The organism is Mesorhizobium sp. B2-7-3 (assembly GCF_006440715.1).
Classification (GTDB): domain Bacteria; phylum Pseudomonadota; class Alphaproteobacteria; order Rhizobiales; family Rhizobiaceae; genus Mesorhizobium; species Mesorhizobium australicum.
The window spans coordinates 1-57,671 of record NZ_VFTY01000005.1; the positions used below are offsets into that span (position 1 = coordinate 1).

Consider the following 57,671-nt stretch of genomic DNA (forward strand, 5'->3'; position numbering starts at 1 on the left):
GGGGGTTTGGGGTTGTGGGGGGGGGGGGGGGGGGTGCGCAATGTGCTGGTCGGCGCCGCGCTGATCGGCATCCTGCTCAACGCCATGACCATCATCGACATTCCGCTGCTCTACCAGAACCTGATCAAGGCGGCGATCCTGCTCGGCGCGATCATCGTCGACGGCATCATCAATCCGCGCGACGAACAGACCGCACAACAAGGTGACATTTAGAGCAGATGGGCTAGCCCATCTGCTCGGGGTACCCGGTCCGATCGGGACGATCGGCCGGCAATGAAAACCGAACCAGAGGATGAGACATGAAACTGATCAGAACACTCATGGCGGCGGCCACGGCGCTGGCCGTCACCGCCTTCGTGGCGCCGACCTTCGCCGCCGACGATCCAGGCCCCGCTGCCTATGCACAAGCGCTGAAAGGCAAGCGCGTCATGCTGGTGCCGCTGGCGATGGGCTTCGACCTGGCGCAGGGCTGGGCGCATTATCTGAAGAAGGAGGTCGAAGCCTGGGGCGGCACGTTCGAAACGCGCGATCCCAACTGGGTCGTCGATGCCGGCGCGCAGGCGATCACCGACGCGATCTCGTCCGACACCAGACCTGATGTCCTGATCATCCATGCGCCGGACCTCAACTCCTATTCCAAGCTTATGAAGAAGGCGCAGGCCGCCGGCACCTATGTGATCCTGGTCGACAATCCGGCGAATTTTCCCGCCGATGCTTTCGTCGGCAGCGACTGGGACCGGCTCGGCCAGCTCGAGGCGGAAGCCGCGATCAAGGGCTGCGGCGAGAACTCGTCCAAGAAGATCGGGCTGGTGCAGGGCGACCAGGCCAACTCCTCCAGCCTTTACCAATATGCCGGCATCATGAAGGTGCTGGACAAGCATCCCGACTTCAAGGTCGTGGCCAAGCCCGATTCCAACTGGGATGCGACGACCTCGCGCAACGTGACCACGACCATGCTGCAGCAGAACCCGGACATCTGCTCGATCATCGACTTCTGGGATGGCGATGCCACCGGCGCGTCGGCCGCGATCCGCGACGCCAAGCTCGACGGCAAGGTGTTTTTGGTCACCACCGGCGGCGGCGAAAAGGCGGCCGATTGCGACAAGCTGAACGACGGCACCTACGGCGCCGTGGTGATGACCGATCTTGCCCGCCAATCGGGCGACATGAACGCCCTCATCAAATTCCTGCTGCAGAGCGGCCAGCCAGCCGGCACCTCCCACACCTACATCTACACGCTGGAGAAGGCGACGACCAAGGCCGACCTCAAGCCCGACAGCTGCTGGGACCTGAAGGCGCTGCAGGCCGAAGCAGCGGCGAAGTAAGCTGATCGTCTGCAACCGATATCGACGAGGTGGCCGGATCGTCCGACCACCTCTTTCTCTTGTGGCCCAGACCTGGCAGCAGTGACCCGATGAGCTTTCGCGAACGCCTCCAGTCCTGGCGCTACAATCTCGTGCCCGACCACCTCGTCGGCGAGATACTGACTAAGCGCTGGACCGACAACGCCATTCCCTTCCTGGCGCTGGTGGTGACGTTGGCGACCTTCGGCTCGATCATTCCGGGCTTTTTCAAGCTCTCTTCCCTGCAGGAATCGACCCGCCAGCTCGGCGAGTTTTCGATGGTCGTCACCGGCATGACGGTGGTGATGCTGGGCGGCGGCATCGATCTCTCGGTCGGTTCGATCTTCGCGCTGTCCTGCTTTTCCGCCGTCTATGTCTTCTTCATCCTCGAACAGTCGATCTGGCTGGCGCTGGCCGCCTCACTCGCCACCGGGTTGGTGTTCGGCGCGATCAACGGCTACCTCGTCGGCTATCTCAGGCTGCGGGCGTTCCTCACCACGCTGGTGACCTTCATCTTCGGGCGGGCGCTGTTCGACATCCTGGTCACCACCTATGCAGCCGATGTGCAGCTTTCGACCGCTACGTCAGACGTGCTCGATTTCATCGGCGACAGCACTTTCTGGGGCCTGTCCGTCTCGGTGTGGCTGGCGATCATCCTCGCCATCGTCACCCATGTCGCGCTGACGCGCTCGCGGCCGGGCTGGCACGTGCTGGCAGTTGGCGGCTCCCGGCGTTCGGCGCACAATGCCGGCATCCGGGTGCGCCGTACCGTGTTCATGACCTATGTCTTTTCCGGCTTCTGCGCCTCGATCGGCGGCTTTCTCATCGCCTGCCGCCTGAGCGGGGCGGGGCCAGGCACCGGCCTCAACCTCGAGATCATGGCGCTGACGGCGGCGGTGGTCGGCGGCGTCAGCCTCGGCGGCGGGCGCGGCTCGGTGATCAAGGGGCTGATGGGCGCCATCATCGTGCTGACCATGACCAACGGGCTGATCCGGCTGGGCTATGGCACCGGTACCAACCAGATGGTGCTCGGCATCATGCTGGCGGTGGCGGTGACCATCGACATTCGCTGGCTCAAGAACCGCCACAAGGTGCTGAACGAGGTCTATGTCGCGCCGGTCTATCTCAGGATGGGCGAAACCCAGTCCGCGGTGCCGGGCTCGGGCACGCCTTACGCGCTCGACAACCGGCTGTCGGCGGCCGACCATATCGGGCTCGGCGAACTGGAAGGGCCGGAAGACGTCATCCTCGACCGCGACGACAATCTCTATTGCGGCACGCGCCATGGCGAGATCGTTCGCTTCTTCGCGCCGGATTATGTCAGGTCGGAGGTGTTCGCCCATATTGGCGGTTTTCCGCTGGGCTTGGCCTTTGACAAAGGGGGCAATCTGATCAGCTGCGTCGGCGCGATGGGGCTCTATTCCGTCTCTCCGGATCGCGCGGTCAAAAGGCTGTCGGCCGAGACGTCGCGCTCCTGGACCTCGATCGTCGACGATGCGCGGCTGCGCGATCCCAATGATTGCGATATCGCGCCGGACGGCCGCATCTATTTTACGGACTCGACCAAGCGCTATGACGCGCATGACTGGGCGCTGGACTCGATCGAGAACCGCGCCACCGGCCGCCTCCTGGTCTACGATCCCAGGGATGGGTCGACCAGGACGCTGCTCGACGGCTACCGTTACACCAATGGTGTCTGCATGGCGCATGATGGCAAGTCGCTGTTCTTCGCCGAAAGTTGGGCCTGCCGGGTGCATCGCTATTGGCTGGAAGGGCCGAAGGCGGGCACCGCCGAATGCGTCATCCGCGACATGCCGGGCTATCCCGACAACATCAACCGCGCGTCGGACGGCAATTACTGGATGGCGTGGCTGGGCATGCGCACGCCGAGCTTCGACCTGTCGTTGCGCCACCCCGACATGCGCAAGCGCATGACGCGCCGGCTGCCGCAGGACGAATGGCTGTTCCCCAACATCAACACCGGCGGCGTGGTGAAATTCAACGAGAAGGGCGGCATCGTCGAGGCGATGGGCGACTTGACGGGCGGCGCGCACCCGATGGTCACCTCGATGCGCGAGCACAAGGGATATCTGTTCGTCGGCGGCATTCTCAACAATCGCATCGGCCGCTACAAGGTTTCCGGCGCCGACCCGAACTGGACCAGCTCCGCCTCGTATTGGGGAGCGCAGCCATGATCCTCGACCCGATCCTGGATATGTTTCGTGGCAAGGCGGTGACCATCCCGCCGCTCGACGGCGCCTTCCGTCCCAACACGCGGCTGGATGAGGCGCCTGCGTTTGCTGAACTGACCGAGCCGGACAATTTGCTGGTTGCCGATGGGCGGCTGCTGGCCTCCAGCGGCAACGCCATCTATTCGCTCGCCGCCGACACTGAACCGAAGGTTGTCAAGACCTTTCCTTCCCCAATCACGGCGCTGGCTCTGTCGCCATCGGGCCAACTGACGGTGGGGCTCGAAAGCGGCAAGCTCTTGATATCAGGCAAGGAGGTTTCGCCGCCGGCTGGTATCAGCTGCATAACAGCACTTGCCTATGCCGAGGACGGCGCGCTGTGGCTGGCCAACGGGTCGGCCGAGCATACGCCGTCGCAATGGGCCGCCGATCTGATGAAGAAGGGCGCGTCCGGTTCGCTTTGGAAACGAGACGGGGCAGGTGGCGAGTTCCGCAAGATAGCCGGCGGGATCGCCTTTCCCTACGGGCTCCAGCCCCTTGGCAGGGATGTGCTGGTGAGCGAGAGCTGGCGTCACCAACTCGTGCGCTTCGATGGCGCGACCGGCAATCGCTCGACCGTGATGACGCATCTGCCCGGCTATCCCGCTCGGCTGTCGCCGGCCGGCGATGGCGGGGCGTGGCTGACCTTGTTCGCGCCACGCAACCGGCTGATCGAATTCGTGCTGCAGGAAACGCACTACCGCCAGGACATGATCGACCAGGTGCCGCCGGCTTACTGGATCGCGCCGGCGATGGCCTCCAGCCGCAGCTTCCTCGAACCGCTGCAATGTGGCGGCATCAGAACCATGGGCATCCACAAGCCGTGGTCGCCGAGCCGTTCCTACGGGCTGGTGGTCAAGCTCGATCAGAACATGCAGCCGCAATTCAGCCTGCACAGCCGCGCCAACGGCACACGCCACGGCATTTGCAGCGTGGTGGAAAAGGGCGGCCAGCTGTTCGTTGCTTCCAGGGGTGGCGATTGCGTGCTGGCCGTCGACCTCGCCTCGGGAGGTTTCTGATGGAACCAATTATTCGCCTCGAAAACGTCACCAAGAATTATCGCGGCGTTCCGGCAGTCAAGAACGTCAGCTTCGAACTGCGCAAAGGCGAAATCCACGCACTGCTCGGCGAGAACGGCGCGGGTAAATCGACACTGACCAAGATCATCGCTGGCGTCGTCGATGCCACATCCGGCAGGATGTTCCACAAGGGCCGGGAGATCGCCTACGCTTCGCCGCATGCCGCACTCGAGGCCGGCATCGCCATGGTGTTCCAGGAGACCAGCCTGGTGCCGTCGATGACGGTGGCGCAGAACCTCTATCTCGGTGCTGAAAAATTCCTCAACCGGCTGCGCGGCACGTATATTTCAGCACAGCAGTTCCTGCAGTCGCTGAATTTTCCCGTCGATCCGAACGCGATGGTGGCCACACTTGGTGCCGCCAAGCGGCAGATGGTCGAGATCGCGCGCGCCGTGCGCCACAATGCCGAGATCATCATCTTCGACGAGCCGACGGCGACGCTGACTCCGGAGGAAAAACGGCATTTCTTCGCGCTGATCCGGCGGCTGAAGGCGAACGGTGTCTCGATCGTCTTCATCAGCCACGCGCTGGAAGAGGCATTGATGATTGCCGACCGCATCACCATCCTGCGCGACGGCGAGCTGGTCATCACCGACGACACGCCGGCCTTCGACCGCGACAGGATCGTCGCCGCCATGGTCGGGCGCACTTTGTCGGGGCAGATCTACCGCCAGCGCGACGAAGCCAAGCTGCGCAAGGCGGGCCGTAGAGTGCTGTCGGTGCAGGACATTTCGATGAGCAATGTCGTGCGCAACAACTCCTTCTCGATATTCGAGGGCCAGATCACCGGCGTGTTCGGCCTGATCGGCTCCGGCCGCACCGAGACCTTCAAGATCGTGTCGGGCATCTACAAGCGCGATTTTTTGCGCGGCGGTACAATCGAACTCGACGACAGGCCGGTGCGCTATCTCGTGCCGAGCGAAGCGGTGGCGGACGGCATCGTCTATGTCACCGAGGACCGCAAGAGCGAAGGCATCTTCGAGACGATGAGCATCGCCGAGAACCTGTTCGGTGGTCTGCTGGCGGCCGGCCGTGAAAAGGCCTGGGTGATCAACCAGCAGGAGATGCACGCGCTATCGGCCGAATGGACGAAGACGCTCAACATCAAGGCGATCAACGACAATGCTCGCGTGGTCGAACTCTCCGGTGGCAACCAGCAGAAGGTGGTGATCGGCAAGGGGCTGGTGCAGCAGCCGCGCATCGTCATTTTCGACGAACCGACGCGCGGCGTCGATGTCGGCGCCATCGCGGAGATCCACCAGATCATCAACCGGCTGGCCGACGAGGGATTGGCCGTGGTGGTGATCTCATCCTATTTGCCGGAGGTCATGAACCTGTCGGATCGGATACTCGTATGCCGGCAAGGCCGCATCGTCGAGGAGTTTTCTCCGGCGGAGGCCACGGAGGAGAAGATCATGTACGCGGCGGTGCACTAGGGGGCGGGGAAGGCGGATGATCGCACCGTTGGATGGAACACCGGAGGTTAGCCGCCTCATCCGCCATTTCGTCATCCACGGGCGGAGCAAGGAGCGCAGCGACGCGGCGCAGACCCGAGGATCCATGCCGGGGCTCGGAAGCGCTGCTACGGTGCGGAATTTCGCTCTGCTGCACACTTCGATAGACGTCACGGAATGGATCCCAGGGTCTCCGCGACGGCGCTTCGCGCCTGCTTCGCCCAGGGATGACGAAGTTTAGTGCTTCGGCAAATCTGCAAACGCTTTTGCGATCGAAAGCTGAATCAGGAAGGCCGGTTAGCCCCCTTTGCTCGAGACCTGAATCAACGACCTGATCACCGATCCAACGAAAGGAAATGCCATGGCCACCACAAGACTCCTGAGCGATGCCGAGGTGGAAAAAATCCCGGCGGCGAAGGCCGTGTTCGACGACATCAGGGCGACGCGCAAATCGGATTTCGTCAACAATTTCTGGCGCGGGCTGGCCAATGATCCGGCGGCGCTGAAGCGGATCTGGGAGCAGTTGAAGGTCGTGATGGTCGCCGAGAGCGCTATCGATCCGCTAACCAAGGAGATGATCTATATCGCGGTGTCGACCGCCAATGGCTGCTCCTACTGCGTGCATTCGCACACGGCGGCGGCGCGCGCCAAGGGCATGACAGACGCGCAGCACGGCGAGTTGGTGTCGATCATCGGGCTCGCCGGGCAGACCAATCATCTGGTCACGGCCATGCAGATCCCGGTCGATCCGCAATTCGAGGTGAAAAGCTAGCCGTCAGCCAGCCTATCGGCATGGCGGGGAACATTTGTCCCCTGCCTGTTAAGGAAGTGACATGTAACGGCACTAAGGAGACCCACGCGAAGTCGCGCCGGTGGGTTCCCGGCAGCCGGCTCTCGCAATGGAGCCGGCATGAAAATCGTCCAGATCACCGATACCCATTTCAGCCCGACCAAGCCGCATTTCAACGGCAATTGGGAGCCGCTGGCCGCCTGGATCGCGCAAAGCGGCGCCGATCTCGTCATCCACACCGGCGATCTCAGCGTCGACGGCGCCGACAAGGACGACGACATCGGCTTCTGCATGGAGCTGATGCGGGAAATCTCGGTCCCGATGCTGCTGGTGCCCGGCAATCACGATGTCGGCCATCTCCTCGGTTCGTTGCAGCCGGTCAATGCGGAACGCCTGGACCGCTGGCGCCGGCTGGTTGGTCCCGATTATTGGACGGAGGACGCCGGAAACTGGCGATTTATCGGTCTCGACAGCCTGCTGATGGGCTTTGATGATGCCGAGGAAGAGGCCCAGTTCGAATGGCTGCGTGCGGCGCTGGAAAGCCGTGGCGGCCGGCGTGTCGCGCTCTTCGCCCACAAGCCGCTGTTCATCGACGCGCCCGGCGAAGATGACACCGGTTACTGGAGCGTCCGCCCGGCAGAGCGGCAGCGTCTCTACGATCTCATCGGTGCCCATGATGTGGCGCTTTTCGCCAGCGGTCACCTGCACCGGGCATGGCAAGGCAAATACGAAAACACCGCGCTGGTCTGGGGTCCGTCGGCCGCCTTTGTCGTCGGCGACATGGAGCGCGACATGCCGGGCGAGCGGCTGCTCGGCGCCGTCATGCATGAATTCGACGACACGGTCGCCAGCGAGATCGTCGCCATACCCGGTATGACCGTCCACTATTTGGATGACGTGGTTGCCGAGGTCTACCCGCACGAGGCGCACAAGGTCCGCAGGAAAGTCGCGTCATGAGCGCGCTCTCGCTCCGCGGCTTGAACAAGTCCTTTGGCGGCAATGCCGTTCTGAACGGCGTCAGCCTCGATGTCGAAGCGGGCGAGTTCATCGCCCTGGTCGGCCCCTCGGGCTGCGGCAAAAGCACCTTGCTGCGCATTCTTGCCGGGCTTGATCATGCCGACAGCGGCGAGATATTCGTTGCTGGCAAGGACATGTCGGCGGTCGCCGCGGCCGATCGCAACATCGCCATGGTGTTCCAGTCCTACGCACTCTACCCGCATCTGACGGCCGGCCAGAACATCGCCGTTCCGCTGGCCATGAAGCGGCTGAGCCGGACGCAGCGGCTGCCGCTGGTCGGCTCCGCCCTGCCGGGCCAGAAAGAAATCCGCACTGGCATTTCGCGCGATGTCCGCGAGATGGCGACGGTACTCAAGATCGATCATCTGCTCGCCCGCAAGCCTGGGCAGATGTCGGGCGGGCAGCGGCAGCGTGTCGCCCTGGCGCGCGCCATGGTGCGGCGCCCCTCGATCTTCCTGATGGACGAGCCGCTTTCCAACCTCGACGCCAATCTGCGGGTGCACGCCCGTGGCGAGATCGTCGAACTGCACCGCCGCGCCGGCGTGCCGACGCTCTATGTGACGCATGACCAGGCCGAGGCGCTTTCGATGGCCGACCGGGTGGCGGTGATGATCGGCGGCAATCTGCTGCAACTCGCCGCGCCCGAGGCGATCTACAACGATCCGGCCCATATCGAGGTCGCCCGTTTCGTCGGCCAGCCCAGGATCAACATCATACCGGCACTTGCCGAAAATGGCCGTGTCAGCTTCGAAGGCATCCGGTTGGCCCTGATGGAGAAGGTGGCAAACGGCCCGGTCAGCCTCGGTATCCGGCCCGAATTCGTCAAACTGTCTCCCAGCGGGCGGAGCGGCTTTGCCGGGCGGATCGAGCGTCTGGAATTCCTCGGCTCGGAAGTCGTTGCCCATTGCCGGCTCGACGCGACGGGCGACATCGTCATCGCCAAGCTGGCGCCGCACGAGGCGAGGGACCTGATTGCGGGAATGCCGGTGGGTATCCTCCTTCCACCCGAGCATGCCATGGTCTTCGGGCCGGAGGGAAAGCGGCTGCGCACGGCGAGCGCCGCGCCCGCACGCCAGGAGCCGGCCTATGTCTAGCGTCGCGCTGGCTGGCAATATCCTGAGCGCCGCGGCCCTCCACAGGCGCAGCGAGGACCGCACCGCCTGGCTGCTGGCGGCCCCGGCGATCGTGCTCTTGCTGCTGTTCGTGCTGCTGCCGGTGGTCGCCGTCATCTTCCTCGGCTTCACCGATTTTGAACTCGGTTATGGCAAATTCCGCCTGGTCGGCTTCGAGAATTACGCGCATCTCCTGACCGACCGCACCTTCCGCAAATCGCTGTGGAACACATCGGTCTATACGGCGATCGTCGCACCGGTCTCGATCGTGCTTGGCCTTGGCGTCGCCTTGCTGATCGAAGGCGAACCTCGGGCGCGCGGTTTCTTCCGCACCGTCTATTTCCTGCCGGTCGCATCGCTGATCGTCGCCATGGCGACAGTCTGGCAATATCTCTTCCACCCGACCATCGGGCCACTCAACGCGCTGCTTGCGCTGGTCGGTATTCCTGGCCCGAACTGGCTCGGCGCCTCGAGCACCGTGCTCTACAGCCTGTCGATCATCGGCGTCTGGCAGTCGGTCGGCTTCAACATGGTGCTGTTCCTGGCTGGCCTGACGGCGATCCCGCGCGAGCTCTACGCCGCTGCTCACGTCGATGGCGCGAAATCGGCGCTCGACCGGTTTTTCCTGGTCACCTGGCCGATGCTCGGGCCGACGACGCTGTTCGTCGTCACGATCAGCATCACCAATGCGGTGAAGGTCTTCGAAACCGTGAAGATGCTGACCGATGGCGGGCCCAACAAGGCCTCCGAAGTGCTGCTGTTCACCATCTACCAGGAAGGCTTCGTCTACCTGCGCGTCGGCTATGCCTCGGCAATGACCGTCGTCTTCCTTGCGATCCTGGTCGTGCTGATGCTTCTCCAATACCGCGTACTCGACCGGCGGGTGCATTACACATGACCAGCCTGCCTGCCGGCCGCATCATCCGTTTCGCGCTGCTTTCGCTGGGCGCGTTGATGATCCTCGCGCCCTACATCTTCATGATCTCGACCGCGGGCAAGACGCAGAGCGACATCTTTACCTCGTCGCTGTCGCTCGTCCCCCAGCATTTCTACTTCGCCGAGAATTTCGCCAAGGCGCTGAGCAAGGTGCCGATGGCAACGCTGCTGTGGAACGGCGTCGTCGTGTGCGGCCTGATCTTCTTCTTCCAGGTGCTTGTCGCGATTCCCTGCGCCTACGCCATGGCCAAGCTGAAATTCCGTGCCGCGCGGCTGATGATGGTGCTGGTCATGCTCGGCCTGCTGGTACCGATCCATGCCACGGCGCTGCCGCTCTATGTCGCCTTCGACCGGATGTCGCTGCTCAACAGCTACACCTCGCTGGTGGCGCCGTTCACGATATCGGTGTTCGCGATCTTCATGTTCCTGCAGTTCTTCCGCGCCATGCCCGACGATCTCATCCACGCGGCAAGGCTCGATGGCATGTCCGAGCTCGGGATCGTCGCGCGCGTCATCGTCCCCAATGCGTGGCCGGCGGTCACTGCCTTCGCGATCTTCTCGGTGGTCGCCCACTGGAACGATCTCTACTGGCCGCTGATCGTCGTCAGCAAGCAGGCCTACGCCACGCCGCCACTCGGCCTGATGTATTTCCGCGCCGCCGAGGCCGGCGACGACTACGGCGCGCTCATGGCCGCCACGCTGATCATCACCCTTCCACTCGTCGTTGCCTTCCTGTTCGCACAGAAGCGCTTCGTCGAAGGCATCACCATGACCGGTCTCAAAGGCTGACCGGGCCAACAAGGAGCAACGAGGCAATGAAGCATATCTCCAGGATTTTTGCCGCGGCGGCCGTGTCGCTGGCGACAGCCCTTCCAGCCTATGCCGACACGACGCTGACGGTCCATTATCCGATGCCCGGCTTCTTCAAGAACGTGATGGACACGATCTCGAAGAAGTTCATGGAAGAAAATCCCGACATCAAGATCCAGTTCGCCAGCCCGTCCGCCACCTATGAGGAAGGCATCCAGACCATCCTTCGCCAGGCCGGCACCGACGAAATGCCCGACATCACCTTCATCGGTCTCAACCGCCTGCGCATGCTCAACGAACGCGACGTTGCCGTCGATCTTGGCCCGCTGGTCAAGAAGGAAGGTAACATGGCTGAGCTCGGCTTCTCCGACACGATCCTGAAGCTGGCGCAGGTCAACGGCAAGCAGGTCGGCCTCGCCTTCGCCACCTCGAACCCGATCATGTATTACAACGCCGACCTGATGAAGGCCGCCGGCGGCGATCCGGACAATCCGCCCAAGACCTGGGACGAGGTCATCGCGCTCGGCGGCAAGATCAAGGCGCTCGGCAATGGCGTCGACGGCATCGACTTCCGCTGGCAGGGCGACGACTGGATGTTTTCGGCGCTGCTGTTCGGCGCCGGCGGCAAGATGCTGAACGAGGACGAAAGCAAGGTCGCCTTCAACGGGCCGGAAGGCGAGAAGGCAGTCGAGATCCTGCAGCGGATGGTGAAGGAGGGCGGCATGCCGGTCTTCACCAAGCCGGCTGGCGAGCAGGCCTTCGCGGCCGGCAAGGTTGGCTTCGAGTTCCAGACCACCGGCGCGCTGGTCAACACCATCAAGAACGTCGGCGACAAGTTCACGCTGCGGACGGCCAAGATCCCGCTGATCGATCCGGCCAACGGCCATCTGCCGACCGGCGGCAATGCCGTGGTCATCCTGACCAAGGATGCCGCCAAGCAGGACGCCGCCTGGAAATTCGCGAAATTCGCCGCCGGCCCTTATGGCGCGTCGGTCGTCGTGCCCGGCACCGGCTATGTGCCCAACAATGAGCTCGCGGCAAAGTCTTCCGACTATCTCGGCGATTTCTACAAGAAGAACCCGCTGTTCCAGGCCGGGCTCAGCCAGATGCCACTGATGGTTCCGTGGTATGCCTTTCCGGGCACCAACGGCGTGAAGGTGACGCAGACCATCGTCGACAATCTGTCGCGGATCGTCGACCAGTCGGCGACGCCCAAGGAAGCGCTCACCGATGCGGCAAGCGACGTGGAAGGCATGCTGCCGACGCAGTAAGGACTTGCCAGGGCATCGCCGCTGCAATGGCGCGGCGAACTCCCTGGCGGTCAAGCCGGCCGGTAGATCCGCTCCGCCGTATTCCAGAAGATATCAGCCTCGGCCGCCGGACCGTGCTTCGCTACAGCCGCGCGGTGGGCCTTGATCAGTTCGGCGTGGCTCGTCCACAACTTCTCGATGGGGAAGTTGGAACCGAACATCAGGTGATCCGCGCCCAATATCTCGATCGCGTTGTCGACGATATAGGCGATCAGCCCGGGGTCGTTGCGGTGGACGAAAGTGCCGAGACCGGAGAGCTTTGCGTAGACGTTCGGCGCCGACAGCGTGCGCAGCCCAGCCTTCCAGGCTTCGGTTGTTTCCTGATCCATTCCGGTCAGCATGCCGGCATGGGTGAGGATGAAATTGGTTTCGGGGTTCTCGCCGACCAGCGTCAGCCCGTCCTTCATCTGGGCGGGAAAGAGCTGCAGGTCGAAGGACAAGTTGTAATCCTTCAGCCGCGCCACATTGGCCCGTATCCTGGGGTCGATCACCTGATCGGGGCCAGTGGCGAAGCGGAAGGCTGGCGTCTCGTGCCAATGCAACTGCATGCGCACGCCGCGCAGCAGCGGATATTTTTTCAAGCGGTCGACCTGGGGTCTGATATCGTCCACCGTCATGTCGGTGTAGCCGACGATGGCGTGCGGCCAGCCGGTTTCATCAGCCGTTTTCTGCAGGAAGGCGACTTCCTTCTCGAAGTCCTCCTTCGCCCAGTTGGTCTGGACGTAGACCGCTTTCTCGACGCCGGAACCTTGCTGGTCGGCGAGAAACTCCTCGATCGGGTAGTCGCGGCGGATCGGCTCGTAGGGGCCGAAGATGCGCGGCACCATCGGCCCGACCAGCCAGGGCTGGTCCTGCTGGCGCCAGATGTGGAAATGCGCGTCGATGGCTTTCTGCATCACGATACCCTTTTCCAGATTGTCGCCGCCCGTGGAGCAGGGCGGGCGAGCGACAGGATGAAATCGGTGAGGCCGGCGAGCGACGAGCCGTCGACCAGATCGTCGAGATCAGGCAGGATGGCGCGAAGTGCCGCCGTTGCCGGCTGGAAGCGCGGGTCGCCGGCCAAAGGTGTCGCCAACGACAGCCGGAACGCGCGGGCGCTCAGCCGGCGCATCGCCGTCTCCAGTTCGGCATGGTCGCCGCGCTCCAGCGCGTCGGACAGGATGATCACCGCCGCACCACGTGCGAAGGCGGAAAAACGCGGCACGGAGAGGAAAGCAAGCAGCGTTGGCCCCATGCGGGTGCCGCCGTCCCAGTCGTCGACCTGGACGGCCGCGCGCGCCAGCGCCTGCTCGCGGTCGCGGATGCGCAGCGCTGACGTGATGCGGGTCAGACGCGTGCCGAAGGTGAAGATCTCGGCGCGGTCAGCGCCTTGCACGGCGGCATGCGCGAGCTTGAGATAATCAGCAGTGTGCAGTTTCATCGAGCCGGACACATCGATCAGGATCAGCAGTTTGCGCGGCACGGTCTGGCGGCGGCGCAACAAGGGTGAGGGGACATCGCCATCGGCGCTGACGATTTCCCTGAGCGAGCGGCGCAGGTCGAGCTTGCCGCGCGAATGAGTGCGCACCGTGCGGAAGGAGCGGCGGGCAGGCAGGGCACTCGACAGTTGACGGCGGAAGGCGGTCAGCCTGTCGTTGTCGCGCTGGAAGTCGCGGCTGCTCAACTGTTCGATCGCCGAGGATAGCTCGCCGCCTTCCTGTCGCTGCTCGGCTTCGATCCGCTCGTCGTCGGCGCCGCCATCATCCTTGACGCGGGTTTCCTCGTCGCTGTCGCCTTCCACCACGGCTGATGTGTTGCCGTAAAAATGGCTTTGGAAATGCGCCTCGAATTCGTCGCGACGGTCAGGTGGCGGCGCCAGGGTGGCCAGCGCTGCCTCGCGGATGTCGGCCATCGAGCGTGGCCCGAGCAGCGTCACGGCCTGCATGAAGCCGGAGATTTGCTCCGGGGCGATTATAAAGCCGTAGCGGCGCAGCAGTTGGCCGAAGCCAAGGAAGGGCGTGGCGGCGGGAGGTACGCTCTCCTCGCCCCGTTTACGGGGAGAGGATGCCGGCAGGCAGGTGAGGGGCAGCGCCGACTTCTGGCCATCGTGGCGCCGCCCCTCATCCGCCCCTTCGGGGCACCTTCTCCCCGTGAACGGGGAGAAGGGATCGTTGACATCCCGGCTCACGCCAGTGCCTCCTGGACGATGCGGCCAAGCTCGGGGGCGATGTAGGAGAGGTCTTCCTCGTCCTTGATCAACACGCCGATGGCGCGGCGGAAGGCTTCCGGCCACGGGCTGCCGCCCTTCTCCAGGATCGTCGCGGCATTTGCCCATTCGACGGCTTCGGCGATGCCGGGCGGCTTGGCGAGCGGACGGGCGCGGATGGTCTGCACGGCGGCCGCCACCGCGCGCGCGGTAGCCTCCGCGACATCGCCAGCACGCAGCATGATGATGGCGGCCTCGCGTTCGGCGTCGGGATAGCCGATCCAGTGATAGACGCATCGGCGGCGCAGCGCCTCGGCGAGTTCACGGGTGCGGTTCGAAGTCAGGATGACGATCGGCTGAGCGGCGGCACGGATGGTGCCGCGCTCGGGGATGCTGATCTGGAAATCAGACAGGAATTCCAGCAGCAGCGCTTCGAATTCATGGTCGGAACGGTCGATCTCGTCGACCAGCAGCACGCGCCGCTCCGGCGCCTTCAACACCTGCAGCAGCGGCCGGGCAATCAGGAAACGGTCATCATAGATGTCGATCTCGTGCTCGCCGGCATGGCGGATGGCGAGCAGTTGGCGCTGATAGTTCCACTCATAGAGCGCATGCGCCGCGTCGATGCCTTCATAGCATTGCAGGCGCACCAGATCGCGGCCGAGCAGCTCGGCCATCGCCTTGGCGGCTTCCGTCTTGCCGACGCCCGGCGCGCCTTCGAGCAGCAGTGGCTTGCCCAGCCGGATCGCCAGGAAGATCGCGGTGGCGAGGCTGTCGTCGGCCAGATAGCGCGAGGCGGCGAGGCGCTCGGCCACCGCCTCCGGCGAGGTCGCGACCGTTTCGGCGTTTCCCTCGGGCATGTCGGTCCTCAGTTAGCCGCTTGCGCCTTGAGCGCGCGCAAAATGCGTTCGGGCGTGATCGGCAGCATGTCGATACGCACGCCGACGGCATCGAAGACGGCGTTGGCGACCGCCGGGATTTGCGGGTTGGCGCACATTTCGCCCGGTCCCTTGGCGCCATAGGGGCCATCTGCCGAAGGCCGCTCCAGCACGATGATTTCGGTTTCGGCGAGGTCGCCGGGGCCAGGCATCAGATACTGGTTGAAGTCGGTGCCGCCATGGTCGCGGTTGGGATAATAGGGTTCCGTCGTCTCGTAGAGCGCATGGCTGATGCCCATCCAGGAGCCGCCGACCAGCTGCTGCTCGACCATTTTAGGGTTCAACGCGCGGCCGATCTCGAAGACGTTCTTGACCGTCAGCACCGTGACCTCGCCGGTTTCGTCGTCGACTTCGACCTCGGCCACCGTGCAGGCATGCGCGTAACAGGTCGACGGCTTCATCGCGCCGGTCTCCTTCTCCGGATAGGAGCGCGGGATCAAAAACATGCCACGGCCTGAGATCGAGCGGCCGCGCTTGAAATGCGCCGACAGGGCGACATCGAAGATCGAGATCGATCTCTGCGGCGCGCCCTTGACCAGTATGTTGCCCTGGCCGTCGGTTTCGAGGTCCGAGGCATTCACTTCCAGTTCCTCGGCCGCCACTTCAAGCATCACCTGGCGGGCTTCCCTGGCGGCCTGGATGACCGCGTTGCCGGCGCGGTGGGTGCCGCGCGAGGCAAACGTGCCCATGCAGTGCGGGCCGGTGTCGGTGTCGGCGGTGTCGACGACGACGCGGTCGGTCGGCACGCCGATCGTCTCGGCGCAGATCTGCGCCATGATCTGCTTCATGCCCTGGCCGAGATCGACCGAGGACAGCGTGACCATGAAATTGCCGGTCGGGGTCGAATGCACCAGCGCCTGGGTCGGGTCGCCGCCAAGGTTCATGCCGGTGGGATAGTTGATCGCGGCGACGCCGCGCCCACGCCTGATCGCCATCTCAAGCTCCGTTCTTGTAGGAGGACATCGCCATGTATTTCTCCGCCACCGGCCAGTGGGCGGCGCGCGAGGCTTCCTGCATGCATTCGATGAGTGCCGCGCCCTCGGTCGGCTGGCGATGCGCCTTCATGTCGCCGTCGCGATAGGCGTTGACGAAGCGGAACTCGAGTGGATCCATGCCGATCAGCCGCGCCAGCTTGTCCATCTGCACCTCCAGCGCGAAATCGCCGATGGTGACGCCGAAGCCGCGCATGGCCGACGACGGCGTGCGATTGGTATAGACGCAGTAGGTGTCGATCCAGACGTTGGGGATGGTGTAGGGACCGGGATAGTGCCCGGCGCCCTTCTGCGCGCCATAGGGCGAGTGGCGGGAGTAGGCACCGGCATCGGTGTAGCCGGTGACCTTCCGTGCGACGATGCGGCCATCGTTCATGACGCCGTCCTTGATGACGACTTTTTCGGCCGCGCGGGGCGAGGAGATCTGCATCTCCTCCTCGCGGCTGTAGATAAAACAGACTGGTCGCCCGGTTAGTTTTGCGCCGAGGATGGCAATCGGCTCGACGATGACATCGACCTTGCCGCCGAAACCGCCGCCGACCGTGCCGCCGACAAAATGCAGCTTGCTGCCCGGCATCTGCAGGATGATCGAGGTGTTGTCGAGGGTGAAGAACATCGCCTGTGTGTTGGTGTAGCAGGTGAAGCGGTCATTGCCCTCGGGCGCCACCACGCAACCGGTGGTCTCGGTCGGCGCGTGCTCGATGGGCGAGGACTGATAGCTTTGCTCCAGCACGTGATCGGCCTCGGCAAAGCCCGCCTCGACATCGCCGAAGCGCACCTTGCGGCACGCGCCGCTGTCATAGAGGTAATGGTTCTGGCCGTGATATTCGTTGACGATGGGCGCGCCGGGCTTCAGCGCTTCCTCCATGTCGAACACGGCGGGCAGCACTTCATAATCGACCTTGACCTTGGCGGCGGCCTCCTGGGCGGCACGCTCGGTTTCGGCCAACACCGCCACCACGGCCTCGCCCTTCCAGCGCACCTTGCCGTCGGCCAGGACCGTCTCGTCTTCCGGTCCGACCTGGATCAGGATCAGGATCGTGTAGACATTGTGCGGCACGTCCCTGGCCGTCAGCACCTTGACCACGCCCGGATGTTTTTCGGCCTCCGACGTGTCGATCGAGCGGATGCGGGCATGGTGATGAGGGCTGCGCACCATCTTCAAATGCAGCATGCCGGGAAAGTTGCGGTCGGCGAAATAGGCGGTCTTGCCGGTGACGTGGCCTGGCGAATCCGAGCGTGGCCGCGGTTGACCGATCTCGTTGAGGTCATCCTTGCGAACGTCCGAGAAATAGCTTTTGCGCAGTTCCATCTTGTTTCCCTCAGGCCGCGTTCTGCGAGTTGGCGCGCGCGGCGGTGAGCACCGCCTGGATGATCGGCTCGTAGCCGGTGCAGCGGCAGATGTTGCCCGACAGCGCTTCGACGACATCGTCGCGGCTGGGATTGGGCGAGTGGTCGAGCAGCACCTTGGCCGCCATGATCATGCCCGGCGTGCAGAAGCCGCATTGCGTGGCGAAGGCGTCGAGGAAGGCATGCTGCAGCGGATGCAGCACACCGCCGTCGGCGAGACCCGATGTGGTGGTGATGATGGCGCCATTGCAGGTCTCGGCCAGCGTCAGGCAGGACAGCCGGAGTTCGCCGTCGATAATCACCGAGCAGGCCCCACAAGTGCCCTGATGGCAGCCGCCCTTAGGCGAGGTGTCGCCGATCTTGTCGCGCAAGGCGTTGAGCAGCGTGGTGCCGCTTTCGACGAATTCGGCCTTCTCAGATCCATTGAGCGTGAACTGGACGGGAATCTTTGCCATTCTTCCTCCTTGCGCGCCTGCCCCGTAGGGAAAGCGCGCCCCCCCGATTGTGATTAGCCGAGCAGCAGCCGACCGAGATGGACCGGCAGAACTTCGGCGCGATACCATGCGCTTGCGATCGAGTCGGTGATCGGCGCGGTGCCTTCGCTGGCGGCGGCCAGTGCTGGCGCGATGCCGTCATGGTCAAGCCTTTTGCCGATTAGCGCCTTCTCCGCCGCCTCGGCGCGCACCGGCCGGTCGGCCATGCAACCAAGTGCGATGCGCGCAGAAGAGACGGTGCCGTCGGCAGCCTGCTCCAGCAGGGCGGCAATGCTCAGCACCGAGACGCCCTTGGGTTTGATCCGCGACACTTTGAGGAAGCGGAAGCTGTCGGCCTTCGGAAGCGCGAAACTGACTGACGTGACGATGGAACGATTATCGTCTCGCCCCGTCAGGAAGGTCTCGATAGGCATTTCGCTGTCGCCGGTGCTGACCAGGGCGTCGAGCGCCAGCAAGGCGACGGCGAAATCGCCATAGGGGCTTGGCGCAAACAGGTTGCCGCCGACGGTGGCCATGTTGCGGATCGCCGGGCCGCCGACAGCGCGCGCGGCCTTGGCAAGCTGGCCGAGCTCGCGATGGCGGGCGATCGCCGCCATGGTCACCGAAGCGCCGATGCGGACCGTGCCGCCGGAGACCGCGATTGCCGACAGGGCCGGGTCGGTCGACCTGACAAGGCTGGAGACCGAGACATCGCCTTCATTGGCGGCGCGTACGACAAGCGTGCCGCCGCCGAGATAGCGCGTGCCGGCGGCTTTCAGCGCCGCGCTGGCGTCTTTCACCGTTGCAAAACTCTGCAATGCCAGCGCCATGGCCCGCTCCTCAACTCTGGCCGGCGAAATGGCTCTTCAGGGCGTTGAAGCCGCCCTGGAAGACATTGGCGCCCATGCCCTCGGCCAGCTTGTCGGCTTCTTCGGGTGCTGCGTCGAAGCTGGCGGTCCATTCGGCATAGGTGCGGTCGCCGTCGGTGACGCGCCTGAGCTGCAGCGTCGCCTTGTGGTTGGTGAGGGGCTGCGGCGTTTCCAGGATGGAATAGCTGACGAGGAAATTGTCATCGGAGAAGTCGAGCAGTTTTTCGCGCAGGCGGGCACCGCTGGCCAGCTGGAAGTTGCGCACGCAGCCGATCGTGCTGGCATCCTTGCCGTCTTCGATATGGCTCTCGACCATGCGTGGATGCCAATCCGGCAACCCGTTGAAGTCGCGTATGCGCGCCCAAACCTTTTCGACCGGTGCGTCGATCACGCTGGAAATGGTGACTTTGGGCATAAGATGTTCCCTTGCGAATTTCGTTGCGGCAAGGGTAGGGCGCTAGCGCGCACAGCGCTTATCAATGCGTCTTGAGCATCTATCAACCAGTCTGAAAAACAGATGGCTGCCGGCTCAGGCCATTGCCCGCGCGGCCTCGCGGTAGAGCGTCGGCGGCACGCCGACATGGTCACGGAAGAAGCGCGAGAAATTGCCTTGCGTGGTGAAGCCGAGATTGCAGGCGACCGAGATCAGCGGCTCGCGCGACCATTGCAACTGCCGCACCGCTTCCTCCATGCGCAGCGTGTTCCAATAGACATTGGGCGTCAGGTTGGTCTGTTCCTTGAACAAGGCGAAGAAATGCGGCCGCGAAAGGCCAACGGCGCGGGCAACGTCGTCGAAGGAGATGCGTTCGCAGACATTGGCCTTCATCAGCTGGATCGCCTTGCGAACGCGGAAATCCTGCACGGTGTTTATGCGGCCGCGCGCTTCCTGCGGCGCCGACGCGTCGGCGGCATCGAGCACCGAGTCGATGAAGCGCTCGATCTCGTAATTGGCGACATCGTCGACGCTCTCATTGTCGGTGAGATGGTCGAGCAGGCTGGCGGCCGCCTGGTGCAGCCAAGGCTCGAGCGCGATCGCCGCCCGCGAAAACAGCGGCGCGCTGGATGGCAGGTCGCGCCGGCGGCGGGCCCAGTCGGGATCGATGTAGAAGGCGAGAAACAGACCGGGCGTCCCGTTTTGCGCCAGGACATGGCTGTGGGGCTGGAAGGAATTGATGCCGGCGGCGGTGCGAGGGCCGAGGCGGACCGTCTCGCGGCCGATGGTCATCTCGCCGGCGGTGCCTTCGAGCCAGATGATCAGATGTGCCTCGACATGGGCATGGGTGACGAAGTCGCTCGCGACATTCAGGACAGAAACATGTCCGAACCGGCCCCAGTAGAGCCTGATCGCTTCCGTCATGGCATATCCTCCCGCAAGCGACTGGCCTCCCTTCGCTTGCAGGGAGGATTGTGCGGCCGGTTTTCGGCATCCGTCAAGGCATCGGCTGTTGGCCGCTACCAATGGAGGTCGGCTTCAGCCGATTTTCAGACTGAGCGATAGGAACCAGAATGAATGGCGCTTCGACGGCGACAAGCCCTCAATCGCTGCGCCTGAAATTGCGGATCCGGTCGAACAGAACCGCGAGCAGGATGGCGCCGCCGATGAAGGTGCCTTGCCAGAAGGCGTTGATGCCGAGCAAGCCAAGGCTGTTGCGGATCACCTCGATGAGGGCAGCACCGACGATGGCGCCAAAGGCGGTGCCGACGCCGCCGGCCAAATTGGCGCCACCGATGACGGTGGCGGCGATCACTTGCAGTTCCATGCCGTTGCCGAGATTGGTGGTGACAGCGCCGAGCCAGCCGGTTTCGATGATGCCGGCAATGCCGGCCGACAGCGCCGAGATCATGTAGACGGCGACCTTGATCTGGCGCACCGGCACGCCGGTCAGCGTCGCGGCGTGCTCGTTGCCGCCAATGGCAAAGATATGCCGGCCGAACTTCGTCCAGCGCAGGACGAAGCCGGTGATCAGGGCCAGCAGGATCGTGTAGAGCACCGGGTTGGCGATGCCGAACACCCAGGCGCCGCCGCCGAGTGCCAGCAGCTTGTCGTGGTCCGGGCCGAACTGGAAGACGACGGTGTTGTTGGAGGCGACCATGGCAAGGCTGCGGGCGATCGACAGCATGCCGAGCGTCACCACGAAGGGCGGAAAGCCCAGATAGGCGATAAAAATGCCGTTGAAGGCGCCGATGACGAGCGCGGTGGCGATCGAGGCCAGAATGCCGATCTCGATCGAATAGCCTGCATGCATGGTGACGGCCAGCACCATCGAGCACAGGCACAGCACCGAGCCGACCGACAGGTCGATGCCACCGGTGATGATGACGAAGGTCATGCCGAGCGCCACGATGGCGACGAAGGTGATGTTGCGGGTGATGTTGTATAGGTTCTTCGAGGTGGCGAAGGCATCGGTGGCGAAGGACAGGAAGATGCAGGCCAGGATGACGGCGACCACCACCCAGAAAGTCTGGCTTGAGAACAGGCGCGATAGCAAAGTGTGCTGCTTCTGCGCGATCGTCTGGTCAAGGGTGACTGCCATTATCGACCTTTCCTGCCGGTAGCGAAACGCGCCAGCGCAATGAAACCCGGTTTTATCGCTCTCACGCCGCCTGCTCGATGGCGCCGGTGATCAGCCCGGTGACTTCCTCGGGCGAGCTCGACGCGATCGCCTTGTCGGCGACCTTCCTGCCGCGCCGCATCACGATGACGCGGTCCGCGACGTCGAAGACGTCGGGCATGCGGTGGCTGATCAGCACCACGGCGATGCCCTGGTTACGCAAATTGCGGATGAGGTTGAGCACTTCGGCGACCTGCCGCACCGAGATCGCCGCCGTCGGCTCGTCCATCAGCACGATCTTGGCCTGCGACAGCATGGTGCGGGCGATCGCCACGGCCTGGCGCTGTCCGCCCGACATCTGCTTGACGAGATCGCGCGGGCGCGTCTCGGATTTCAGCTCGGCGAAGATATGGCCGGCGCGCTTGTACATCGCCGCATAGTCAAGGATGCGGAACGGGCCGACGCCACGACGCAGTTCGCGGCCGAGATAGACATTGGCCGCCGCCGTCAGATTGTTGCAGAGCGCCAGGTCCTGGTGGACGATCTCGATGCCGTGCTGGCGCGCCTCGACCGGCTTGTGCAGGATGAGTTCCTTGTCTTCCATGCGCATCGTGCCATGGCTCGGGCGGAAATTGCCGGCGATCATCTTGACCAGCGTCGACTTGCCGGCGCCGTTGTCGCCCATCAGGCCGACGACCTCTCCAGGCTCGATCGACAGCGACACGTCGTTGACCGCCTGGATGGCGCCGAAATGCTTCGAGATGTTGGTGAGTTCGAGAACCGCCACCAGTCTTTGCCTCCCATGCCTGGCCCATCCGCACGCGGACAAGCGACAGCTTCCATTGGCTTTCCCCAGCTCCTCCCGGGGGCAGCGATGCGGTCATTTACGCGAATGGCATCGCGGGCGTCAATTGTCGAACAGGCAATTGTCAGACGAATAGCGCCATGCGGATTTTGAAAAATCCGTTTTGTAGGACAAATAGCATTGACGTTGGCGGCAAGCCGTTATTAGTTGAGCGTCGGAGGAAGACATGCCGGCTTTGACGACGCCATCGGCGGCGCCAACGGCAAGAAGGTTTTGGCGATCGTGCAGCGTCGTCGCTGGGAGGGTCGCATCTGAAAATGCTTATCGGCCTGGCCGGATTGAATGGGCGCACGCGTCTCAGTCATCTCGCATCCTGGCTGGTTTGTGTGGCGGGCACGCCGTGTCCGTCTGGTTGCAAAGGGAGGACTGACATGAGGAAAACAGTATTGCTCGCCGCCGTCGCCGCCATGGCGTTGGGCGCCGGGCCGGCTTTGGCCAAGAAGCAGCTCGTCATCGTGGTGAAAGGTCTCGACAATCCATTCTTCGAAGCCATCCACCAGGGCTGCGAGAAATGGAACAAGGAAAACGCCAGCTCGGAATATGAATGCTTCTACACCGGCCCGGCATCGACTTCCGACGAAGCCGGCGAGGCGCAGATCGTGCAGGATATGCTGAGCAAGGCCGACACGGTGGCGATGGCGATCTCGCCGTCCAACGCGCCACTGATCGCACAGACGATCAAGAGCGCCAATCCGTCGATCCCGATCATGACCGTCGACGCCGACCTCGCCAAGGAAGACGCGGCACTGCGCAAGACCTATCTCGGCACCGACAACTACCTGATGGGCAAGAAGATCGGCGAGTACATCAAGAAGGCCAAGCCGAATGGTGGCACGATCTGCACCATCGAGGGCAATCCGGCGGCCGACAACATCTTGCGTCGCGCGCAAGGCATGCGCGACGCGCTGACGGGCAAGGAAGGCCTCACGGCACTTGCCGGCGAAGGCGGCTGGACGGAAGTCGCCGGCTGCCCGGTATTCACCAATGACGACGGCGCCAAGGGCGTTCAGGCGATGACCGACATCCTCGCCGCCAATCCCAAGCTCGACGCGTTCGGCATCATGGGCGGCTGGCCGCTGTTCGGCGCGCCGCAGCCCTACCGCGACCTGGTCGGACCGCTCAAGGACCGGCTGGCCAAGAACGACTTCGTCATCGGCGCCGCCGACACGATCGGCGACGAGGTGGCCATCGCCAGGGACGGCCTTGTCACCGCTCTGGTCGGCCAGCGGCCCTTCGAAATGGGCTACAAGGCACCATCGGTGATGATCGACCTGGTCGAAGGCAAGAAGGTTGACGATCCGGTCTTCACCGGTCTCGACGAATGCACCAAGGACACGGTCGACACCTGCATCCAGAAATAGACCGCGATTTCGGGGCGCTCGCCAACGAGCGCCCCGTTTCCTCCAATTCTTCAACAGGACGCCTTGGTTGGGGCTATCGGAGCCCGGCTTTGACGCGTCAGTGGTTTGGATTTTCGGCAACGGGATCGGTGCGCCGCGCGGGTTTGGATCAATCCGGGTGACTGGCGGCCGACCTATTGGAACGTGGATGCCGGACGAGAAGGCAAAGAAAAAAGCCGGCCGGGCCAAGGCGGAAGCCAGCCACGACCCGGCAGCCATGCGCAGGGTGGATGCGGCGCACTTTCCCGGGTCCAGCGTCCATGCCTCGCTCGCCAGCGAGATTGGCCTCAGGATCGTGCGCGGCGACTATCCGCCTGGCAGCATCCTGCCCAATGAGGCCAAATGGGCCGAAACCTTCAATGTCAGCCGTTCGGCGGTGCGCGAGGCGATCAAGATGCTGATGGCCAAGAGCCTTCTGGCGTCGCGGCCAAAGATCGGCAGTTGGGTCGAGCCGAAGGAGCGCTGGAACCTGCTCGACCGCGACGTGCTGGCCTGGTACGCGACCGCGCCGGATCGCGAAGCGTTCCTTCGCACCGTGCAGGAGTTCCGCCACATCATCGAACCGGAAGCATCCGCCTTTGCCGCAATACGGCGCAGCGACGAGCAGATGGCCGAGATCAGCCTGGCCTGCCGGGAGATGGGCGAGGCGGCCAACCTGCCCGAGCGCATCCGTGCCGACACGCGCTTCCACCTCGCCATCCTGCGGGCCTCGGGCAACGACCTTCTGGTGCCGCTCGGCGTGTTGATCGAATCGGCGCTCGACCATCTCTTCATCTTCACCACACGCCAGGTCGGCGATCAACGGCGGGCACAGAAACTGCACGAGGCGATCGAGAAAAGCATCCGCCTGCAGCGGCCAGCCGCGGCGCGCAACGCCGTGCACAAGCTGCTTGCCGACACCGATGAGGGGATCGGAAGGGGCCGGCGCTAAGGCCAGCCGACCGTCCGGGTCTCAGATCGTCTGCTTCCTTCCATCCTTCGTCGGCATCAGGTCGATGCCATTGACCTTGGCGATGTGCGTGGCCAGCATCGGCACGAACTGCTCGGCCGGGCCGGTTGCGTGAGCGCCGGCGAAGGCGTTCTTGGTGGCGTTGCCGAGCGGATTGGCGATGCCCGCCGCCCCCGCCATCGATTCCAGATAGGTCAGGTCCTTGAAGGCATTGGCGATGGTGAATTTGTGGGCGTCGCGGTCGCCTTCCAGCGTCCAGCGCATGAAGGTCTGATAGAAGCCGCAATCCATGCGGCCATTGCGGATGACGCTGTCGAAACGCGGCGGCGAGATGCCGACCTTCTCCGCCAGTGCCAAGGCCTCGGAATAAAGGGCGGCGTAGCCCAGCGAGATGAAATTGTTGAGCAGCTTCATGCGGTGGCCGTCTCCGGTATCGCCGATATGCACGATGCGGCCGGCCCAGGTGTCGATCACCGGCTTGACCCTGGCAAAGACGGCATCGGGCGCGCCGACCATGGCGTCGAGCGTGCCTTCCCAGGCTTCCTTCGGCGTGCGGCTGAGCGGCGCGTCGACATAGTCGACGCCGAGCGCCTTGAGTTCCGCGGCAAGTGCCACGGTCGAGACCGGATCCGATGTCGAGCAGTCGACGACGACCGCCCCCTTCTTCAAACCCTCCTTGAGGCCATCGGGACCGCGAATGATAGCCTCCACCTCGCGCGAGCCGGTGACGCAGATGAAGACGATATCGGATGCCGCCGCCACATCGCGGGAAGTCGATGCCTCACGAGCGCCTCGGCCGAGAAGATCCTCCGCCGGTTTGCGGTTCTTGCGGCCGAGGAAGGTCAGGGAATATCCCTTGTCGACGATGTTCTTGGCGATGCCGTGCCCCATCAATCCAAGGCCGACAAAGCCGATCTTCTCACCCGTAGCGGTCGTGTTCATGCTGTCTGTCCTGTTGCGTGATTATCGATAATGTCGCCGCTGTTTTAGCCATAGACGGTTGCAGAAAGCAATATTGTCTGACAATACACGTAAATCCCAGGACTTTCGTGGAGACCAGAAATGACGAAGCGGATCATGTTCACCGGCGGCAGCGGCAAGGCTGGGCGCCACGTCGTGCAATATCTGGTGGAGCAGGGTTGCCAGGTGCTCAACATCGACACCAGGCCGCTCGACAATCCCAAGGTGCGCACGCTGATCACCGACATCACCGACAGCGGCCAGGTGTTCAACGCGCTGTCTAGCTATATGGGGCTGCACGAATTCGACCCCTCGCTACGCCCGCAGCCAGTGGACGCCGTGGTGCATTTTGCTGCCATTCCACGCATCATGATCACGCCCGACAACGAGGTGTTCCGCATCAATGCAATGGGCACCTACAACATCATCGAGGCGGCGGTGAAGCTCGGCATCCGCAAGGTGATCATCGCTTCCAGCGAGACGACCTACGGCCTGGTGTTCGCCAACGAGCCGCGCGATCCCGCGTATTTCCCGCTCGACGAGGACTATGACGTCGACCCGATGGACAGCTATGCGCTGTCAAAGATCGTCAACGAGAAGACCGCGCGCGCTTTCGCGCAGCGCAATGGCACGGATATCTATGCCTTGCGCATAGGCAACGTCATCGAGCCGCATGAGTATTCGCTGTTTCCGAAATGGTTCGCCGATCCTGGTTTTCGCAAGCGTATCGCCTGGAGCTACATCGATGCCCGGGACCTTGGCCAGATCACGCTGCGTGCCGTCGAGAAGGATGGGCTGGGCTACCAGGTGTTCAATGCCGCCAATGACGACACCTCGTCCGACCTGCCGACCGCCGAACTCCTGAAGCGGTTCTATCCCGACGTGCCGGTCAAGGGCGAACTCGGTGAATACGAGACGCTGCTGTCGAACCGCAAGGCGCGCGACATGCTCGGCTTCCGCCCGGAGCACAGCTGGCGCAAATACGTCAAGACCGCCTGAGCGTGGTGGAATCGCGGCTGGGTTGTGCATAGAGGCCGGCTTTGCGGCCCCGCGCCCGCGCCGCGCTTGACAGCCTCCCTAAACCGGCCTTTCTGGACTGCATGCGGGACGCGAAGCCGAACAAGGAAAAATCGCCGAAAAAGGCTGTAGCCGCCGATCGCCCGGCCGGTGTTCGGCGAGCCGACGCGGCACGTATTCCGGGCTCCAGCGTGCACACATCACTGGCCAGCGAGATTGGGCTCAGGATCGTGCGCGGCGATTATCCGCCCGGCACCATCCTGCCCAATGAGGCCAAATGGTCGGAGACGTTCAGCGTCAGCCGCTCGGCGGTGCGCGAGGCGATCAAGATGCTGATGGCCAAGAGCCTGCTCGCATCGCGCCCCAAGATCGGCAGCTGGGTCGAACCCAAGGAACGCTGGAACCTGCTCGACCGCGATGTGCTCGCCTGGTACGCGACGTCGCCCGACCGCGAGGTTTTCCTGAAGACGGTGCAGGAATTCCGCCACATCATCGAGCCGGAAGCGACCGCATTCGCCGCCATGCGGCGCACCGACGAGCAGATGGCCGAGATCAGCCAGGCCTGCCGGGAGATGGGAGAGGCGAAAAGCTTGCAGGAACGGACCCGTGCCGACACCCGCTTCCACCTCGCCATATTGCGTGCCTCGGGCAATGATCTGCTGGTGCCGCTCGGCGTGCTGATCGAATCCGCCTTCGACCACCTGTTTGCCTACACGACCCGTGAGCTCGACGATTTGCAACTCGCCCAGAAGATGCACGAGGCAATCGAAAAGAACATCCGCCTCCAGCGGCCGGATGCGGCGCGCAATGCCGTGCGCAAGCTGCTGGCCAATACCGACAACGTCATCCGTTCACGATAGATTTCCGCGACACGGCCGTTGGGCGCGGGTGTTCGCGCCTTGGAATTCGAAGCAATTCGGGGCCGGACCGCACAAAATTCAAAAGCCTGTGTCGGATCGGCTGTGCGGCACCCGTCCTTGGGGCATCGAACAGAGACCACGAAGGAGTATCGACATGCCCAGCACCGTACGTCTGCACCGCGTCCTGACCACCAGCCCGGAGAAGGTCTACCGCGCGTTCCTCGAGGCCGATGCGCTTGCCAAATGGCTTCCGCCGAACGGCTTCACCTGCACGGTTCATCACTTCGAGGGCAAGGTCGGCGGTACCTTCAAGATGTCGTTCCGCAACTTCACCACTGGCGACAGCCATTCGTTTGGCGGTGAGTATGTCGAGCTCGTCGCGGGCGAACTCCTGCGCTACACCGACAGGTTCGACGATCCCAACCTGCCCGGCGAGATCCAGGTGACCGTGACGCTGAAGAAAGTGTCCGTGGGCACCGAGGTGAACATCACACAAGCCGGCATTCCAGACGCCATTCCCGCCGAAGCCTGCTATCTCGGCTGGCAGGAGTCGCTGCGCAACCTGGCCAAGCTTGTCGAACCCGAGATCAGACAATAGGGCGCCGACCGGCTGGATAGCGGTAATAAACGGGTTCCTCACCTCGTTTTTGATGGGGGTGAGGAACAAGCTTGAGGAGCCATTGGCGGCGAAAGCCTAATCCTCTTTTGGCCGCCCGAATGCCGCACGCAATTCGTCCTTGGCGTCCTCGAGGATCTTCTTGCGAGCCGCGGGCAGGTTTTTTCCGGCCCTGTTGATGTAGAAATTCAGCATCGACATGGCGGACTGGAAGGGCTCGGCCTTGCGGCGGTGGCTGTGTTCGGCCGAACGCTTGAGCGAGGCGGCGATCTTCTTGGCGTCGTCGGATTCGAACACGTGGTCCTCGAGATCCATCGCATCGCTGTGCTCGGTCACCTCGGCCGACCATTTCTGCCTGGTGGCGGTCATGGCTGGTCTCCTTTGCGGGGTTATTGATCAGAAACTCCAGATGCTGGCGCCGGTTCCCGGGCTCGTACCTCACTGGAGCCACGGATTTGCCCGCCGTGGCGCTGCTGTGCGCCGAGAATGCGTCGATAGTGGCCAAAACAGCAGCGGTTGAGGCCGCCGACAGGAAACGCCTTTGTCACGAACCGACTTGAGCCGGCCCAGCCCCGGTATCGACAGTTCCTACGCCTGGATGCGCCTGGCCATCTCGATGCTGCTGGCGACGATCGGTGCGGTCGGCATGTGGGCCGTCGTCGTGGTGCTGCCTGCGGTACAGGCCGAGTTCGGCGTCGACCGCGCCGCGGCATCCATGCCTTACACCGCGACCATGGTCGGCTTTGCCGCCGGCAATGTGCTGGTCGGCCGCGCCATCGATCGCATGGGTTACTGGATTCCGGCGCTGTTTTCCTCGATCGCGCTCTCCGCCGGCCTTCTGCTCGCGGCTTTGTCGACCTCGATCCTGCAATTCACCCTTGCGCAAGGCGTGCTGATCGGTCTCGGCACATCGGTGATCTTCGGGCCGCTGATCGCCGATATATCGCACTGGTTCAACCGCCGCCGCGGCGTCGCTGTCACCGCGGCCGCGGCCGGCAACTACCTCGCCGGAGCGATCTGGCCGACCATCATGCCGACGCTGATCAAGGCGGAAGGCTGGCGCTTCACCTATGCCGCCATCGGCGTCTTCTGCCTGGTCACCATGGTGCCGCTGGTGCTTTTGCTGCGCCGCGGCGCTCCGGAAGCGGCAGCCGCCGGCCCGGCCGGAAGCCGGTCCGTGCAGCCGATGCCAATGTCTCCGGCCGCGATGCAGATGCTGCTGGTCGTCGCGGGACTGGGCTGCTGCGTGGCGATGTCGATGCCGCAAGTGCACATCGTCGCCTATTGCATGGATCTTGGCTACGGGATGGCGCATGGCGCCGACATGCTGTCGATTATGATGGCCGCGGGCGTCGTCAGCCGGCTCGCCTCGGGCTTTGTCGCCGACCGCATCGGCGGTGTCAAAACCTTGCTTATCGGCTCCGTGCTGCAATGCCTGTCGCTGCTGTTCTACATCCCGTTCGACGGGCTCGCCTCGCTCTATGTCGTGTCGCTGGTCTTCGGCTTGTCGCAAGGCGGCATCGTGCCTTGCTATGCGATCATCGTGCGCGAATACCTGCCCGCCAAGGAGGCCGGCCAGCGCATCGGCATCGTGATGATGGCGACGATTTTCGGCATGGCGATCGGCGGCTGGATGTCGGGCTGGATCTACGACCTGACCGGCTCCTATGCCGCCGCTTTCCTGAACGGCATCGCCTGGAACCTGCTTAACATATTGGCGATCGGGCTGTTCATGTGGAAGGCAAGGCACAGAGCTGCCGTAGCCGCCTGAGGAAGGCCAAGCACGGCCACTTGGTGGCTCGGCTTGACAACAGGCAGTCACTGCGCGACGCCAGGGCGGATGGGTGCGGCAACAGGCCGGTGAGATGGCGACAGCTGGAAAGATCGCATTGCGGGCGCGCTTCGATGGCCATGCGCATGGGCCAAGAGCGTGACCAAGCCGCGTTCGCGCCGAGGCGGTGGCCGCCCAACCCTGTCGGATGTGGCACGCAAGGCCGGCGTCGGCGCCATCACCGTCTCACGCGCGCTGCGCGACCCGGCACGTGTTTCCGAGGAGCTGCGCCGTCAGATCCAGGCCGCCGTCGACGAACTCGGCTATGTGCCGGACCCCAATGCGCGCGCATTGGCCTCGGCGCGCGCCGAAGTGTTCGGCGTGCTGGTGCCTTCGCTGACCAACAATGTCTTCGCCGAGGTGGTGCGCGGCATCTATGACAGCCTGTCGGACAGCCCGTTCCGCATCCAGCTCGGCAACACGCACTATTCCGGACTGGAGGAAGAGCGGTTGCTGCAGCTGTTCGGTTCGCAACGCCCGGCCGCGCTCATCATTGCCGGCATCGATCAGACGCCTGCTTCGCGAAAACTCCTGGAGAATGCCGGTTGCCCGGTGGTTCAGGTGATGGAGACCGGACCCGATCCGGTGGACATGATGGTCGGCTTCTCGCATCTCGATGGCGGCCTGACGGCGACCGAGCACCTGATAGAGGCCGGGTATCGCCGGATCGGCTTCATCGGTGCACGCATGGACCCGCGCTCGCAGCGGCGCCTGGCTGGTTACCGGGTGGCGATGGAGAAGGCCGGCCTCTCGGACCCGCGCCTGATCACCACCACGCCGGTGCTGTCCAGCGTGCCGCTAGGCCGCGAACTCTTCCGCGATGCGCTTGCCAAGATGCCGACGCTCGACGGCGTGTTCTGCAACAATGACGACATCGCGCTCGGCGTGCTGTTCGAATGCCATCGTGCCTCGATCGAGGTGCCGAAGACCATCGGCATTGTCGGCTTCAACGATCTCGACATGATGCAGGTGGCGTTTCCCTCGATCACCAGCATCCGCACCCATCGCTACGAAATCGGCAGGCGCGCGGTGGCCATGGCGCTTGCGGCGATATCGGGTGACAGGCCGCGGCAGCGGGTCGTCGACCTTGGCTTCGAGCTCAAGCGCCGCGAGAGCACAGCCCGCTGAACACGCTTTCGAGAACACCCGCGAATGACGCTTTACACAACGTCATGGTAGCGCTACCATTTTCCATTGGAGAGCTTCGCCACTCAACTGTTGGGCCTGTTTATTATACATAAGCAACAGCTCATGCTTGTTTATTATGTATAATATGATACCTTTTTCCCAATCGAAGGAGACGGTAAGGGGTGGGATCGCGGAGGTCTTCGGCAGCTGGCAGGCGTGACTGGGTAAGGCGGGAGGTGCCAGCCGGGAGTGCGAAATCGCATAAAAACTGAACCGACAAATCGGAACTGCAATCGGGAGGATTATCGATGATCAAGTCACTTGTCGGCGGCATCGTTGCTGCCAGCGCATTCGTCATGCTCAATTCGGCGGCCATGGCCGCCGGCCCGGAGATCGTCTCCGGTCCCGCCGCCCAGGCCGACTGTTTCGCGCCCTGGGACGCGAACACCAAGTTCTTCAAATTTCCGAAGAAGGAAGGTCCGTTCCGCATCGCCTTCGCCAATGGTTATATCGCCAACACCTGGCGCATCCAGATGGTGCAGACGGCCAAGGCCTATGCGTCGCAGCCCGACGTGAAGGCAAAGATCAAGGAATTCAAGGTCGTCTCGACGGGCGAGGACGTGCCGGCGCAGATTTCGGCGATCAACAACTTCATCGATTCCGGCTATGACGCCATCGTCACCGACGCGCAGAACCCGACCGCCTTCGGCCCGGTCATCAAACGCGCCAAGGAAGCCGGCATCGTGCTGGTCGCCTTCGACAATATTCTCGACACCAAGGACGCTATCAACGTCAATGTCGACCAGAAGGGACTTGGCGAACTGTGGGCCAAGTGGCTGGTCGCCAAGATCCCGAATGGCGGCAAGATCCTGGAAGTGCGCGGCGTCGCCGGCACCTCCGTCGACACCGATCGCCACAACGGCATCCATGAGGTGTTCGACGCCTCCGGCAAGAAGTGGGATGTGACCGAAGTCGCCGGCAAATGGGATGACGGCGTGGCGCAGAAAGTGACCGCCGATGCGATCGCCACCAACGGTCCGTTCGACGGCATCACCGGCCAGGGCGGCGACACCGGCATCGTGCAGGCGATGATGGACGCCAAGCATCCGTTCGTGCCGTTCGGCGGCGAGACCGAAAACGGCTTCCGCAAGTTCTGCGCGGCGCATTCGGCCGATGGCCTGAAGTGCACCTCCGCCGGCTCGGGCCCGGCCCAGGTCGCCGTCGCCATCAAGACGGCGATCGCGGCACTCGAAGGCGAAGTGGTGCCGCAGGAGGTGAAGCTGCCTCTGGCCGTCGCCACGGATCCGGACATGAAGGAAGGCACGGATTACTTCCCGAAGGAGTCCGACAATTTCTTCGTCGGCAATTCCTTCCCGACCTGCGGCATCAATTTCAGCGCCCAGGAAATCATGGGGCAGACCAAGGAAAACCAGTAATCGCTTTCTATCGTCTGGCGCCGCGGCTGATCCCGCGGCGCCAGCCTGCAATCCCACAATCGCCCTGGGGAGGGTTGATGGACGGTGCGGTTCCACTTTTTCGCATGGAAGGCATTTCCAAGCGCTATGGCGGCGTGCGGGCGCTGGAAAAGGCCGAACTGACGGTCGAGGCCGGCAGCATCCACGCCATTCTCGGTGAAAACGGGGCTGGCAAATCGACGCTGATCAAGGTCATGGCCGGTGTCGTGGCGCCCGACGAGGGCCAAATGACGCTGGACGGACGCGAGGTGACCTTCGCGTCGCCGGGTGCGGCGAACAAGGCCGGCATTGTCTGCATTTTCCAGGAACTGTCGCTGATCCCCGAACTCAGCGTCGCCGACAACATCGTCATTTCCGATCCGCCAAAACGCTTCGGCATGATCGACCGCAGGGCGCAGCGGCGCATCGCCGAGGATGCGCTGGCGCGCGCGGGTGCCGGCGACATCCATCCGCTGGCGCTGGTCAAGGACCTGCCGCTGTCACGACGGCAGATGGTGGAGATCGCCAAGGCGCTGGCCAGGAAACCGCGCATCCTCATCCTCGACGAAGCGACCTCGGCGCTGACGGCGGCGGATGTCGCGAAGATCTTCGGCGTCTTGAAACGACTGCGCTCGGAAGGGCTGGCGCTGCTCTACATCTCGCACCGCATGAATGAGATCGCCGAACTGGCCGACCATTGCACCGTGTTCCGCAATGGCCGCAATGTCGCCAGCTACGAGGCCGGCTCTAAGAGCGACAACGAGGTGGTCGAGCTGATGATCGGCCGTGAATATAGCCATATTTTTCCGCCCAAGCCGGCGGCGGCACCCACTGGCGCCGCCCCCCGGCTCGAGGCGCGCAAATTGTCCTGGGCCGACCGGCTGCACGATATCTCGCTGACGGTCAGGGCAGGCGAGGTGGTCGGCCTCGGCGGGCTCGACGGCCAAGGCCAGCGCGAATTGCTGCTCGCCTTCTTCGGTGTGCTGCGCGGCCTCTCCGGCGAGGTGCTGATCGACGGCAAGCCAGTGACGATCACCAGCCCGGCAGCGGCCCGCGAGGATAGCGTCGGCATGGCGCTCATCCCGGAGGACCGCAAGACCGAAGGACTGATGCTGCCGATGACGGTGCGCGAAAACCTGTCTTTCGCCGCGCTCGACCGGCTGTCGAAAGGCGGCATCATCGATCGCGCCGCCGAACAGCGGCTGATCGACGACATGGTCGGCCTGCTGGCGATCAAGACGGCGGGCCTCGACATTCCGGTCGGCGCGCTGTCGGGCGGCAACCAGCAGAAGGTGGTGATCGCCAAATGGCTGATGCGCCAGCCGCGCATCATCCTGCTCAACGACCCGACACGCGGCATCGATGTCGGCACCAAACAGGAGATCTATCAGCTGATGCGCAAGCTGGCGGATGCGGGCGCGGCGATCCTGTTCTATTCGACCGACTATGACGAACTGATCGGCTGCTGCGACCGGGTCCTGGTGCTCTATGACGGCGCCGTCAAGCGCGAGCTGGTCGGCGGCGAGATCACCGAGCGGGCGCTTATAGCGAGCGCGCTCAACATCCATGGCGAGGAGAGCCCGGTGGGCCTGGGAGCAAGCGTGTGAAAGACTGGCGCTACTGGCTGGCCGAGCAGCGCGGAACGTTGCTGGCTCTCGGCATCTTCATCGTCATGTTCGTCATCTACACCTCGAACCACCCGGCGGGCTTCACCGCCAATGTCGTGCAGACGGCGGCGAACAAGGGCGTGCTGCTTGCCTTCGTCGCCATGGCGCAGACGCTGGTCGTCATCACCTCCGGCATCGACCTGTCCGTGGGCATGATCTTCCTGCTCACCAACTGCCTGGCCTCCTGGCTGGTGGTAGGCACGCCGTTGCAGACCACGCTCGGCGTCATCGCCGTGCTTGTGGCGGGCCTTCTGTGCGGCGCCGTCAACGGCGCCATCGTCATCTATGGGCGGCTGCAGCCGATCGTCGCCACCATCGCCACCGGGGCTGTCTACTACGGCATCGGACTGTTGTTGCGACCTTTCCCGGGCGGTTCGGTCAATGAGGACCTGGCCGACGCGCTGACCGGCCGCGTGTTCGGCTTTGTGCCGGCGAGCCTGGTGGTGCTGCTCGCCATCGTGCTGGTGATCTGGGTGCCGTTCAGCCGCTCGATCCTTGGCCGCGCGGCATACGCGGCGGGCTCTTCGGAAACGGCGGCCTATATGTCCGGCGTGCCGATCCGGCGCGGCAAGTTCGCCGCCTATACGCTGGCCGGGCTGCTGGCGGCGATCGGCGGGCTGTTCCTCACCTTCTTCACCTATACGGGCGAGGCTGCCTACGCGAGCGGCAACTCCTACACGTTGTTCTCGATCGCGGCGGTCGTGCTGGGTGGTGTGTCGCTGTTCGGCGGCAAGGGAAGCGCCATCGGCGCCATCTTCGGCGCCCTTGCCTTCCGCACCATCGGCGACCTGTTGTTCGTGTTCGACTTCGATCCGCTCTGGCAGCCGCTGTTCCAGGGCGTTATCCTGCTGGTCGCCGTCAGCCTCGGCGCCTTCGCCCTGTTTCGGGTCCGCAACCGGCTGGAGTGGTTCCTGTGAGCGAGACGACCTTGGGCGGCATTGCCGGCCGCATGCCGAAATTCATCCGCCGCGCCGACCCGGCGGTGCTGACCGCCTTTGCCTGCATCGTGGTGCTGCTGTTGGTCGGCAGTCTCTATTCACGCAGCTTCCTGTCGCCTGAATATCTCCTGCAGCAGCTCAAGGTGGCCTCGTTCCTCGGCGTCATCGCCACCGGCATGATGCTGGTCATCCTGCTCGGCCAGATCGACCTGTCGGTGCCGTGGTCGGTGGCGGCGGGCGCGATGATGGCCTGCGCGGCAGCCGCCTACGGTCCGGCCGGGGTGGTGCTGGCGATCCCGTTCGGCATCTTCTGCGGCGTGCTGATCGGCATCGTCAACGGCATCGGCGTCGCCTATTTGCGCATTCCCTCAATGATCATCACGCTCGCCACCAATGCCGTCGCGCAAGGGCTGATGGTGGTCTATACCGGCGGCTTCTCGCCACAGGATTCGGCGACCGGCGCCATGCGCTACCTGGCCACCGGCTTCACCATTCCGGGCGTCCCCAACGCCGTCATCATCTGGGCGCTTATAGGGATCGCGATGGTGTTCGTGCTGACGCGCACCGGCTTCGGCCGCGCGGTCTATGGCATCGGCAACCGCGAGCGTGCCGCCTATCTCTCCGGCATCGACACGAGACGCGTGGTGATGATCGCCTTCGCCGTCTCCGGAGGGCTCTCCGCCTTCGGCGGCGTGCTGCTGGCCGGCTACGCCTCCAAGGCGGCGCAGTCGATGGGCGATGCGTATCTGCTACCGTCGATCGCAGCCGTGGTGCTGGGCGGTACCTCGATCCTGGGCGGGCGCGGCTCCTATCTCGGCACCGTCGCCGGCGTGATCCTGATCACGCTGTTGCAATCCATCCTCTCGGTCATGCAGATGCCGGAGGCGGGACGGCAGATCATCTATGGCGTCGTCATCGTCGCCATGCTCCTGCTTTATGGCCGCGCGCCGGCGAGCCGCTGACGGTGGACGAAAACGCAGCGCAGGCGCCGACGGGCGCTTCCGGTTTGGCGCCAGCGGCCATCGTGGTGATGGGTGTCGCCGGCTGCGGCAAGTCAGCCGTCGGCATCGCGCTGGCCACCGCGCTCGGTGCCGTCTTCATCGAGGGCGACAGGCTGCATCCGCCCGAAAACGTCGCCCGCATGGCACGCGGCGAACCGCTCACCGATCAACTGCGCGAAGGCTGGCTCGACGCGATCGGCGAGCAGATCCAGGCATCGATCGGCAAGCGGCAAGGTGTGGTCGCCGCCTGCTCGGCGCTGAAGCGCGGTTATCGCGAGCGCCTGCGCGGTTTTTGCCCTGATATCGTCTTCCTCTATCTGGAGATCGATCCCGCCACCGCGCGGCGGCGCGTTGGCAACCGCAAGGGCCATTTCATGCCGGCAAGCCTGGTTGACAGCCAGTTCGCCATCCTCGAGCCGCCGGGGCAAGACGAGCGGGCATTGACGCTCGACGCGACACGGCCGGTCGACGAACTCGTCGCCCAGGCAATGCGCTTGATACGCCCGTCATGAGCCTTCTTCAGCGCTGATGCCGATGCCGTCCTGGGCTTCCGTCAACCGCTCATGGCGCGACCAGGACATCATCTGCTCGGGGCACTCTTTCAGCGCTTGCAGCAGGCGGTCGCGTTTGAGCAAGATGTAGCGTGCCTGCAGGGCCATGTTCTTGGCGCCGTCCCTGACTGTGTCCGCTGCCTGGAGCGCCGGTGCCGCCGGCACCAGCTCGGGGCTCAAGACGGCGCGATATTCCCGGAAGGGAACGACCTCGAAGGTCGACATCGCAAACAGGGCCGTCTTGCCGCGCGCGGCGAAATTCGCCGGTGCCGAGGCAAGGTGCGTCCAGCCGCTTTCGCCAAGCGCGGTTTCGGTGAAGGTCGAGCCGGCGTGGATTGTGTTGGTCATCATCACGACGCCGTTCTGCCTCAGCATCTTCTGAATGCGGATGGTGACCTGATAGGCATCGTCACGGTCGAAGACGATCCGGCTTTTCAGGAACCGGTTCTCGACACGAACCATTGGCGGATTGAGAAAGCGCTGGCCGAATGCCGTCTCGGAAACGCCATGCGTGTTGACGCTGACCTGATGCGCTTCGATGCCGGCCTCATGCATGGCGCGCTTGCCGATCATTGTCTGGGCGGTGAACTGATCGCACCAGAGGATCGCGCCATGGCCGCGTTGCAAAGCGGCCTGCAAGTCCTCAAGCCCTTCCAGCCGGATCGCCGGCGTCCAGCGACGGGCGACCAGATGCGCGGCAAGCTGCATGCGGCGGCGATGGCGCGCCGCGAGCAATGCCTCGAACAGCTTGCGCGCATCGATGTCGCTGCCGAGCACCGCGCGGGTTGCGGCGGCATATCCGGGGAAATCCTTGCGCATATGACGCTTCAGGCGAAACCGCGACGCCCAATCGCAGATCGGCGACCACCAGCGCACCGGCAGCACCGCCGCGACCGCTAGGTAGAAGAGGGCGGCCAGGCTTTCGCGAAGATCCCTGGTGGAGAAGCGGCGGAGCTTGCCGGCGTTAAGCTGCTTGCGGCTGAAGAAGCGCACGTCCTCGGCATATTCGGGGACAAAGACGTCGGTGATGATCTCGGTGCGGAAGCTGGCTGCCGATGGCTTGCGGCGGGCTTTTCGGGATTTCGTGAACCTCGACAGCCTCATTCGCCCGGCTCTAGATCTGGGATGTCAACCCGACCGGAAAATCGTCGTTGTCGGCATCGCGCATGGCGGCGAGGCTGCGGTTGTCCAGCACCTCGGCGATCGCCTGACGCACTTCCAGCATCATGTGCCGGACCTGGCAGGTCGCTTCGTCGCAATCCTCGCAGCGCTGGTACTGCGTGCGGCTGGCGCAAGGTATCGGCGCCAGCGGACCGTCCAGCACACGCACGACATGGCCGATCTTGATCTCGGAAGCGGGGCGGGCGAGGCGATAGCCGCCTTCCTTGCCCTTGCGGCTCTGGACGAAGCCGGCGTTGCGCAATTCGCCCAGTATGGCATCGAGGAATTTCTTCGGGATGTTGTTGGCGACGGCGATGTCGTTGACGAAGGCCAATTGGCCAACCGGAAGGTTGGAAAGATGCACGAGGGCCTTGAGGCCGTATTTGCCTTTTTTCGTCAGCATGCCCGAGTCAACCCGTTGAAGCCCCAACCACCCCGCATCTGGCGGCTGTTTGTGTGCAAATGATGACGGCATTGCTTCCACACGCTGCCGTTCGCGAAAACAAGCCATTGGAAAGGCATGTTTGGCACATACGCGTTGATTGTTTGTAACGTTTTGCACGAAGGGCGCCGGATTTGCCCTATCGGCTGCCTAAACAGGAAAAGCCGGCCTCGGGGCCGGCTCTCCTGATCTTTCTTTCGGACCGCTGAAACTTTACCGGCTGCCATAAGCTTGGTCGAGCAGGCCGCCGGCGGCGAAATGCTCTTTTTGGACCTTGTCCCAACCGCCGAAGACGTCTTCCACCGTCAGCAGGCGCACGTCCGGAAAATCGGCCTTGTATTTGGCCGCGACAGCCGCGTCGCGTGCGCGCAGGCCATTCTCGGCAGCGATGCCCTGGCCCTCGGGCGTATAGAGGAAGTCGAGATAGCTCTTGGCCAGGTCGCGCGTGCCGTGTTCGTCGGCGACCTTGTCGACGATCGCCACCGGGAATTCCGCCAGCAGGCTGACCGAAGGGGTGACCTGCTCGAACTTGTCGTCGCCATATTCCTTGCGGATGCCGCGCGTCTCGGATTCGAAGGTGATCAGCACGTCGCCGATCTCGCGCTGCACGAAGGTGGTTGTCGCGGCGCGCCCGCCGGTGTCGAAGATCGGCACGTTGTTGAACAGCTTGGTGATGAACTCCTTCACCTTGGCGTCGTCGCCCTTGAAGGCTTCCTTGGCGTAGGCGGTGGCCGCCAGATAGGTGTAGCGCGCATTGCCCGACGTCTTCGGATTGGGAAAGATCACCTGCACATCGTCGCGCACGAGGTCGTTCCAGTCCTTGATGTGCTTGGGATTGCCCGCGCGGACGAGAAACGAAGGCAGCGAATAGAAGGGCGAGGCGTTGTCGGGAAAATCCTTCTGCCAGTCGGTCGAGACGAGGCCCTTCTTGACCAGGAAGTCGACATCGGTGACCTGGTTGAAGGTGACGACATCGGCGCCGAGGCCCTCGGCTATGGCACGCGCCTGCGCCGAGGTGCCGGCATGGGACTGGTCGACGCTGACGCCCGGATGCTTGGCGATAAAGGCCTTGTTGACCTGCACGAAGAGTTCGCGGCCGACGTCATAGGAGGCGTTGAGCAGCTTGTCGGCCGACCAAGCCTGGGAGGATGCGAGGATGAGGCCGGCTGCGACGGCAACGCCGAGGAAAAATCGCTTCATGAAATGGCTCCGGATGTAATGTTTTATCGTTCAAGCATAGCGAGGGTACAAAGGGGCGGCGAGGCATAGATTCAGGGCTTGGCACTCGTTGCTAGAAAACCGTTTCCCAGACAGGCTGATCCTAGGTTTTTCTTTTGAGCGGCATCATATTGGAGCTCGGTTCACGTCAACCTTTTCCCAATGGAAAGGACAAATAGATACACATTGTGTATGCGGCATGTTATGGTGAAGGAAAGGAGCCCTCCATGGCGAAAGCCGCAGCCGAAACTCACGCTAAGCCTGTCAATCTGCGCATTCGCGAGGATATGCGCATACTGATTGACCGCGCCGCGAAGCTACGCGGGAAAACCCGTTCCGATTTCATGATCGATGCCGCCTACCGCGCGGCCGAGGATACGCTCCTGGACCAAACACTGATCAAGGTGGATGCCGAGAGTTACCGGCACTATCTCGACATCCTCGATGAACCGCCAAGCGGGGAAGGTTTTGCGCGTCTTATGAACGTGCCCAAGCCATGGCAGGACTGAGGCTGTCGGCGCCCACGCCGCTGGCCGAGAACCACGATCTCGAACTTTTCCAAAGCGGAACGGAAAGTCTCGACCAATGGCTTCGCCGCCGCGCACGGGCCAACCAGGTCAGTGGCGCATCTCGTACTTATGTGGTCGCGGAAGGCATACGCGTTGTCGGCTACTACTGCCTGTCTTCGGGCGGGCTTGACCTAGCGGAAGCGCCCGGCATTGTTCGGCGCAACATGCCGGATCCCATTCCAATGGTCGTGCTCGGGCGTCTCGCGGTGGGCACAGGCTGGCAAGGGAAGGGACTGGGTGCAGCGCTTCTGCAAGATGCCGTCCTGCGCGCCGGTCAAGCCGCGACGATCCTCGGGATACGCGGAATTTTTGTTCATGCGATATCGGACGAAGCGAAAGCCTTTTATGAGCGCCATGGCTTTGCGGCTTCCCCGAAAAATCCCATGACATTGGTGCTGTCGTTGAAAGGCCTGGTGAAAGGGTAGGCGGCCGCCCTCGACCGGGATAGGGATTGACGGCGGTCCTATCGCTACGCAGCCGGAAACAGCTTCCAGCGCCCCGGCCGGAACGCCACGCGGCTCTTCTGCGCCGCCGGATGATCGACCGGCAGTTCGATCTCGACCCGCTGGCGTTCGCCGCCGATCTCGAGCTCGACGCGCCTTGTGCCGGCGACGCGGCGGCTGGCGGCCACGGTGCCGGCGATGCAGCCGCTGCAGCCGTCCAGCAGTTCGACGTCATGCGGCCGGAAGTAGAGCATCGCGTCGCCCTCGGGCGCATGCGGCGCCGACAATCCGATCGGACGGTCGGCCAGCCAGATCTCGCCATTCTCGACCTTGACGGGAAGGGAGCTGGATTCACCGATGAAGCCGTAGACGAAAGGCGAGTTCGGCGTGTCGTAGATGTCGTCGGCGGTGCCGACCTGTTCGATGCGCCCCTGGCTCATCACCACGACGCGGTCGGCAAGCTCCAAAGCCTCTTCCTGGTCGTGGGTCACGAAGACGGTGGTGTGGCCGGTGCGGTCATGGATTTCGCGCAGCCAGCGACGCAGTTCCCGGCGCACCTGCGCATCGAGCGCGCCGAACGGCTCGTCGAGCAGCAGCACCTTGGGTTCGATGGCCATGGCGCGGGCGAGCGCCACACGCTGGCGCTGGCCGCCCGAAAGCTGCGCCGGATAGCGCTTCTCCAGCCCTGAAAGCTGGACAAGATCGAGAAGCTCGGAGGCGCGGCGGCGGATTTCGGGGGTCGACGGCCGCGTCGGCCCGTGCCGCACCTTGAGGCCGAAGCCGATATTGTCGGCCACCGTCATGTGGCGGAACAGCGCGTAGTGCTGGAAGACGAAGCCTACGTTGCGCTCCTGGATCGATTTCTGCGAAGCGTCCTCGTCACCAAAGAAGATTTTCCCACGCGTCGGGCGCTCCAGTCCGGCGATCAGCCTGAGCAGCGTCGTCTTGCCGGAGCCGGACGGTCCGAGCAGCGCGATCAGTTCGCCCGACTTGATGTCGAGCGAGACATCGTGGAGCGCCGGAAACCGCTCGAACTCCTTGCGCACGTTGGCAACGCGAACTTCCATGCAATGAACCTTCTAATGTCCGCGCGTCGCGGCGAGTTCGGCGCCGTAGCGCATCTCGAGCAGTGTTTTCAAGACCAGCGTGACGAGCGCCAGCCCGGCAAGCAAGGAAGCAACGGCAAAGGCGCCGACGGCGTTGTACTCGTTGTAGAGGATTTCGACATGCAGCGGCATGGTGTTGGTCAGGCCGCGTATGTGGCCCGACACCACCGAAACCGCGCCGAACTCGCCCATGGCGCGCGCATTGCACAAAAGGACGCCGTAGAGCAGGCCCCATTTGACGTTAGGCAAGGTCACGTACCAGAAGGCCTGCCAGCCATTGGCGCCAAGCGACAGCGCCGCCTCCTCGTCGCCATTGCCCTGTTCCTGCATGAGCGGAATAAGTTCGCGGGCGACGAAGGGGAAGGTGACAAAGACGGTGGCCAGCACAATGCCCGGCACGGCGAACAGGATCTGGATGCCATGTGCCTTCAGCCACTCGCCGAGCAACCCTTGAGCACCGAAGAGAAGCACGTAGACCAGACCCGAAATGACCGGCGAGACCGAGAAGGGCAGGTCGATCAGCGTGGTCAGGAAGGCCTTGCCCTTGAACTCGAACTTGGCGATCGCCCAGGCGGCCGAGATGCCGAAGACGATGTTGAGCGGGACCGAGATCGCGGCCACCAGCAAGGTCAGGCGGATCGCCGAACGCGTGTCGGCATCGCTTAGCGATTGCAGGTAGGTGCCAACGCCTTTGGCGAAAGCTTCCTTGAAAACGATGATCAGCGGCAGCAGCAGGAAGACGGCGAGAAAGACGAAGACGATGGCCATCAGCACGGCGCGTGCCGGCCGGCTCTCGGTCACCGCCGCCGAGCGGCTCTCATGATACGGTTCGTATGATTTGATCTCGGGATCAGCCATAGCGCTTGCGGCTCCATGTCTGCACCAGATTGACGATCAACAGCATGATGAACGACAGCGCCAGCATGATCGCGGCGATCGCGGTCGCCGCCGGGTAATTGTATTCCTCGAGCCGGATGACGATCAGAAGCGGCGCGATCTCGGATTTGTAAGGCAGGTTGCCGGCGATGAAGATGACCGAGCCGTATTCGCCGACGCCGCGCGCGAAGGCCAGCGAGAAGCCCGTGATGATGGCCGGCGCCAGGCCGGGAAAGAGCACGCGGGTGATGATCTGGAAGCGGCTGGCGCCGAGGGTGGCGGCGGCTTCCTCCACTTCCTTGTCGATCTCTTCCATGATCGGCTGCACGGTTCGCACGACGAAGGGCAGGCCGATGAAGATCAGCGCAATGACGATGCCGAGCGGCGTGTAGGCGACCTTGATGCCGAGCGGCATCAGCAATTTGCCGATCCAGCCATTCGGCGCGTAGAGCGTGGTCAGCGCGATGCCGGCCACAGCCGTCGGCAGGGCGAAGGGCAGGTCGACCATGGCGTCGACGATGCGGCGGCCCGGAAAACGGTAGCGCACCAGCACCCAGGCGACGAGCGTGCCGAAGACGACATTGACGACAGCCGCGATGAACGCCGTGCCGAAGCTGATTCGAAGGGCGTTGATCGTGCGGCGATCGGTGGCGATGGCCCAGAAATCGACCCAGCCGAGAGCGGCCGAACGCCAGATCAGCCCGGATAGGGGGATGAGGATGATGAGGGTGAGGTAGGCAAGCGAGAAGCCGAGCGTCAATCCGAAACCCGGAATGACGCTCGGCTGTCTGAACCGCCACCCCGCCCGCGCGGGTGCTGTGGTCATGTCGTCCCGATCTAGGTTTAGCTCACTGGGCCGGCTTGTAGATCTGGTCGAATATACCACCGTCGCCGAAATGATAAGGCTGCGCTTTCTTCCAGCCGCCGAAAAGCGGATCGTCGATGGTGATCAGCTTGATCGGCGGCAGCTTGGCGAGATCCTGGGGCGGAACCAGTTCGGGCTTGGACGGCCTATAATGGTTCTTGGCGATGATGGTCTGGCCTTCCTTGGAATAGAGGTAGCTCAGATAGGCCTCGGCCACCTTGCGTGTGCCCTTGGCGTCGACATTGGCGTCGACCACGGCCACCGGTGGCTCGGCCAGGATGGAGGTCGGCGGATAAACGATGTCGAAATTGTCGGCGCCGAACTCGTCGAGCGCCAGATAGGCGTCGTTTTCCCAGGCGATCAGCACGTCACCCAGGCCTTTTTGCGCGAAGGTCACGGTCGAGCCGCGCGCGCCGGTGTCGAGCACGGGAGCATTGGCGTAGAGCTTGCCGACGAAGTCCTTGGTCTTGGCTTCATCGCCGCCATCATTGGCGTTGGCATAGGCCCAGGCCGCGAGATAGTTCCAGCGTGCGCCGCCCGAGGTTTTGGGGTTGGGCGTGATCACCTGGACACCGTCCTTGACGAGGTCGTTCCAGTCGTGGATGCCCTTGGGATTGCCCTTGCGGACAAGGAAGATGATCGTCGAGGTGTAGGGCGCCGAATTGTTTTCGAATTTGGTGCGCCAGTCTGGATTGATCTTCTTTGACTTCGAGACGATGGCGTTGATGTCGCCTTCGAGCGCCAGCGTCACCACATCGGCGTCGAGGCCATCGATCACCGCGCGGGCCTGGGCACCCGATCCGCCATGCGACTGCTGGATGGTCACCGTCTCGCCGGTCTCCGCCTTCCAATGCGCGGCGAAGGCCTCGTCATAGGCCTTGTAGAGCTCGCGCGTCGGATCGTAGGACACATTGAGAATGGTGGTGTCGGCAAACGCGAAACCGAGCGTGCCGAACTGGATAGATGTGGCGACCAGTGCGCCGAGCAGTTTCCTGAAATGAGGTTTGGTCATTTCTGCCTCCGTTGAACCCGCGCCAAATCTAGCGAATTGATAGAAATAAGATGCATTGAATGTTGCCTTTTTTGTCCTTCTGAAGAAAATCTTCGGCGATCTGTCGTTGTTGTGAGAACTATTTTGCTCGCGGTCGCTCCGCGCCGGAGTCGGCCCACCTCCGGCCTATCTAGGGATGCGCGGTTGCCGGGCAAGGCTGGTTGGGCAAGGCTGGTTGGGCAAGGCTGGTTGGGCAGGTTACTCGACGGTCACCGGGAAATCGAAGCGCTGCTTTTGAAATGGCTCCCGGGCCAGCGCAAAATGCCACCATTCGCGCGCGTAGTTCTTGAACCCGCCAGCACGCATGGCATCGACGAGCAGCTTTCGGTTTGCCGCGGCTTTGGCGCCGAGCGGGCGACGCGCGGTCTCGCTCATCGGGTCGAAACAATCGAAGCCGGTGCCGAAATCGAGGGTGTCGGCATCGATCGCGCCGCAGGCCGGTTTCGGCACGGGCGTACTGTCGACAGGCGCGATGGCAACATCGACGGTCGAGCCGCGCGAATGACTGGACAGTTCGCCGACATAGCCCTTGGCGATGAGATCGCCACGCTTGACCTTCGGATACCATTGCGGGTCCGGCGGTCCACCCGCGGCCGTCCATTCGCCCATGTCGGCAACGGCGCGGGCAGGGCGATAGCAGTCGAAGACGACCAGCGTCAGGCCTCTGGTGGCGATCGCCCGCTGGACTCTGGAAAGTGCCTCGGCGGCCTCCCGGGTCAAAATGCAGACCGGCGCGTCATAGCCATTCACCTTGCGGTGCAGAAAATTGTCGGCGTTGGCGTAGCGAATGTCCTGGCGGATCGATGGGGCTACATCGGCGAGGCGAACGAAACCCGCGGGGAGGGGATCGGCACGCACCGGCAGGGCCGAGCCGGCACTCATCAGCGCACAAAAGCCAATGCGCTGAATCGCCTGGCGCATACTATTCAAGGATCGCTTTCACTGGACGAAGACCTTCACACTGGCCGCCCGTCCAGCAGCGTCGATGACGGTGAGCGTCGAATAGCCCGCGCCGTCGGGCAGCCAGGTCGCGGTGCGGCGGCGGTCGAGGCCGATGAGGGGCTTGCCATTGGCCAGCCAGCGGAACGGGGCGCGGCCGCCTTGCAATTTCAGCACCAGCGGCGAGGCGTCGGCCGAGTTGGTGGAGAGATCGACGCGGGCGCCGTCCGGCGGGAAGATGATGCTCGGCGCCGGTTCGGTCGGCGTCGCCTGCACCAGGCCATCCGCGCCGGCGCCGAAGCGGGCAAGCGTCACAGGCAGGTCCTCGCGCTTGGGTGTGAAGGCACCGGGCGGTTTGCCCGGCAGAGGTACGGTGGCGAGGCCGGAGCGGACAAAAGCTTCGAACAGGATCGGGGCGGCCGAGACATAGCCGGAGAGGCCCGGCACCGCGCCGGCATCGGGCCTGCCGACCCAGACGCCCAGCACATAGCGGCCATCGAAGCCCACCGACCAGGCGTCGCGGTAGCCGTAGGAGGTTCCGGTCTTGTAGGCAATGCCGCGCTGCAAGGCACCTTCCGGCGGTTTTACTCCGGAGAGGATGTCGATGATCTGCCAATTGGCCTGGTCGCTGAGGATGGTGGTGGTCGAACTCACGGCATTGGCCGGTTCGGTGCCGTCGCGCAGCGAGTGCGTCTTGCCGCCATTGGCGAGCCCGGTATAGAGCTGGACGAGGTCGCGCAGCGTGACGCCGACGCCACCAAGCCCGATGGCCAGCCCCGGCGCCTCATTGACCGGCAGGATCGGGTTGACGCCCGCCTGGCGGAAGCGCGCCGTCAGCCGCGCCGGACCGACCGCGTCGAGCACCCGGATCGCCGGCACGTTGAGCGACAATTGCAGCGCCTGGCGGATCGAGACATCGCCCTGATAGCCCATGTCGAAATTCTTGGGCCTGTAGCCGCTGAAATCGACCGGGCTGTCCTCGATCAGTGTCTCCTGTGCCACCAGTCCCTGTTCGAAGGCGAGGCCATAGATGAACGGCTTCAGCGTCGAGCCGGGCGAGCGCACGACCTTGGTCATGTCGATCCAGCCGGAACGGCTGGAATCGAAGAAATTGGCCGAGCCGACTTCGCCCAGAATGTCGCCGGTGCGGGCATCGGCCAGCACCATGGCGACCGACAGACGCGGCCGGAGCCTGGTGGCGGCGTCGCGGGCCACCTCTTCCAGTCCCTGCTGGACGCTTTTGCGGATCGTCAGCTTGAGCGGCTGGCCGGGGACGGCCTTGGGCAGCATCGCGTAAGAGGCATGCGCGGCGAGCGCCGGCAAGCGCCGGCGCAGGCTCAACACATCGTCAAGCGCCGCGCGTGCGGCCTCGCGTTCGCCGATCAGGCCTGATGAGACCATGCGGGTGAGCACACGGTCGCGAGCTGCGTGGGCGATCTGCAGGTTGCGGTCAGGACGGCGCTTTTCCGGCAATTGCGGGAGGGCCACCAGAAGCGCGGCTTCGGAAACGGTGAGCCGCTTTGGCTCCTTGCCGAAATAGGCGAGCGAAGCGGCACGCACGCCCTCCAGATTGCCGCCATACGGCGCCACTGTGAGATAGCGTTCGAGGATCTCGCGCTTCGACAACCGCCGCTCGATCTGGATGGCCCGCAGCATCTGCTTGAGCTTGGAGCCGAGGCTGCGGCTCTCGCGCGGCTCGATCAGGCGGGCGAGCTGCATCGACAGGGTCGAGCCGCCGGAGACGATGTGGCCGCTGGTCGCGAACTGGCCGGCGGCGCGCGCCAGCGCCAGCACGTCGACCCCCTCATGGTCCCAGAAGCGCTTGTCCTCATAGGTGACCAGCATGTCGACGAACTGCTTGTCGACCTGGTCGAGCCGGGTTTCCAGCCGCCAGTAGCCGTCCGGTGTGGCAAAGGCGCGCAACAGCTGGCCGTCGCGGTCCTGGACTTCCGTGGAGACGGTGAGCCTTTCAGGAAGCGGGGGCGGGAAGGCGCGGTCGAGTTGCCAGAGGGCGGCGGCGGCAATCGTGAAGAAGGCGGCAAGGGAGGCAACTGCGATGGCAGCGCGACGGAGGAGTTTCTTGGAAAGCATGGCGCCGCCCCTCATCCGGCTGCCGCCACCTTCTCCCCGTTTAGTGACGGGGAGAAGGGAGCTGTGGCATGCATTGGCGCCTTTCCTGCGACGTTTAAAGCTGGCGAAAGCTTTGGTGCAGGCTTCTTTCTCCCCGTCTCTATACGGGGAGAAATGCCCGGCAGGGCAATGAGGGGCGGCGCGAACCTCACGTTCATTTCCGCCAAGGCACCTTACGGTGCCTTGATCTCCATCATGCCGGTAGCTGTACGGGCCGAATATTGCGGACGGTACATGTCCTCCACCGTTGCCGCCGGATGGGCATAGGTGCCCGGCGTCACGGCGCGCACGACATAGGCAAGCGTCAGATTGTGGTCGTGGTCGCCATCGGCCGGGTTGAATGCCGCGACGAAGCGATCGTCGCGGAATTCCAGATGCGCGGCGTCGGTCTGTGCCAGCCAGGAGAAGTTCGTCAACTGGGCGCTGGAGACCAGGCCTGGATTGTCGATCTCGAAGCCGGCCGGCAACAGGTCGGTGACCAGCAGGCGCGACGGCCAGCTGTTCTGCTCGGTGACCTTGAGCACGACGACATAGCGTTCGTTCTGGGTTGCCTCGGTCACATTGGCTTCAGTGCCGTCGAGCTTGTAGTAGGTGCGGCTGATGGTGAAGCCGTCACCGCCGGCCGGCAAGGGCTGGATCGGCGACGCCACGGTGGTGACGACGGCCTGCAGCGGGGTCTTGCCGGTGTTGGCGATTTCGAGCGGGCTGTCGATAAGCTCGGAGCCGTTGACCTGGTTGGAATAGCCGCCGGAATGCGGCGCGCCATTGACGGTGAGCGCGATAGAGTCGTTGCCCTCCTTCAGCGCGCGCGCCGCCAGCAGCATCCAGGAATCGTCCTGGGTGCTGGTCCAGCGGGCTTCGGCGCGTTCCCTGGTCACCAGTTTGATCAGCTCGGGCACGATGGTCGATACCGGCTTCGATTCCGCCGCCAGCGACAGCATCGCCGCGCCGTCGCGCAACGCCGAACCGTAGTCGGAGCGGTACCAGTCGTACTCCGTGCTCGACTTGGCGAGCTGCAGCGCGGTCTTGAACGTCGCCTCCGAACGCTGCGTGTCGCCGTAGAGCGCCAGGCTCGCCGCCAATTGGGCAACGGCCATCGGGCTCGAGAAGGCTTCGAGCTGGGTGTCGGCGTAATAGCGCAGATCGCCGATCGAGGCCTTCTTGTTGCGGGCGAGCACATAAAGGGCGTAGGCGATCTCGCTGCCGCGGTCCTGTACGCTCTGGTCGTAGCCGAGCGAGTTCTGCAGGTTGTTGAGGGCCTGGTTCATCGCCAGAGCCGGCACGTCGTATTTCTGCTCCCGCGCCCTGGTCAGGAATTCGCTGACATAGGCGTCGAGCCACAGATCGCCGGAGCCCGGACCCCACAGGCCGAAGCTGCCGCTCGATGACTGGTAGCTCAGGACCTTGTAGATTGCGTCCTGGACGCGGCCGTGCAGGTCAGGGTCGCTTTCCATGCCGACGCCGGATGCCATCTCGTTGACGTAGAGAAGCGGCATGGCGCGGCTGGTGGTCTGCTCGGCGCAGCCATAGGGGTAGCGATCAAGCGTCATCAGCAGCGAGGGCACGTCGAAGGCTGCCGCCTGCGAAACGCCGACACTGACCGAAGCGCCGTCGAGCAGGCTGGCCGCCAAGAGTTCCTTGTCGACGCGCAGCGCGCCGCCATTGCCCTTGAGGTCGACCACAAGGCGCGTGGTGACCGGCAATTGCGCCGGGCGCACCGGCACATAGAGCGTCTGCTCGACCTTGGTGCCGTCGGCGTGCGCCAGCTTGATGGTGAGCGAGGCATTGCCCGCCGTGCTGGCGATCAGCGGCACGGTCAGCGTCTGGCGCTTGCCCTGGGCGAGCGTCAGCTTCTGAGGCAGGGACTTGTCGCCGGTCGACAGGTCGCCCGTCGTATCGATCGACAGCGCGTAGTCGCCGGCCGGGCCGTCGGTGTCGGCCACGTCGAGGCGCATGACGGCGTTGTCGCCAGGCGCCAGGAAGCGCGGCAGGCCGGCGGTAATCACTATGGGATCGCGCACGATCACGTCCGCCTGGGCATGGCCGACCGCTTCCTTGGTCCAGGCGACGGCCATGACGCGCACGGTGCCGTTGAACTGCGGGATATCGAAGTCGATCCGCGCCTTGCCGTCGGCATCGAGCTGGACAATGCCGGAGAAGAAGGCAACCAGCTTTTCGGTGGGCGGGCTGCCCTGCGCCTGCATATTGGCGCCGTCGCCGCCGGTCCGGAGCTTGCCGGTGGTGCCCAGCGAGCCATCGATCAGGCGGCCGTAGATGTCGCGGATCTCCATGCCCAGCATGCGCTGGCCGAAGAACCAGTTCTCCGGATCCGGCGCCTTGTAGTTGGTCAGGTTGAGGATGCCGACATCGACGGCGGCAACCATGACATAGGCGTTCGTGCCCGGCTGCACGCCGGCCACTGAAACCGGGATCGACAGCTGCTGGCGCGGCACGGTCTTGTCGGGCGGCGTCAGCGTGATGGCAAGCTTCTTGGCGGCCGGATCGACCGTCAGCCATTTCACGCCGATGGCGCGGGCCGGCATGCGCGTTTTCTGCGCATCGCCCGGCCGGAACAGGGTTGCCGTGACATAGGCGCCGGCACCCCAATCGTCACCGACGGGGATATCGACGGTGCCGCCGCCTGCCGGTACGGTCGCCGTGATGGTCTTCAACAGCTTGTCGGAACCGATGTTGATCAGAAGTTCGCCGGCAAAATGCGGCGAGATTTTCAGCTTCGCCACTTCGCCCGCGGCATAATTGTCCTTGTCGAGGGCGATCTCAAGGCCATCAGGCGTTTCGGTGGTCGTCGAGGCGACATACCAGCCGGCGTCGAACTCGTAGCTGGTCGCCGGCCCCTCGGGATCGGATGTCTCGACCTCGAGCCGGTACTGGCCCCAATCGACCGGCACGGAGACGGTTGCGTCGCCGTCGGCGCCGAGGTCGACCTGGCCGTTGGCGATCGACTTGGTGAAGGAGACCGGCTCGTAGTTCCAGGAGTTGTTGGAGCGGTACCACTGGTAATTGCGTTCGACCTTGACCAGTGTCCACTGCGCGCCTTTCAGCGCCTCGCGCTTGCCGTTGGGATCGACGGCGATCAGGCTGAACTTGGCGGTGCCGCCCTGCGGCACTTCGCCATCGGCGAAGTCCGGTCGGATGCCGATCATCTGGCCTTGCGGGCGGATGCCGATGTTGAGCGAGCGCTCGATGGCGCGGCCGCCGGTTTCGCGCATGCGCACCGTCACCTTGCCGTCGACCAGCTTGGTGGTCGAGGGCAACTGGTCGACGGTAACAGGGAAGGTCGCCTTGCCGTCATCGCCGACCACCGGCAGGTCGGTGAGCGGCGTGACCGTCGGCTCCGCCGACTGCTCGTCGGCGAGGCCGAAGGAAAAGTTGGGAAAGCGGTCCCAGTCACGAGAGGTCGACAGCGTCAACTCCCCTTCCAGCGCAAGGCCCGCCGCCGGCGCGCCATAGAGGAAGCGGCCGTCGATGTCGATGTTGGCGGTTTCGCCCCGCGCAATCTCCTGCTTGTCGGCTTTCATGTCGAATTCGATGCGATCCGGCACGAAGTCCTCGACCAGGAACATCTGGCTGGCCACCGCCGGCTGCTTGGGATCGGTGTGGATCGACACCGACCATGTGCCGCGCATGGCGTTGGGTTCGAGCGGCAGGTCGACGGCATGGCCGCCGGCCGAGGCGCCGTCACTGACGATGCGGCGGTCCTCGACGCCATCGGGGCGCGAGAAGATGAAGGTCAGCGGCAGGTTCTCGACCGCCTTGCTCGCACCATCGCGGGCAAGGGCGGCGACATGGACGTCCTCGCCGGCGCGGTAGATGCCGCGCTCGGTCCAGGCATAGACGTCGAGCGCGCCTGGTGCCGCGCGTCCGGTGACGCCACGGTCGGAAAGGTCGAAGCCGGCCTTGGCCATGTCGAGGAAGACGAAATCATTATCGCCCTGCTTGGCCATCAGCACGGCCGGCACCATGCCGCCGTCACCGCGCGTCAGGCCGGGGTTGAAGACGGCGTGGCCGTCGGCATCCGACGTCGCGGTGCCGAGAACCTCGTTGTTCCTGGCGACCAGCGTCAGTTCGGCGCCGGCAATCGGCTTGGCGCTGCCCAGCGAACGGGCAAAGACATTGAGCCCGTCCTGGCCGGTATAGGTCGACAGGCCGATGTCGGAAACGACGAACCACTGCGTGGCCAGCGAACCGTAGTCGTCGCTCTTGTCGTTGACGGGCTGCGCGGTCAGCACATAGACGCCGGGCTTGCGCTGCGGCAGCGCTTCGTCGACCGGGAAGGAGGTGGTGACTTCCTTGTTAAGGTCGTTGCCGATGTCGAGTTGGCCCTGCCAGACCGGTGCGCCCATCTGCTCGGAAATGTTGGAGATGTCATAGCCGTCGAGCTGGTGCAGGAACTGGTAGCCCGACAGAAGCTGCGCCAGCGAACGGTCGCCGATGCGGTAGAGCTTCATTTCGGCGGCGTTCATGTTGACGGTGACGACCGGGATGCCGCGGCGCGCGCCGGCCGGCAGCACGAAGCTGTCGCCGGTGAAGCGGGCGGACGGCGCGCGGTCCTGCACGTAGATCGACAGCACCACGGGGGCGGCGGTCACTTCGCCGATCGCCGCCGGCAGGCCGGCGCGGAAGGTGACGTCGTAGTGCTGGCCATGCTCCAGGCCCTCCACGCAGATCTGCTTGTCCTTGGCCTCGACGCCCTTGGGCGGCGCGTTGTCGACGGTGACGAACTGCGCGTAGTCGACGCCGGTCTTGACCAGTTCCTCGGAGAATTGCGCACAGATGCGCGGCGCGCTGGTGTCGGCATCGATGCTGTGATCGACAACGCGGAATCCTTTACGGGCTTTCAGATCGGCATAGTCGGCCTGGACCGCGGGCGAGCTTTCCAGCGCAAGGCTGGCCTCATAGGCCTGCAGCGCCGGCCGGTAGAGATCGCGCTTGTCGAGACCGTTGCCGAGCAGCGCCAGCACTTCGGCGCGCGTCTTGGTGGTGCGCAGCAGCTTATAGGCGTTGAAGGCGGCCGACGTGCCGTTTGCCGGCAAAGTCGAGGCTTCGGAGGTGTTGGCGGCAGGCTGCACGGCCAGCGTTTCGCGCGCCAGCTTGAGCCAGAGCTGGCCATCGTCAGGCATGACCGAGACCGCGGCCTCGTATTTCTGCATGGCGGAGCGATGGTCGCCGGTCAACACGGCCTGTTCGGCGGCATTGGTCAGCGCCGCCATGCCCTCTGTCGGCTTGTCGAAGGCCGGGCCGAGCAGCTTGTTGCGGTATTGCTGGGCCTGGTCGGCCATCCAGTTGGGAAAGAAGGCGAGTTCCGGCGGCGCGCCGATGTCGGGATCGCCGTCCATGTTGACGACCTTGCCGGCGACCGCGCCGGTGAAGGATTTCAACTGGTTATAGTCGGATTTGAGAAAGCACCATTTTGCCTTGGTGTTGTAGGTGAAGGCGCGGCAGGCCGGATCGCCGAGGCATGTCGTCTTGCACTGGTCGAGCGTGACGTTCTGGTCGGACCGGAGATCGAAGCCGAAATAATCGGAATTGTCCGTCGTCGCAATTCGCCGGGCCTCGGCCGCTTGCGCGACGCTACCCCAGGCAAGGAAGAAAAGGACGAGAATCGACAGACCACGAGCCGCGCGCATTGCCATTACACCCTCCAGACAATTGCAGACGTCCGGGCATGATCAAGCTTCAGTCGGGCTTGTCAACGCGCGAACGCGGCAGGTGCCGCCTGCCAACGGTTTATTTTCCGGCCAAGGACCGGTATGCGGACAGTAACCTCCATGGGAAAGGGGATCACGCTTTCTTGCGGAAACGCAGAAGGTGTGAATTCCAAGCCCGTCCTATTTCAGACAATTGGATTGTGGCCCCTTTACGAGCGCTTCAGAACTTCATTCCAATTTTAGTTTTACGAACTAGGTTGTCTTAATGCCGGCGCATGAAGAGCAGATGTCAGGAGGGATCGCGCCAGGGCGCGTGCTTCCGCGCGCCCTGCTTTTGGCCATGATGTGCTCGATGGCGCTGCTTTGCGAATCGAGGCCCGCGGCCGCGTTCGAGCTTTTCGGCATCAAGCTGTGGGGATCGTCCAGCGACGAGGACGCCGACATTGTCGATCCCCTGCGCTATACGGTGACCATCTCCGCGCCGGACGCCGACAAGGACCTGGTCAAGAAGCTCGAAAACGCCTCGGCGCTGAAAGGCGACGAGGACCGGCCGGTTTCGGGCTCGCTCGGGCTGATGGCCAAGGCACGCAGCGACCGTGAACAGCTGGTCGCCGCCCTTTATGCCGATGCCCGTTATGAAGGCGTCGTCACCGTCACCATCGACGGCAAGCCGCTCGACGAATTGCCGCCGGACGCCGAATTCAAGGGGCCGCAGCCCATCCCCGTGGCGATCGCCATCTCGGCCGGCCCCAAATTCACGCTCGGCAACATCAGGCTGGAAGGCGACGCGGCGGGGCTGATGAGCGCCGATTATGGGCTGATATCAGGCGGCGACGCCGGATCGGGCGCGGTGCTCAAGGCCGAGGCGCTGATCGTGCGGACGCTGAAGGAGCAGGGCAGGCCGCTGGCCAAGGTGACCGGCCGGCAGATCGTCGCCGACCATGCCACCTCGACGCTCGACGTGACGCTGACGGTCGCGGCCGGCCCGGTAGCCGGCTATGGCGCGACCACGGTGGAAGGCACCGAGAAGGTCGACCGCGACTTCACCGAATACATGACCGGGCTGAAGCGCGGCAGGCAGTACTCGCCGCAGGAGATCAGCGACGCGCGCGACAGGCTGCTGGCGCTGGAGGTGTTCAACAGTGTCACCTTCAAGGAAGCCGACAAGCTCGACGCCGACGGCAACATCCCGATCGGCGTCCAGGTTAGCGAGCGCAAGCCGCGTTATTTCGGGCTGGGCGGCACATTCTCGAACACCGAGGGGCTTGGCCTGGAGGGCTACTGGGGCCATCGCAACCTGTTTGGCCGTGCCGAAAAGCTGCGCATCGACGGTGCCATCAGCGGCATCGGCAGCAACAATCTGTCCGAACTGAACTACAACGCCGGCATCATGTTCGAGAAACCCGGCGTCATTGGGCCGGCGTCGAAGTTTTTCGCCAGCGTCAAGACGGTGCTGGAACATCCCGACGCCTACGACCATTTCTCGGTCAAGGGCAGCACCGGCCTGTCTTATGAACTCGACAAGAAGCAGACCGTGTCGGCCGAGGTCGCGCTCGATTATTCGCGCATTCACGACGCCTTCGGCAAGCACAAATACCTGATCGCCAGCATTCCGCTGCAGTATGTCTATGACAACAGAGACAACCGGCTCAATCCGACCACCGGCTTCCGTTTGCTGGCCTATGCCGAGCCGAGCTACGACATTTTGAGCGGTGCGGCCTTCCTCAAGCTGAAGGGCGAAGGGTCGGCCTATCAATCGCTGGACACGGCCTCGAAGTTCGTGCTGGCCGAACGTGTCGCGGTAGGCTCGATCGTCGGTACCGGGCTGCAGAACGTCCCGGCCGACCGGCGTTTTTATTCCGGCGGCGGCGGTTCGGTGCGCGGCTATGCCTATCAGGGCATCGGCCCGAAGGACTTCACCGGCCAGCCGATCGGCGGCCTGTCCTTCTTCGAGACTTCGGTCGAGATGCGCATCGCCGTCACCGACACGATCGGCATCGTGCCGTTCGTCGATGCCGGCACCGTGTCGACCAAGTCGGTTCCCAACTTTTCCGACGTCAAGGTCGGCGCCGGTGTCGGCCTGCGCTACGTCACGCCGTTCGGGCCGCTGCGCATCGATGCGGCCGTGCCGCTCAACCGCGACCCAGGTGATCCGCATTTCGGCATCTATGCCGGCATCGGACAGGCGTTCTGACGATGAAAACGGTCTGGCGCATCCTTCGCATTGTCCTTTACACGCTGCTGATCGTGGTCGCGGGTGCGATCGGCGCGCTGGTCGTGCTGACCAAGACCGAGCGCGGGCGCGACAACCTCGCCGGCATCATTTCGCGGCTGGCTTCGAGCGACGACCGCAAGGTCACCGTCAGCGGCATCGACGGCATCTGGTCGGGTAATCTCAGCGTCGACCATGTCGTGCTTGAGGACCGTGAGGGAGCCTGGCTGGTGGCGCGCAAGGTGGCCGTCGACTGGTCGCCGACCGCGCTTTTGTCCAAAAGCTTCAGCGCCGATCGCATCGCCGCCGATCGCGTCGAACTGGCACGCCTGCCGGTGGCCGGTACGGAGCCGCCCGCGCAGAGCGGCACGACGACGCTGCCGGTCTCCATCGACATCAAGCAGATCGAGCTGCCGGAAATCGCGCTTGGCCAGCAACTGGCCGGCAGCGGCATCGCCGAGCTCGCGGCCAAGGGAATGCTCAAGGCCGATGCCGCGCCACTGGCGGTCCAGACGGTGCTCAATGTCACCCGTCATGACGGCAAACAGGGCAATGTCGACGCCAAGATCCATTTCGCACCCGCCGACAACAAGCTGGACCTCGACCTCAAGGCATCGGAGCCGGCCGGCGGCATCATTGCCAACCTGCTCAAGCTGCCGGATGCGCCACCAGTAGATATCGTGGTTTCGGGCAGTGGGCCGCTTGCCAACTGGAGCGGTGTCGGCACCTTCCTCGTCGACCATCGGATCGTCACCCAGCTCACCGGCCGTCACCAGCTCACCGACAAGGGCAATCATGTCGAGGCAAAGGGCGACGGCGATTTTGCGCGCTTCCTGCCGGAAAACCTGAAGCCCCTGTTTGCCGGCAAGACCAGCTTCGATGTCGCGGGCACCGCCACGTCGGTCGGCGGTATCAGCATCGACCGGGCCAGCATCGAGAGCGATGCGGTGCACGGCACCGCGTCCGGCATTGCCGATCCTGCCGGCGCCAGCGACCTGTCGGTCGAACTCGCCGCCAAGGGCCCGCCCGTGGTGATCAGCGTCGGCAGCAAGGCGCAGCCGATCACGCTCGCGATCAAGAACGCCACCGCGCGCGCCTTCGGCGACGGCAAGGCGCCGATCGTCGACATCGGCGCCTCCTTCGTTTCGATCGTCGCCGGCGGCACGCGGCTGGACGATCTGGCGGCGCAAATCCATTCCGATGGTTTCGATATCCAGAACCGCGCCGGCCCGGTTGCCGTCAAGCTGGAGGCGGGCGGCCTGAACACCGACGTCGCGACGTTGGCGCCGCTGATCACCGGCAAGGTCAATGTCGATCTGGCCGGTTCGATCAGCAAGGACGCCATTGCCATCGATCAGGGTACGCTGCGCTCCGATGCGGTCAATGCCTCGCTGACGGCGACGGTGGCGCTCGCCGACATGTCGATGCAGCTCAAAATGAATGCCGATGCCGTGGCGACCGCGTTTCCCCAGCAGATCGCCTCGGTACTCGGCGGGCGGGTGAAGTTCTCGGCCACGGCATCGCGCGATCCGCAGGGATCTTTCGCCGCGAACTCCATCGAACTCACTTCGGGATCGCTCAGCGCCAGCGGTACGGCCAGCATGCAAGGCACGGACATCCAGGCCGACATCAAGGGCAAATTGGGCGACGTCTCGGTGTTGTCGCCGACGGTCGGCGTGCCAGTTGCCGGCGGGGTCGATTTCGCGCTGTCGGCAAGCGGCGCGATGACCGCGCCGGATTTCACCGTTAGCGCCAACAGCGACAGCCTGACCGCTTCGGGCCGCACGGTGAAGGCCATCAAGCTGACCGCGAGCGGCAAGGCCGACATAACGAACCCTTCCGCCAACGTCTCGCTGACCGGCGCCGTCAACGACCAGCCGCTCGACATCAAGGCGGCCCTGGTGACCAGCGAGGGCAAGCGTTCGATCAATGGCTTCCTGGTATCGCTGGGCGACAACAAGGTCTCAGGCGACCTGGCGCTCGACGACAAGTTCATGCCCCTGGGCACGCTGACGCTCGCCGCACCTGCCATCGACCAGTTGGCCGCGCTCGCCGGCCAGGCGGTGACCGGCGACATCAACGGCACCATCCTGTTCGCCAAGGACGGCGATGCACCGTCCATTGCCATCGATGCCAAAAGCACGTCGGTCGCGCGTGGCGAGGTGACGGCCAAAGCGATCGCCATCAATGCGCTCGTCGCCAATTATCTCAAGGCGCCGGCGATCTCGGGCACCATCAAGGCCGATGCGGTCACTTCGGGAAACACGGAAATCAGCAGCATCGGCGTCGACCTCAAGCGCGACGGCGACTGGACC

At 63.9% G+C, this 57,671-nt stretch carries 49 protein-coding genes and 1 pseudogene (1 of these 50 running past the window's edge); 27 read left to right on the plus strand and 23 right to left on the minus strand.

All coding sequences use genetic code 11. From position 1 onward, the window contains the following. The 11 genes and pseudogenes from FJW04_RS12585 to FJW04_RS12635 all read left to right on the plus strand — a co-directional run. Positions 1-213: pseudogene (locus FJW04_RS12585) on the plus strand (ABC transporter permease); the annotation flags it as partial. Between the two features lie 86 nt (positions 214-299). Then, positions 300-1,325: a sugar ABC transporter substrate-binding protein gene (locus FJW04_RS12590; RefSeq protein WP_140714445.1), complete on the plus strand. Its 1,026-nt coding sequence runs from the start codon at positions 300-302 to the stop codon at positions 1,323-1,325. An 89-nt stretch (positions 1,326-1,414) separates the two neighbouring features. Then, positions 1,415-3,538, plus strand: a complete 2,124-nt coding sequence (locus tag FJW04_RS12595; protein WP_140714447.1) for an SMP-30/gluconolactonase/LRE family protein — start codon at positions 1,415-1,417, stop codon at positions 3,536-3,538. Continuing rightward, positions 3,535-4,590, plus strand: coding sequence for a hypothetical protein (locus FJW04_RS12600; RefSeq protein ID WP_140714449.1), 1,056 nt, complete (start codon positions 3,535-3,537; stop codon positions 4,588-4,590). Before FJW04_RS12595 ends, FJW04_RS12600 begins: the two co-directional genes overlap by 4 nt. Beyond that, positions 4,590-6,086 carry a sugar ABC transporter ATP-binding protein gene (locus tag FJW04_RS12605; protein ID WP_140714451.1) on the plus strand — a complete coding sequence of 499 codons (1,497 nt, stop codon included), beginning with the start codon at positions 4,590-4,592 and terminating at the stop codon, positions 6,084-6,086. The genes FJW04_RS12600 and FJW04_RS12605 overlap by 1 nt, the downstream gene beginning before the upstream one ends. Before the next feature lie 379 nt (positions 6,087-6,465). Further along, positions 6,466-6,876 (plus strand): carboxymuconolactone decarboxylase family protein, encoded by a 411-nt coding sequence (locus FJW04_RS12610; protein ID WP_140714453.1) that lies wholly within the window; start codon positions 6,466-6,468, stop codon positions 6,874-6,876. Positions 6,877-7,014: 138 nt separating this feature from the next. Continuing rightward, complete coding sequence (locus tag FJW04_RS12615; RefSeq protein WP_140714455.1) at positions 7,015-7,851, plus strand: metallophosphoesterase; 837 nt, start codon at positions 7,015-7,017, stop codon at positions 7,849-7,851. Continuing rightward, positions 7,848-9,005, plus strand: coding sequence for an ABC transporter ATP-binding protein (locus tag FJW04_RS12620; RefSeq protein WP_140714457.1), 1,158 nt, complete (start codon positions 7,848-7,850; stop codon positions 9,003-9,005). Before FJW04_RS12615 ends, FJW04_RS12620 begins: the two co-directional genes overlap by 4 nt. Next, positions 8,998-9,921 (plus strand): sugar ABC transporter permease, encoded by a 924-nt coding sequence (locus FJW04_RS12625; RefSeq protein ID WP_140714459.1) that lies wholly within the window; start codon positions 8,998-9,000, stop codon positions 9,919-9,921. Before FJW04_RS12620 ends, FJW04_RS12625 begins: the two co-directional genes overlap by 8 nt. Continuing rightward, positions 9,918-10,748, plus strand: a complete 831-nt coding sequence (locus FJW04_RS12630) for a carbohydrate ABC transporter permease (RefSeq protein ID WP_140615474.1) — start codon at positions 9,918-9,920, stop codon at positions 10,746-10,748. Before FJW04_RS12625 ends, FJW04_RS12630 begins: the two co-directional genes overlap by 4 nt. A 26-nt stretch (positions 10,749-10,774) precedes the next feature. Next, positions 10,775-12,040 (plus strand): ABC transporter substrate-binding protein, encoded by a 1,266-nt coding sequence (locus FJW04_RS12635; protein WP_140714461.1) that lies wholly within the window; start codon positions 10,775-10,777, stop codon positions 12,038-12,040. A 50-nt stretch (positions 12,041-12,090) separates the two neighbouring features. Here FJW04_RS12635 and FJW04_RS12640 read toward each other — a convergent pair whose 3' ends face one another. From FJW04_RS12640 to FJW04_RS12690, 11 genes are all read right to left on the minus strand, one after another. Next, positions 12,091-12,975 (minus strand): amidohydrolase, encoded by an 885-nt coding sequence (locus FJW04_RS12640; RefSeq protein WP_181172939.1) that lies wholly within the window; start codon positions 12,973-12,975, stop codon positions 12,091-12,093. Then, positions 12,975-14,246, minus strand: a complete 1,272-nt coding sequence (locus tag FJW04_RS12645; RefSeq protein ID WP_246673811.1) for a VWA domain-containing protein — start codon at positions 14,244-14,246, stop codon at positions 12,975-12,977. The genes FJW04_RS12640 and FJW04_RS12645 overlap by 1 nt, the downstream gene beginning before the upstream one ends. Continuing rightward, complete coding sequence (locus FJW04_RS12650; RefSeq protein WP_140714465.1) at positions 14,243-15,124, minus strand: MoxR family ATPase; 882 nt, start codon at positions 15,122-15,124, stop codon at positions 14,243-14,245. The genes FJW04_RS12645 and FJW04_RS12650 overlap by 4 nt, the downstream gene beginning before the upstream one ends. 8 nt (positions 15,125-15,132) lie before the next feature. Beyond that, a complete protein-coding gene (locus FJW04_RS30540) occupies positions 15,133-16,137 on the minus strand; it encodes a molybdopterin cofactor-binding domain-containing protein (protein ID WP_140714467.1) in 1,005 nt (334 codons plus the stop codon). A gap of 1 nt (position 16,138) precedes the next feature. After that, positions 16,139-17,506, minus strand: coding sequence for a xanthine dehydrogenase family protein molybdopterin-binding subunit (locus FJW04_RS30545; RefSeq protein ID WP_140714469.1), 1,368 nt, complete (start codon positions 17,504-17,506; stop codon positions 16,139-16,141). Positions 17,507-17,516: 10 nt separating this feature from the next. Further along, positions 17,517-17,999 (minus strand): (2Fe-2S)-binding protein, encoded by a 483-nt coding sequence (locus FJW04_RS12665; protein WP_140714471.1) that lies wholly within the window; start codon positions 17,997-17,999, stop codon positions 17,517-17,519. 53 nt (positions 18,000-18,052) lie between these two features. After that, positions 18,053-18,847, minus strand: coding sequence for an FAD binding domain-containing protein (locus FJW04_RS12670; RefSeq protein WP_140714473.1), 795 nt, complete (start codon positions 18,845-18,847; stop codon positions 18,053-18,055). A 10-nt stretch (positions 18,848-18,857) separates the two neighbouring features. Then, positions 18,858-19,301: an SRPBCC family protein gene (locus tag FJW04_RS12675; protein WP_140714475.1), complete on the minus strand. Its 444-nt coding sequence runs from the start codon at positions 19,299-19,301 to the stop codon at positions 18,858-18,860. 114 nt (positions 19,302-19,415) lie between these two features. Continuing rightward, the gene (locus tag FJW04_RS12680) at positions 19,416-20,243 is read right to left on the minus strand and encodes an AraC family transcriptional regulator (RefSeq protein WP_140615490.1); all 828 of its coding nucleotides are present in this window, start codon (positions 20,241-20,243) and stop codon (positions 19,416-19,418) included. A 178-nt stretch (positions 20,244-20,421) separates the two neighbouring features. Continuing rightward, positions 20,422-21,420: an ABC transporter permease gene (locus FJW04_RS12685; protein WP_140615492.1), complete on the minus strand. Its 999-nt coding sequence runs from the start codon at positions 21,418-21,420 to the stop codon at positions 20,422-20,424. A 61-nt stretch (positions 21,421-21,481) separates the two neighbouring features. Beyond that, the gene (locus FJW04_RS12690; protein WP_015317105.1) at positions 21,482-22,225 is read right to left on the minus strand and encodes an ATP-binding cassette domain-containing protein; all 744 of its coding nucleotides are present in this window, start codon (positions 22,223-22,225) and stop codon (positions 21,482-21,484) included. Between the two features lie 449 nt (positions 22,226-22,674). On the opposite strand from FJW04_RS12690, the gene FJW04_RS12695 reads away from it, so the two are divergent. After that, positions 22,675-23,664 carry a sugar-binding protein gene (locus FJW04_RS12695; protein WP_140615496.1) on the plus strand — a complete coding sequence of 330 codons (990 nt, stop codon included), beginning with the start codon at positions 22,675-22,677 and terminating at the stop codon, positions 23,662-23,664. Positions 23,665-23,851: 187 nt separating this feature from the next. Further along, positions 23,852-24,634 carry a FadR/GntR family transcriptional regulator gene (locus FJW04_RS12700; RefSeq protein ID WP_140714477.1) on the plus strand — a complete coding sequence of 261 codons (783 nt, stop codon included), beginning with the start codon at positions 23,852-23,854 and terminating at the stop codon, positions 24,632-24,634. 21 nt (positions 24,635-24,655) lie between these two features. On the opposite strand, the gene FJW04_RS12705 is transcribed toward FJW04_RS12700, so the two are convergent. Further along, complete coding sequence (locus FJW04_RS12705; protein ID WP_140615500.1) at positions 24,656-25,594, minus strand: NAD(P)-dependent oxidoreductase; 939 nt, start codon at positions 25,592-25,594, stop codon at positions 24,656-24,658. Between the two features lie 120 nt (positions 25,595-25,714). Between FJW04_RS12705 and FJW04_RS12710 the strand changes: the two genes are divergently transcribed. From FJW04_RS12710 to FJW04_RS12720, 3 genes are all read left to right on the plus strand, one after another. Further along, positions 25,715-26,611: an NAD(P)-dependent oxidoreductase gene (locus FJW04_RS12710; protein ID WP_015317109.1), complete on the plus strand. Its 897-nt coding sequence runs from the start codon at positions 25,715-25,717 to the stop codon at positions 26,609-26,611. A gap of 101 nt (positions 26,612-26,712) precedes the next feature. After that, complete coding sequence (locus tag FJW04_RS12715; protein ID WP_140714479.1) at positions 26,713-27,489, plus strand: FadR/GntR family transcriptional regulator; 777 nt, start codon at positions 26,713-26,715, stop codon at positions 27,487-27,489. Positions 27,490-27,643: 154 nt separating this feature from the next. After that, positions 27,644-28,087: an SRPBCC family protein gene (locus FJW04_RS12720; protein ID WP_023769571.1), complete on the plus strand. Its 444-nt coding sequence runs from the start codon at positions 27,644-27,646 to the stop codon at positions 28,085-28,087. 96 nt (positions 28,088-28,183) lie between these two features. On the opposite strand, the gene FJW04_RS12725 is transcribed toward FJW04_RS12720, so the two are convergent. Further along, positions 28,184-28,474, minus strand: coding sequence for a DUF3175 domain-containing protein (locus FJW04_RS12725; RefSeq protein WP_140714481.1), 291 nt, complete (start codon positions 28,472-28,474; stop codon positions 28,184-28,186). A gap of 172 nt (positions 28,475-28,646) precedes the next feature. Here FJW04_RS12725 and FJW04_RS12730 point away from each other — a divergent pair, with 172 nt between their 5' ends. The 7 genes from FJW04_RS12730 to FJW04_RS12760 all read left to right on the plus strand — a co-directional run bounded on the left by FJW04_RS12730 (position 28,647) and on the right by FJW04_RS12760 (position 36,636). Continuing rightward, positions 28,647-29,876, plus strand: a complete 1,230-nt coding sequence (locus FJW04_RS12730) for an MFS transporter (protein WP_140714483.1) — start codon at positions 28,647-28,649, stop codon at positions 29,874-29,876. A gap of 159 nt (positions 29,877-30,035) precedes the next feature. After that, entirely contained in the window at positions 30,036-31,064 is a 1,029-nt protein-coding gene (locus FJW04_RS12735; protein ID WP_140714485.1) for a LacI family DNA-binding transcriptional regulator, read from the plus strand. Positions 31,065-31,372: 308 nt separating this feature from the next. Further along, positions 31,373-32,500, plus strand: coding sequence for a sugar ABC transporter substrate-binding protein (locus FJW04_RS12740; protein ID WP_015317115.1), 1,128 nt, complete (start codon positions 31,373-31,375; stop codon positions 32,498-32,500). Between the two features lie 77 nt (positions 32,501-32,577). Then, on the plus strand, positions 32,578-34,125 hold the full coding sequence (locus FJW04_RS12745; RefSeq protein ID WP_140665365.1) for a sugar ABC transporter ATP-binding protein: 1,548 nt from the start codon (positions 32,578-32,580) through the stop codon (positions 34,123-34,125). Then, positions 34,122-35,102, plus strand: coding sequence for an ABC transporter permease (locus FJW04_RS12750; protein WP_015317117.1), 981 nt, complete (start codon positions 34,122-34,124; stop codon positions 35,100-35,102). The genes FJW04_RS12745 and FJW04_RS12750 overlap by 4 nt, the downstream gene beginning before the upstream one ends. Then, positions 35,099-36,085 (plus strand): ABC transporter permease, encoded by a 987-nt coding sequence (locus FJW04_RS12755; RefSeq protein ID WP_015317118.1) that lies wholly within the window; start codon positions 35,099-35,101, stop codon positions 36,083-36,085. The genes FJW04_RS12750 and FJW04_RS12755 overlap by 4 nt, the downstream gene beginning before the upstream one ends. Before the next feature lie 2 nt (positions 36,086-36,087). Then, complete coding sequence (locus tag FJW04_RS12760; protein WP_140714487.1) at positions 36,088-36,636, plus strand: gluconokinase; 549 nt, start codon at positions 36,088-36,090, stop codon at positions 36,634-36,636. Here the strand turns inward: FJW04_RS12760 and FJW04_RS12765 are convergent. The 3 genes from FJW04_RS12765 to FJW04_RS12775 all read right to left on the minus strand — a co-directional run bounded on the left by FJW04_RS12765 (position 36,631) and on the right by FJW04_RS12775 (position 39,478). Then, on the minus strand, positions 36,631-37,779 hold the full coding sequence (locus FJW04_RS12765) for a hypothetical protein (RefSeq protein ID WP_140714489.1): 1,149 nt from the start codon (positions 37,777-37,779) through the stop codon (positions 36,631-36,633). The two genes, FJW04_RS12760 and FJW04_RS12765, sit on opposite strands and share 6 nt — an antisense overlap. Before the next feature lie 10 nt (positions 37,780-37,789). Continuing rightward, positions 37,790-38,239: an Rrf2 family transcriptional regulator gene (locus FJW04_RS12770; RefSeq protein WP_140714491.1), complete on the minus strand. Its 450-nt coding sequence runs from the start codon at positions 38,237-38,239 to the stop codon at positions 37,790-37,792. Positions 38,240-38,491: 252 nt separating this feature from the next. Further along, on the minus strand, positions 38,492-39,478 hold the full coding sequence (locus tag FJW04_RS12775; protein WP_140714493.1) for a sulfate ABC transporter substrate-binding protein: 987 nt from the start codon (positions 39,476-39,478) through the stop codon (positions 38,492-38,494). A gap of 245 nt (positions 39,479-39,723) precedes the next feature. Here FJW04_RS12775 and FJW04_RS12780 point away from each other — a divergent pair, with 245 nt between their 5' ends. Further along, positions 39,724-40,005: a DUF1778 domain-containing protein gene (locus FJW04_RS12780; protein WP_140714495.1), complete on the plus strand. Its 282-nt coding sequence runs from the start codon at positions 39,724-39,726 to the stop codon at positions 40,003-40,005. Continuing rightward, a complete protein-coding gene (locus FJW04_RS12785; protein ID WP_140714497.1) occupies positions 39,993-40,490 on the plus strand; it encodes a GNAT family N-acetyltransferase in 498 nt (165 codons plus the stop codon). The genes FJW04_RS12780 and FJW04_RS12785 overlap by 13 nt, the downstream gene beginning before the upstream one ends. Positions 40,491-40,534: 44 nt before the next feature. Here FJW04_RS12785 and FJW04_RS12790 read toward each other — a convergent pair whose 3' ends face one another. The 7 genes from FJW04_RS12790 to FJW04_RS12825 form a co-directional block, all read right to left on the minus strand. After that, the gene (locus tag FJW04_RS12790) at positions 40,535-41,575 is read right to left on the minus strand and encodes a sulfate/molybdate ABC transporter ATP-binding protein (protein WP_015317125.1); all 1,041 of its coding nucleotides are present in this window, start codon (positions 41,573-41,575) and stop codon (positions 40,535-40,537) included. 12 nt (positions 41,576-41,587) lie between these two features. Further along, positions 41,588-42,472, minus strand: a complete 885-nt coding sequence (cysW, locus tag FJW04_RS12795; RefSeq protein WP_015317126.1) for a sulfate ABC transporter permease subunit CysW — start codon at positions 42,470-42,472, stop codon at positions 41,588-41,590. After that, complete coding sequence (cysT, locus tag FJW04_RS12800) at positions 42,465-43,316, minus strand: sulfate ABC transporter permease subunit CysT (RefSeq protein ID WP_015317127.1); 852 nt, start codon at positions 43,314-43,316, stop codon at positions 42,465-42,467. Before cysT ends, cysW begins: the two co-directional genes overlap by 8 nt. 22 nt (positions 43,317-43,338) lie before the next feature. Continuing rightward, complete coding sequence (locus FJW04_RS12805) at positions 43,339-44,367, minus strand: sulfate ABC transporter substrate-binding protein (protein ID WP_140714499.1); 1,029 nt, start codon at positions 44,365-44,367, stop codon at positions 43,339-43,341. 237 nt (positions 44,368-44,604) lie between these two features. Next, positions 44,605-45,327 (minus strand): M15 family metallopeptidase, encoded by a 723-nt coding sequence (locus FJW04_RS12810; RefSeq protein ID WP_140714936.1) that lies wholly within the window; start codon positions 45,325-45,327, stop codon positions 44,605-44,607. Positions 45,328-45,345: 18 nt separating this feature from the next. Further along, entirely contained in the window at positions 45,346-47,436 is a 2,091-nt protein-coding gene (pbpC, locus tag FJW04_RS12815) for a penicillin-binding protein 1C (RefSeq protein WP_246673813.1), read from the minus strand. Positions 47,437-47,648: 212 nt separating this feature from the next. Further along, positions 47,649-53,129, minus strand: coding sequence for an alpha-2-macroglobulin family protein (locus FJW04_RS12825; RefSeq protein ID WP_140714503.1), 5,481 nt, complete (start codon positions 53,127-53,129; stop codon positions 47,649-47,651). 280 nt (positions 53,130-53,409) lie between these two features. On the opposite strand from FJW04_RS12825, the gene FJW04_RS12830 reads away from it, so the two are divergent. Together FJW04_RS12830 and FJW04_RS12835 are read left to right on the plus strand one after the other, a co-directional pair. Next, complete coding sequence (locus tag FJW04_RS12830) at positions 53,410-55,338, plus strand: autotransporter assembly complex family protein (RefSeq protein WP_140714505.1); 1,929 nt, start codon at positions 53,410-53,412, stop codon at positions 55,336-55,338. Positions 55,339-55,340: 2 nt separating this feature from the next. Then, positions 55,341-57,671: the 5' end (the start) of a translocation/assembly module TamB domain-containing protein gene (locus FJW04_RS12835; RefSeq protein WP_140714507.1), read on the plus strand. It continues 3,723 nt past the right edge of the window; the window shows 2,331 of its 6,054 coding nt (coding positions 1-2,331); its start codon is at positions 55,341-55,343; the stop codon falls past the right edge of the window.

Coding starts and splice junctions, on each gene's coding strand:
- FJW04_RS12590 (WP_140714445.1), top strand. CDS start 300: ATGAAACTGATCAGAACACTCATGGCGGCGGCCACGGCGCTGGCCGTC.
- FJW04_RS12595 (WP_140714447.1), top strand. CDS start 1,415: ATGAGCTTTCGCGAACGCCTCCAGTCCTGGCGCTACAATCTCGTGCCC.
- FJW04_RS12600 (WP_140714449.1), top strand. CDS start 3,535: ATGATCCTCGACCCGATCCTGGATATGTTTCGTGGCAAGGCGGTGACC.
- FJW04_RS12605 (WP_140714451.1), top strand. CDS start 4,590: ATGGAACCAATTATTCGCCTCGAAAACGTCACCAAGAATTATCGCGGC.
- FJW04_RS12610 (WP_140714453.1), top strand. CDS start 6,466: ATGGCCACCACAAGACTCCTGAGCGATGCCGAGGTGGAAAAAATCCCG.
- FJW04_RS12615 (WP_140714455.1), top strand. CDS start 7,015: ATGAAAATCGTCCAGATCACCGATACCCATTTCAGCCCGACCAAGCCG.
- FJW04_RS12620 (WP_140714457.1), top strand. CDS start 7,848: ATGAGCGCGCTCTCGCTCCGCGGCTTGAACAAGTCCTTTGGCGGCAAT.
- FJW04_RS12625 (WP_140714459.1), top strand. CDS start 8,998: ATGTCTAGCGTCGCGCTGGCTGGCAATATCCTGAGCGCCGCGGCCCTC.
- FJW04_RS12630 (WP_140615474.1), top strand. CDS start 9,918: ATGACCAGCCTGCCTGCCGGCCGCATCATCCGTTTCGCGCTGCTTTCG.
- FJW04_RS12635 (WP_140714461.1), top strand. CDS start 10,775: ATGAAGCATATCTCCAGGATTTTTGCCGCGGCGGCCGTGTCGCTGGCG.
- FJW04_RS12640 (WP_181172939.1), bottom strand. CDS start 12,975: ATGCAGAAAGCCATCGACGCGCATTTCCACATCTGGCGCCAGCAGGAC.
- FJW04_RS12650 (WP_140714465.1), bottom strand. CDS start 15,124: ATGCCCGAGGGAAACGCCGAAACGGTCGCGACCTCGCCGGAGGCGGTG.
- FJW04_RS30540 (WP_140714467.1), bottom strand. CDS start 16,137: ATGGCGATCAGGCGTGGGCGCGGCGTCGCCGCGATCAACTATCCCACC.
- FJW04_RS30545 (WP_140714469.1), bottom strand. CDS start 17,506: ATGGAACTGCGCAAAAGCTATTTCTCGGACGTTCGCAAGGATGACCTC.
- FJW04_RS12665 (WP_140714471.1), bottom strand. CDS start 17,999: ATGGCAAAGATTCCCGTCCAGTTCACGCTCAATGGATCTGAGAAGGCC.
- FJW04_RS12670 (WP_140714473.1), bottom strand. CDS start 18,847: ATGGCGCTGGCATTGCAGAGTTTTGCAACGGTGAAAGACGCCAGCGCG.
- FJW04_RS12675 (WP_140714475.1), bottom strand. CDS start 19,301: ATGCCCAAAGTCACCATTTCCAGCGTGATCGACGCACCGGTCGAAAAG.
- FJW04_RS12680 (WP_140615490.1), bottom strand. CDS start 20,243: ATGACGGAAGCGATCAGGCTCTACTGGGGCCGGTTCGGACATGTTTCT.
- FJW04_RS12685 (WP_140615492.1), bottom strand. CDS start 21,420: ATGGCAGTCACCCTTGACCAGACGATCGCGCAGAAGCAGCACACTTTG.
- FJW04_RS12695 (WP_140615496.1), top strand. CDS start 22,675: ATGAGGAAAACAGTATTGCTCGCCGCCGTCGCCGCCATGGCGTTGGGC.
- FJW04_RS12700 (WP_140714477.1), top strand. CDS start 23,852: ATGCCGGACGAGAAGGCAAAGAAAAAAGCCGGCCGGGCCAAGGCGGAA.
- FJW04_RS12705 (WP_140615500.1), bottom strand. CDS start 25,594: ATGAACACGACCGCTACGGGTGAGAAGATCGGCTTTGTCGGCCTTGGA.
- FJW04_RS12710 (WP_015317109.1), top strand. CDS start 25,715: ATGACGAAGCGGATCATGTTCACCGGCGGCAGCGGCAAGGCTGGGCGC.
- FJW04_RS12715 (WP_140714479.1), top strand. CDS start 26,713: ATGCGGGACGCGAAGCCGAACAAGGAAAAATCGCCGAAAAAGGCTGTA.
- FJW04_RS12720 (WP_023769571.1), top strand. CDS start 27,644: ATGCCCAGCACCGTACGTCTGCACCGCGTCCTGACCACCAGCCCGGAG.
- FJW04_RS12725 (WP_140714481.1), bottom strand. CDS start 28,474: ATGACCGCCACCAGGCAGAAATGGTCGGCCGAGGTGACCGAGCACAGC.
- FJW04_RS12740 (WP_015317115.1), top strand. CDS start 31,373: ATGATCAAGTCACTTGTCGGCGGCATCGTTGCTGCCAGCGCATTCGTC.
- FJW04_RS12745 (WP_140665365.1), top strand. CDS start 32,578: ATGGACGGTGCGGTTCCACTTTTTCGCATGGAAGGCATTTCCAAGCGC.
- FJW04_RS12765 (WP_140714489.1), bottom strand. CDS start 37,779: ATGAGGCTGTCGAGGTTCACGAAATCCCGAAAAGCCCGCCGCAAGCCA.
- FJW04_RS12770 (WP_140714491.1), bottom strand. CDS start 38,239: ATGCTGACGAAAAAAGGCAAATACGGCCTCAAGGCCCTCGTGCATCTT.
- FJW04_RS12775 (WP_140714493.1), bottom strand. CDS start 39,478: ATGAAGCGATTTTTCCTCGGCGTTGCCGTCGCAGCCGGCCTCATCCTC.
- FJW04_RS12780 (WP_140714495.1), top strand. CDS start 39,724: ATGGCGAAAGCCGCAGCCGAAACTCACGCTAAGCCTGTCAATCTGCGC.
- FJW04_RS12785 (WP_140714497.1), top strand. CDS start 39,993: ATGGCAGGACTGAGGCTGTCGGCGCCCACGCCGCTGGCCGAGAACCAC.
- FJW04_RS12790 (WP_015317125.1), bottom strand. CDS start 41,575: ATGGAAGTTCGCGTTGCCAACGTGCGCAAGGAGTTCGAGCGGTTTCCG.
- cysW (WP_015317126.1), bottom strand. CDS start 42,472: ATGGCTGATCCCGAGATCAAATCATACGAACCGTATCATGAGAGCCGC.
- cysT (WP_015317127.1), bottom strand. CDS start 43,316: ATGACCACAGCACCCGCGCGGGCGGGGTGGCGGTTCAGACAGCCGAGC.
- FJW04_RS12805 (WP_140714499.1), bottom strand. CDS start 44,367: ATGACCAAACCTCATTTCAGGAAACTGCTCGGCGCACTGGTCGCCACA.
- FJW04_RS12810 (WP_140714936.1), bottom strand. CDS start 45,327: ATGCGCCAGGCGATTCAGCGCATTGGCTTTTGTGCGCTGATGAGTGCC.
- pbpC (WP_246673813.1), bottom strand. CDS start 47,436: ATGCTTTCCAAGAAACTCCTCCGTCGCGCTGCCATCGCAGTTGCCTCC.
- FJW04_RS12825 (WP_140714503.1), bottom strand. CDS start 53,129: ATGGCAATGCGCGCGGCTCGTGGTCTGTCGATTCTCGTCCTTTTCTTC.
- FJW04_RS12830 (WP_140714505.1), top strand. CDS start 53,410: ATGCCGGCGCATGAAGAGCAGATGTCAGGAGGGATCGCGCCAGGGCGC.